At 70.3% G+C, this 54,769-nt stretch carries 56 protein-coding genes and 1 other RNA gene (1 of these 57 cut by a window edge); 34 read left to right on the top strand and 23 right to left on the bottom strand.

Annotation, left to right across the window (positions count from 1 at the left end; all coding sequences use genetic code 11):
- The 4 genes in view from AC1DCG_RS01020 to AC1DCG_RS01005 are tightly spaced (at most 12 nt apart) and all read right to left on the bottom strand, a layout consistent with a single transcriptional unit that may run on beyond the window.
- Positions 1-271, bottom strand: partial view of a hypothetical protein gene (locus AC1DCG_RS01020; RefSeq protein ID WP_477028369.1) — the 5' end (the start) only. Its footprint begins 284 nt before the window's first position; 271 of the gene's 555 nt are visible here — the first part of the coding sequence; its start codon is at positions 269-271; the stop codon falls past the left edge of the window.
- Positions 268-675 carry a dihydroneopterin aldolase gene (gene folB, locus AC1DCG_RS01015; protein ID WP_165261481.1) on the bottom strand — a complete coding sequence of 136 codons (408 nt, stop codon included), beginning with the start codon at positions 673-675 and terminating at the stop codon, positions 268-270. Before folB ends, AC1DCG_RS01020 begins: the two co-directional genes overlap by 4 nt.
- Positions 676-687: 12 nt before the next feature.
- Positions 688-1,464 (bottom strand): SDR family oxidoreductase, encoded by a 777-nt coding sequence (locus AC1DCG_RS01010; RefSeq protein WP_477028370.1) that lies wholly within the window; start codon positions 1,462-1,464, stop codon positions 688-690.
- 9 nt (positions 1,465-1,473) lie between these two features.
- The gene (locus tag AC1DCG_RS01005) at positions 1,474-2,598 is read right to left on the bottom strand and encodes an alpha/beta fold hydrolase (RefSeq protein ID WP_477028371.1); all 1,125 of its coding nucleotides are present in this window, start codon (positions 2,596-2,598) and stop codon (positions 1,474-1,476) included.
- A gap of 394 nt (positions 2,599-2,992) precedes the next feature.
- On the opposite strand from AC1DCG_RS01005, the gene AC1DCG_RS01000 reads away from it, so the two are divergent.
- The 15 genes from AC1DCG_RS01000 to paoC all read left to right on the top strand — a co-directional run bounded on the left by AC1DCG_RS01000 (position 2,993) and on the right by paoC (position 14,632).
- The gene (locus tag AC1DCG_RS01000) at positions 2,993-3,424 is read left to right on the top strand and encodes a GreA/GreB family elongation factor (protein WP_477028372.1); all 432 of its coding nucleotides are present in this window, start codon (positions 2,993-2,995) and stop codon (positions 3,422-3,424) included.
- On the top strand, positions 3,414-3,980 hold the full coding sequence (locus AC1DCG_RS00995) for a hypothetical protein (protein WP_477028373.1): 567 nt from the start codon (positions 3,414-3,416) through the stop codon (positions 3,978-3,980). The genes AC1DCG_RS01000 and AC1DCG_RS00995 overlap by 11 nt, the downstream gene beginning before the upstream one ends.
- Positions 3,981-4,206: 226 nt before the next feature.
- A complete protein-coding gene (locus AC1DCG_RS00990; RefSeq protein ID WP_477041341.1) occupies positions 4,207-4,677 on the top strand; it encodes an NUDIX domain-containing protein in 471 nt (156 codons plus the stop codon).
- Between the two features lie 82 nt (positions 4,678-4,759).
- The gene (locus AC1DCG_RS00985; protein ID WP_477028375.1) at positions 4,760-5,221 is read left to right on the top strand and encodes a helix-turn-helix domain-containing protein; all 462 of its coding nucleotides are present in this window, start codon (positions 4,760-4,762) and stop codon (positions 5,219-5,221) included.
- 3 nt (positions 5,222-5,224) lie between these two features.
- Positions 5,225-5,815, top strand: coding sequence for a PIN domain-containing protein (locus tag AC1DCG_RS00980; protein WP_477028376.1), 591 nt, complete (start codon positions 5,225-5,227; stop codon positions 5,813-5,815).
- 78 nt (positions 5,816-5,893) lie between these two features.
- Entirely contained in the window at positions 5,894-6,994 is a 1,101-nt protein-coding gene (gene ychF / locus AC1DCG_RS00975) for a redox-regulated ATPase YchF (protein ID WP_165261465.1), read from the top strand.
- 69 nt (positions 6,995-7,063) lie between these two features.
- Complete coding sequence (locus AC1DCG_RS00970; RefSeq protein WP_477028377.1) at positions 7,064-7,849, top strand: hypothetical protein; 786 nt, start codon at positions 7,064-7,066, stop codon at positions 7,847-7,849.
- A gap of 2 nt (positions 7,850-7,851) precedes the next feature.
- Entirely contained in the window at positions 7,852-8,358 is a 507-nt protein-coding gene (locus AC1DCG_RS00965; RefSeq protein WP_477028378.1) for a L,D-transpeptidase family protein, read from the top strand.
- A complete protein-coding gene (locus AC1DCG_RS00960; protein ID WP_477028379.1) occupies positions 8,355-8,861 on the top strand; it encodes a hypothetical protein in 507 nt (168 codons plus the stop codon). Before AC1DCG_RS00965 ends, AC1DCG_RS00960 begins: the two co-directional genes overlap by 4 nt.
- Before the next feature lie 101 nt (positions 8,862-8,962).
- Positions 8,963-9,661 carry a dienelactone hydrolase family protein gene (locus AC1DCG_RS00955; RefSeq protein WP_477028380.1) on the top strand — a complete coding sequence of 233 codons (699 nt, stop codon included), beginning with the start codon at positions 8,963-8,965 and terminating at the stop codon, positions 9,659-9,661.
- Positions 9,658-10,344, top strand: a complete 687-nt coding sequence (locus AC1DCG_RS00950) for a dienelactone hydrolase family protein (protein ID WP_477028381.1) — start codon at positions 9,658-9,660, stop codon at positions 10,342-10,344. Before AC1DCG_RS00955 ends, AC1DCG_RS00950 begins: the two co-directional genes overlap by 4 nt.
- Before the next feature lie 123 nt (positions 10,345-10,467).
- The gene (locus AC1DCG_RS00945) at positions 10,468-10,695 is read left to right on the top strand and encodes a hypothetical protein (protein ID WP_477028382.1); all 228 of its coding nucleotides are present in this window, start codon (positions 10,468-10,470) and stop codon (positions 10,693-10,695) included.
- Positions 10,696-10,855: 160 nt separating this feature from the next.
- Positions 10,856-11,482 (top strand): aldehyde dehydrogenase iron-sulfur subunit PaoA, encoded by a 627-nt coding sequence (gene paoA, locus AC1DCG_RS00940; protein ID WP_477028383.1) that lies wholly within the window; start codon positions 10,856-10,858, stop codon positions 11,480-11,482.
- Positions 11,479-12,429: an FAD binding domain-containing protein gene (locus AC1DCG_RS00935; RefSeq protein ID WP_477028384.1), complete on the top strand. Its 951-nt coding sequence runs from the start codon at positions 11,479-11,481 to the stop codon at positions 12,427-12,429. The genes paoA and AC1DCG_RS00935 overlap by 4 nt, the downstream gene beginning before the upstream one ends.
- A 4-nt stretch (positions 12,430-12,433) precedes the next feature.
- A complete protein-coding gene (gene paoC, locus AC1DCG_RS00930) occupies positions 12,434-14,632 on the top strand; it encodes an aldehyde oxidoreductase molybdenum-binding subunit PaoC (RefSeq protein WP_477028385.1) in 2,199 nt (732 codons plus the stop codon).
- A 154-nt stretch (positions 14,633-14,786) separates the two neighbouring features.
- On the opposite strand, the gene AC1DCG_RS00925 is transcribed toward paoC, so the two are convergent.
- Positions 14,787-15,563 (bottom strand): LytTR family DNA-binding domain-containing protein, encoded by a 777-nt coding sequence (locus tag AC1DCG_RS00925; protein ID WP_477028386.1) that lies wholly within the window; start codon positions 15,561-15,563, stop codon positions 14,787-14,789.
- 105 nt (positions 15,564-15,668) lie between these two features.
- On the opposite strand from AC1DCG_RS00925, the gene AC1DCG_RS00920 reads away from it, so the two are divergent.
- Positions 15,669-16,304, top strand: coding sequence for a DUF2306 domain-containing protein (locus AC1DCG_RS00920; protein ID WP_477036883.1), 636 nt, complete (start codon positions 15,669-15,671; stop codon positions 16,302-16,304).
- On the opposite strand, the gene AC1DCG_RS00915 is transcribed toward AC1DCG_RS00920, so the two are convergent.
- The 4 genes from AC1DCG_RS00915 to AC1DCG_RS00900 form a co-directional block, all read right to left on the bottom strand.
- Positions 16,301-17,365, bottom strand: a complete 1,065-nt coding sequence (locus AC1DCG_RS00915; protein WP_477028388.1) for an RICIN domain-containing protein — start codon at positions 17,363-17,365, stop codon at positions 16,301-16,303. The genes AC1DCG_RS00920 and AC1DCG_RS00915 overlap by 4 nt on opposite strands.
- A gap of 128 nt (positions 17,366-17,493) precedes the next feature.
- Complete coding sequence (locus AC1DCG_RS00910) at positions 17,494-18,711, bottom strand: RtcB family protein (RefSeq protein ID WP_477028389.1); 1,218 nt, start codon at positions 18,709-18,711, stop codon at positions 17,494-17,496.
- A 500-nt stretch (positions 18,712-19,211) separates the two neighbouring features.
- The gene (locus AC1DCG_RS00905; RefSeq protein ID WP_101716832.1) at positions 19,212-19,337 is read right to left on the bottom strand and encodes a hypothetical protein; all 126 of its coding nucleotides are present in this window, start codon (positions 19,335-19,337) and stop codon (positions 19,212-19,214) included.
- Positions 19,338-19,508: 171 nt separating this feature from the next.
- Entirely contained in the window at positions 19,509-20,951 is a 1,443-nt protein-coding gene (locus AC1DCG_RS00900) for a protein adenylyltransferase SelO (protein ID WP_477028390.1), read from the bottom strand.
- 265 nt (positions 20,952-21,216) lie between these two features.
- Here AC1DCG_RS00900 and AC1DCG_RS00895 point away from each other — a divergent pair, with 265 nt between their 5' ends.
- Positions 21,217-23,826 (top strand): TonB-dependent receptor, encoded by a 2,610-nt coding sequence (locus AC1DCG_RS00895; RefSeq protein ID WP_165261447.1) that lies wholly within the window; start codon positions 21,217-21,219, stop codon positions 23,824-23,826.
- Between the two features lie 103 nt (positions 23,827-23,929).
- Here the strand turns inward: AC1DCG_RS00895 and AC1DCG_RS00890 are convergent, their stop codons facing one another.
- The 3 genes from AC1DCG_RS00890 to AC1DCG_RS00880 all read right to left on the bottom strand — a co-directional run bounded on the left by AC1DCG_RS00890 (position 23,930) and on the right by AC1DCG_RS00880 (position 26,375).
- Complete coding sequence (locus AC1DCG_RS00890) at positions 23,930-24,565, bottom strand: glutathione S-transferase family protein (RefSeq protein ID WP_477028392.1); 636 nt, start codon at positions 24,563-24,565, stop codon at positions 23,930-23,932.
- A 66-nt stretch (positions 24,566-24,631) separates the two neighbouring features.
- Entirely contained in the window at positions 24,632-25,933 is a 1,302-nt protein-coding gene (locus AC1DCG_RS00885; protein WP_477028393.1) for an MFS transporter, read from the bottom strand.
- 85 nt (positions 25,934-26,018) lie between these two features.
- Positions 26,019-26,375, bottom strand: coding sequence for a DUF3060 domain-containing protein (locus AC1DCG_RS00880; RefSeq protein WP_477028394.1), 357 nt, complete (start codon positions 26,373-26,375; stop codon positions 26,019-26,021).
- A gap of 188 nt (positions 26,376-26,563) precedes the next feature.
- Between AC1DCG_RS00880 and AC1DCG_RS00875 the strand changes: the two genes are divergently transcribed.
- Positions 26,564-28,990: a M20/M25/M40 family metallo-hydrolase gene (locus tag AC1DCG_RS00875; protein ID WP_477028395.1), complete on the top strand. Its 2,427-nt coding sequence runs from the start codon at positions 26,564-26,566 to the stop codon at positions 28,988-28,990.
- Between the two features lie 205 nt (positions 28,991-29,195).
- Here AC1DCG_RS00875 and AC1DCG_RS00870 read toward each other — a convergent pair whose 3' ends face one another.
- The gene (locus tag AC1DCG_RS00870) at positions 29,196-30,635 is read right to left on the bottom strand and encodes an aldehyde dehydrogenase family protein (RefSeq protein WP_477028396.1); all 1,440 of its coding nucleotides are present in this window, start codon (positions 30,633-30,635) and stop codon (positions 29,196-29,198) included.
- Between the two features lie 222 nt (positions 30,636-30,857).
- Here AC1DCG_RS00870 and AC1DCG_RS00865 point away from each other — a divergent pair, with 222 nt between their 5' ends.
- Positions 30,858-32,258 (top strand): glycoside hydrolase family 28 protein, encoded by a 1,401-nt coding sequence (locus AC1DCG_RS00865; protein ID WP_477028397.1) that lies wholly within the window; start codon positions 30,858-30,860, stop codon positions 32,256-32,258.
- A gap of 175 nt (positions 32,259-32,433) precedes the next feature.
- On the opposite strand, the gene AC1DCG_RS00860 is transcribed toward AC1DCG_RS00865, so the two are convergent.
- Entirely contained in the window at positions 32,434-34,275 is a 1,842-nt protein-coding gene (locus AC1DCG_RS00860; RefSeq protein ID WP_477028398.1) for an arginine--tRNA ligase, read from the bottom strand.
- Positions 34,272-34,973 carry a Tat pathway signal sequence domain protein gene (locus tag AC1DCG_RS00855; protein ID WP_205691768.1) on the bottom strand — a complete coding sequence of 234 codons (702 nt, stop codon included), beginning with the start codon at positions 34,971-34,973 and terminating at the stop codon, positions 34,272-34,274. Before AC1DCG_RS00855 ends, AC1DCG_RS00860 begins: the two co-directional genes overlap by 4 nt.
- Before the next feature lie 184 nt (positions 34,974-35,157).
- Here AC1DCG_RS00855 and ispH point away from each other — a divergent pair, with 184 nt between their 5' ends.
- The 4 genes from ispH (at position 35,158) to AC1DCG_RS00835 (ending at position 38,448) form a co-directional block, all read left to right on the top strand.
- On the top strand, positions 35,158-36,120 hold the full coding sequence (ispH, locus tag AC1DCG_RS00850) for a 4-hydroxy-3-methylbut-2-enyl diphosphate reductase (protein ID WP_477028399.1): 963 nt from the start codon (positions 35,158-35,160) through the stop codon (positions 36,118-36,120).
- Positions 36,121-36,371: 251 nt separating this feature from the next.
- Positions 36,372-37,334 carry a homoserine kinase gene (gene thrB, locus AC1DCG_RS00845; protein ID WP_477028437.1) on the top strand — a complete coding sequence of 321 codons (963 nt, stop codon included), beginning with the start codon at positions 36,372-36,374 and terminating at the stop codon, positions 37,332-37,334.
- Positions 37,331-37,777 carry a ribonuclease HI gene (rnhA, locus tag AC1DCG_RS00840; RefSeq protein WP_477028400.1) on the top strand — a complete coding sequence of 149 codons (447 nt, stop codon included), beginning with the start codon at positions 37,331-37,333 and terminating at the stop codon, positions 37,775-37,777. Before thrB ends, rnhA begins: the two co-directional genes overlap by 4 nt.
- Before the next feature lie 254 nt (positions 37,778-38,031).
- Positions 38,032-38,448 (top strand): MAPEG family protein, encoded by a 417-nt coding sequence (locus AC1DCG_RS00835; protein WP_477028401.1) that lies wholly within the window; start codon positions 38,032-38,034, stop codon positions 38,446-38,448.
- 197 nt (positions 38,449-38,645) lie between these two features.
- On the opposite strand, the gene nudC is transcribed toward AC1DCG_RS00835, so the two are convergent.
- The gene (gene nudC / locus AC1DCG_RS00830) at positions 38,646-39,590 is read right to left on the bottom strand and encodes an NAD(+) diphosphatase (protein ID WP_477041340.1); all 945 of its coding nucleotides are present in this window, start codon (positions 39,588-39,590) and stop codon (positions 38,646-38,648) included.
- Positions 39,591-39,737: 147 nt separating this feature from the next.
- Here nudC and ffs point away from each other — a divergent pair.
- From ffs to AC1DCG_RS00805, 5 genes are all read left to right on the top strand, one after another.
- Positions 39,738-39,836: signal recognition particle sRNA small type (gene ffs / locus AC1DCG_RS00825), an RNA gene on the top strand.
- Between the two features lie 82 nt (positions 39,837-39,918).
- A complete protein-coding gene (locus AC1DCG_RS00820) occupies positions 39,919-41,778 on the top strand; it encodes a DNA polymerase III subunit gamma/tau (RefSeq protein ID WP_477028403.1) in 1,860 nt (619 codons plus the stop codon).
- A 124-nt stretch (positions 41,779-41,902) separates the two neighbouring features.
- Positions 41,903-42,232, top strand: a complete 330-nt coding sequence (locus tag AC1DCG_RS00815) for a YbaB/EbfC family nucleoid-associated protein (protein ID WP_165261419.1) — start codon at positions 41,903-41,905, stop codon at positions 42,230-42,232.
- An 81-nt stretch (positions 42,233-42,313) separates the two neighbouring features.
- On the top strand, positions 42,314-42,916 hold the full coding sequence (gene recR, locus AC1DCG_RS00810; protein WP_477041339.1) for a recombination mediator RecR: 603 nt from the start codon (positions 42,314-42,316) through the stop codon (positions 42,914-42,916).
- Positions 42,917-42,927: 11 nt separating this feature from the next.
- The gene (locus AC1DCG_RS00805; protein ID WP_477028404.1) at positions 42,928-43,299 is read left to right on the top strand and encodes a hypothetical protein; all 372 of its coding nucleotides are present in this window, start codon (positions 42,928-42,930) and stop codon (positions 43,297-43,299) included.
- Here AC1DCG_RS00805 and AC1DCG_RS00800 read toward each other — a convergent pair.
- The 4 genes from AC1DCG_RS00800 to AC1DCG_RS00785 form a co-directional block, all read right to left on the bottom strand.
- The gene (locus AC1DCG_RS00800; RefSeq protein WP_477028405.1) at positions 43,289-44,266 is read right to left on the bottom strand and encodes an NADPH:quinone oxidoreductase family protein; all 978 of its coding nucleotides are present in this window, start codon (positions 44,264-44,266) and stop codon (positions 43,289-43,291) included. The two genes, AC1DCG_RS00805 and AC1DCG_RS00800, sit on opposite strands and share 11 nt — an antisense overlap.
- Positions 44,263-45,306 (bottom strand): alpha/beta hydrolase, encoded by a 1,044-nt coding sequence (locus tag AC1DCG_RS00795; protein ID WP_477037168.1) that lies wholly within the window; start codon positions 45,304-45,306, stop codon positions 44,263-44,265. The genes AC1DCG_RS00800 and AC1DCG_RS00795 overlap by 4 nt, the downstream gene beginning before the upstream one ends.
- 43 nt (positions 45,307-45,349) lie before the next feature.
- Positions 45,350-45,991 (bottom strand): TetR/AcrR family transcriptional regulator, encoded by a 642-nt coding sequence (locus AC1DCG_RS00790; protein ID WP_101713963.1) that lies wholly within the window; start codon positions 45,989-45,991, stop codon positions 45,350-45,352.
- A 214-nt stretch (positions 45,992-46,205) separates the two neighbouring features.
- Positions 46,206-46,511 carry a hypothetical protein gene (locus AC1DCG_RS00785; RefSeq protein ID WP_477028407.1) on the bottom strand — a complete coding sequence of 102 codons (306 nt, stop codon included), beginning with the start codon at positions 46,509-46,511 and terminating at the stop codon, positions 46,206-46,208.
- A 96-nt stretch (positions 46,512-46,607) separates the two neighbouring features.
- On the opposite strand from AC1DCG_RS00785, the gene AC1DCG_RS00780 reads away from it, so the two are divergent.
- Positions 46,608-47,603: an alpha/beta fold hydrolase gene (locus tag AC1DCG_RS00780; RefSeq protein WP_477041338.1), complete on the top strand. Its 996-nt coding sequence runs from the start codon at positions 46,608-46,610 to the stop codon at positions 47,601-47,603.
- Positions 47,604-47,784: 181 nt separating this feature from the next.
- Here AC1DCG_RS00780 and proC read toward each other — a convergent pair whose 3' ends face one another.
- The 3 genes from proC to AC1DCG_RS00765 all read right to left on the bottom strand — a co-directional run bounded on the left by proC (position 47,785) and on the right by AC1DCG_RS00765 (position 49,636).
- Positions 47,785-48,567: a pyrroline-5-carboxylate reductase gene (gene proC / locus AC1DCG_RS00775; RefSeq protein ID WP_477028409.1), complete on the bottom strand. Its 783-nt coding sequence runs from the start codon at positions 48,565-48,567 to the stop codon at positions 47,785-47,787.
- Positions 48,568-48,711: 144 nt separating this feature from the next.
- The gene (locus AC1DCG_RS00770) at positions 48,712-49,215 is read right to left on the bottom strand and encodes a type III secretion system chaperone family protein (protein ID WP_101713958.1); all 504 of its coding nucleotides are present in this window, start codon (positions 49,213-49,215) and stop codon (positions 48,712-48,714) included.
- Between the two features lie 130 nt (positions 49,216-49,345).
- On the bottom strand, positions 49,346-49,636 hold the full coding sequence (locus tag AC1DCG_RS00765; protein WP_165261403.1) for an accessory factor UbiK family protein: 291 nt from the start codon (positions 49,634-49,636) through the stop codon (positions 49,346-49,348).
- Positions 49,637-49,752: 116 nt separating this feature from the next.
- On the opposite strand from AC1DCG_RS00765, the gene lgt reads away from it, so the two are divergent.
- The 5 genes from lgt to AC1DCG_RS00740 form a co-directional block, all read left to right on the top strand.
- Positions 49,753-50,649 (top strand): prolipoprotein diacylglyceryl transferase, encoded by an 897-nt coding sequence (gene lgt / locus AC1DCG_RS00760; RefSeq protein WP_165261401.1) that lies wholly within the window; start codon positions 49,753-49,755, stop codon positions 50,647-50,649.
- Entirely contained in the window at positions 50,646-51,827 is a 1,182-nt protein-coding gene (locus tag AC1DCG_RS00755) for a class I SAM-dependent methyltransferase (protein ID WP_477041337.1), read from the top strand. Before lgt ends, AC1DCG_RS00755 begins: the two co-directional genes overlap by 4 nt.
- Positions 51,824-52,609: a peptidoglycan editing factor PgeF gene (pgeF, locus tag AC1DCG_RS00750; RefSeq protein WP_477028411.1), complete on the top strand. Its 786-nt coding sequence runs from the start codon at positions 51,824-51,826 to the stop codon at positions 52,607-52,609. The genes AC1DCG_RS00755 and pgeF overlap by 4 nt, the downstream gene beginning before the upstream one ends.
- A gap of 231 nt (positions 52,610-52,840) precedes the next feature.
- Complete coding sequence (locus tag AC1DCG_RS00745) at positions 52,841-53,779, top strand: ribose-phosphate pyrophosphokinase (protein WP_165261397.1); 939 nt, start codon at positions 52,841-52,843, stop codon at positions 53,777-53,779.
- Positions 53,780-54,025: 246 nt separating this feature from the next.
- The coding region (locus tag AC1DCG_RS00740; RefSeq protein WP_477041336.1) for a hypothetical protein at positions 54,026-54,769 on the top strand (744 nt) is incomplete at its 3' end.

Raw genomic sequence — 54,769 nt, 5'->3', positions numbered from 1 at the left:
GCAGGGCGAAGCTCTCCAGCCGGTCGTCATAGAGGCCCGGACCGCGCCAGCTCTGCGAGGCGATGGCCACGCGCTGGCGGCCGAAGCTCAGCATCAGGGCGCGCTGGCGGCCGCCGCCGCGCGGCATGGCCAGGCGAAAGCGGCGCAGATGCGAAAGCTCGAAACGGCGTTCACGCCCGCCGCGGCGCTCCACCAGCGTCCCGCCCTCCAGGCTCCAGGCCGTCTCGGGCTGGAACGGGGCCAGGCGGGCGCTGTGGGAAAGTTCGCTCACCCGCGGACGGCGGTGATCTCGACGCCGGCGGCGGCGGCGTGGGGGGCCAGGGCCAGGGGCTTTTCGACCCGCACCCGGGCGCGGGTGACGCGATGGTCGTCGAAACAGGCCTGGGCCAGGCGCTCGGCGAAGGTCTCGACCAGGTCGATATGGCCGGCGGCCGCGATGTCCTGGGCGGCGGTGCGGATGGTCTCGTAGTTGACCGTGTCGCCCAGTTCCTCGCAGTGGCTGGCGGCCACGTCGAGCTCGACGTCGATGACCAGCGGCTGCACGCGGCCGTGCTCGTGGTCGTAGACGCCGATCTGGGCCTCGACCTTGAGGCCGCGCACGAAGACCTTGGTCACGATGACCTTGGCGAGAACGGGCGCCGGGAACGGCGTTTCGGAGAGGGGGGAGGCGGACAAGGGCGGGGGCCTTCAGGAACCGAGGACGTCGGGCGTGCGCCAGGCCAGATGCTGGCCGCCGTCGACCGCGATCATCTGGCCCGTGACCGACGGCGCGTCAATGAGATAGCGCATCGCCGCGGCCAGTTCGGCCGGATCGACGGACCCGCCCAGGGGCGTGGCGGCGGCCTCAGCCTCGAACTCGCCGGGGGCCTGGTGGATGGACGCCAGCACCGGTCCTGGGCCGATGGCGTTGACGCGGATGGCCGGCGCCAGGTCCTGGGCCAGGGTGCGCGTGACCCACCAGAGCCCTGCCTTGGAGACGCTGTAGCTGAAGAACTGCGGATTGGGCTTGAGGACGCGCTGGTCGACCAGATTGACCACCAGTCCCTTGCGCCCCCCGGGCAGGGCCGCGGCGAAGGCCTGGGCCAGCAGCACCGGCGCGCGCAGGTTGGCGTCCATGTGCCGGTTCCAGCTGTCGGCGGTCAGGTCGGCGATGCGGTCATCCTCGAAGGTCGAGGCCGAATTGACCAGCAGGGTCAGCGGCCCGATCGCCTCGGCCGCCGCCCCGACCAGGGTCGCGCCGATGTCCGGATCGGCGAGCTCGCCCTGGATGGCGACCGCCCGGCGGCCCAGCGCCGCGATCTCGGCCACCACCGCCTCGGCCTCGTCCCGCGCGGTGCGGTAGTGCACCGCCACGTCATAGCCCGCCCGCGCCGCCTCCAGCGCCAGCACCCGCCCGATCCTGCGCCCCGCGCCGGTGACGAGCGCGCCGCCGCGCGGGGATGGGGAGAGGGAAAAGCTGGACATCCAGCCTTCCTACTTCGCCGGCCTCTCCACCGCCAGCGGCCGCACCTTGCCGACCAGTTCGACCAGGAACTTGCCGGGCTCTTCGTGCGGAGGCAGGTGGGCGGAGTTTTCGAACCACACCAGCTGCTTCTTCGGCGCCTTCAGGCGGCCCAGCCACGGCTCGATCACCGACGAGGGCGTGGTGATGTCGCGGCGCCCCAGGAACATGAAGACCGGGAACTTGGTCGCCGCGATCTTCGTGTGATCCACAGCGGTCATGTCGGGCAGCAGGGCCGGCACCGACAGCTGGCCGCCCTGGTCGATGGCCAGCCGGTCGGCGTAGTCGTAGAGCGGCGACAGGCGCGCGGCGCGGAAATAGAAGTCAGCGTTGTCGCGATAGGCGGCCAGCCCACCGTAGGCCATCACCCACTTGCGCACGACATTGACCTTGGCGAACGGGATCTCGCCGTCGCCGGGATAGGGGGCGACGGCCTTCAGTTCGGCCAGGGCCGTCTCGTCCTTGCGCTCGGCGGCGATCTTCAGCAGCGCCTCGTACTGGGCGGCCTCGTTGGCGCGCAGGGCGAAGAGCGGCCCGACGCCCACATAGGCGGCGACCAGGTCGGGCCGCGCCATGGCCGCGTCCAGGGCGATGACGTTGCCCCACGAGTGGCCGAGCAGGATCACCTTGCGCGCGCCCACGCGGGCCCGCACGTCGTCGATCAGCGCCAGCAGGTCCTTGGTCATCTGGGCCCGCGACAGGTGGGCGCGGTTGGCCGCCTCGCCGCCCGAGCGCAGGGTCTTGCCCGCCCCCGGCTGGTCCCATTGCACGACGGTGAACCAGTCCTCCCAGCCCTGCTGGTAGGGCCAGGACCGGCCCATCTCGGTCGCGCCCGGACCGCCGTGGACGTAGATGATCACGGGGTTGGCCTTGTCGGCTCCGCGGATCGAGACCCACTGCGGCAGGCCGTTCAGGTCCACCTGCTCCAGCACCTGGATCCCGTTCGGAGCCACGATCTTCTGGCGGTCGGCGATCATCGCCCGGGCGGTGGCGTAATGCGCTTCGGTCGGGGGCGGCGCGTTCGGGTCTTGGGCGAGGGCGGGACCGGCCAGCAGGGCGGCGGCGGCGACGGCGAGCGCCGGCAGGCGATGGAACATGGGCGACTCTCCGGCGCAAAGGACCAGCGCCCCGTTTAGCCGCCCGCGGCCGCTTCGGCGACCCGCGTCGCACGAACGACGGTCACACCGGCTGCCTGATTTGACAGCAGCGCTGCCTTACCTATGATGTCGTCACCATGTATCGCATCGAATTCTTCAATCGCGAACAGCACAGGGCGGGCCACCTCATCGCAGGAGCCTAGTCCCGAGCCCCTATCGACGCGTGTGCGCCGGGCTCGGGACGAAAACCACATCGACAACAGCGTTGCGCAAGACTTCGACACATAACCGGTCGAGGTCCAGAAAACTTGCGCCCCTACCCCAATTACTACGGCGCGCGGCCAAGGCCGCGACGCCGCGCCATGCCGCATGGCCAAACGCCAGGAGCGCCTTCATGCCCGCCTCCCCGCCCCTCTCTCCACGCGCCGCCCCGGGGGCGGCCAAGCGCGACCCGCGCCCGCCGATCACCGTCTGCGCGGCGGACTACGACGCCCTCGCCGCCCTGATCGCACACCCCAGCGCAGCACCCGGCCAGGCGCTGCTGGCGGTGGAGCTGGAACGCGCCGCCGTGGTCGAGGGCAGGCCCGCCGCCGACCGCGTGCGCCTGGGCTCGGAGGTCGACTATCACGACCTCGACCGCGACCGGGTGCGCACCATCCGCCTGGCCCTGCCCCAGGAGGCCAGCATCGACGAACGCCGCGTGTCAGTCACCGCCCCGATCGGCGCGGCCCTGCTGGGCCTCAAACCCCGCCAGCGCTTTTCCTGGACCGAAGCCGGCGGCCGGACGCGAACCATCCTGGTGCTGGCGGTGCGCAATGACGGCTGACGACGTGCTGGGCCCCTGCCCCAGTCCCGGCCACGGCGTGGGCGCGGCCGCCGCGGCCGCCCTGCTGGCCGCCGCCGACCATGTGGACCAGGCCGCCTCAGGCGCTTCGCCGCGCGAGGCCGCCACGCGGCTGTCGCTGCACGCCGAGGACCTGGCCCACTCGCCCGTGGCCCGCGACCAGCTGCTCAGCCGCGCCCTGGAGCTGGCGGCGGGCGATCTCGCCGAGGGTCGCCGCCCCCTGTCGCACTGGCCGCTGTTCTTCGCCGAGGACCTGTCGCCGTCGCTGGAAGCCCGCGAGGACGTTCGCGCCTGGGTGCTGGCCGGCGCCGATCCGATGCTGGCCGACGGCGAGGCGGTGGCCGAGGCCGTCGAGGCCCGGGCCGTGCGCGACCTGGGCGACGCCTTCGAGACGGCGCGCGGCCTCACCCGGCGCCTGCGCATCGAGGCCTGGCTGCAGCTGGCTTTGTGGGACGATCCCCGCATCCCGGCCAACGCCGAGACCCGCTTCCTGATGCGCGCCGGCGGCCGGCGGCTGATGGCGCGGGTCGGGGACTAGAAGCAGCGCGGCGGGGAACCGCCGCGCGGACCGGATCAGTCGATGCGGCCGAACTCGAAGGCGTTGAGGCCGACGATGACGCCCAGGAAGATGGCGATGATCAGGATCGCGAGCATGTTGGCGCCGCTCCGGCTTGGTTGTTGTTTCCTCGCCTCCGGCTTTAGCGGCCAATGTTCGGCGGAGCAAGGCCTGCCGCCCGGCGTCGAAGCAGCCTAGTCTGGCGCCCATGCTCTGGCGCCGAAAAGTCGAACCCTACACCCGCCCCTTCGTCTACGCCTGGTTCCGCATGAGCCGGGGGCTGACCCTGGGCGTGCGCGGCCTGGCCACCGACGCCGAGGGCCGCGTGCTGATGATCCAGCACACCTACGTCCCCGGCTGGTACCTGCCGGGCGGCGGGGTCGAGCGCGGCGAGGTCGCCGAGACCGCTCTCGTGCGCGAGATGCAGGAAGAGGCCGGCGTGCGCGTCATCGGCCGCCCCACCCTGCTGTCGATCCACAGCAACGAGCCGCGCCACCCGGGCGACCACGTGCTGGTCTACCGCATCCACGCCTGGGAGCCGTGCCAGGCTGCCGAGCAGGGCKAGATCCACGAGATCGGCTGGTTCCACCCCGACGCCCTGCCCGACGACGTCACCGACGCCACCCGCCAACGCATCGCCGAAGCCCTGAAGGGCGCCGAAATCGACCCGATGTGGTGAGAAGCGCCAATCCGCGAGCTGTTTCGAATATTGCGTTTATTGCGTTTAAGGCGTATAAGCTCGTCTCACTCGGGAGCAGAGAATGACCACGCCTGCATTCGCCCAAGAGCTTGGCGATAGGCTTCCGTCGGCCGACGAGCGCGCCGCCGCCAATCAACTCCGCAAGATCCTCGCCGCACAGGCCGTGGGTGATGACGAGACCCGCCTGCGGCTGCTTCAGGAAGACAAATCGACCTCCGAGGTCGTCCTCACGCCCGGCCTGTCGCGGCTATTGATGGAGGTGCTGCGCCACGTCGGTCGTGGCGACGCGGTCACGCTCGTCCCCGTCGGCCAGATGCTGACCACCCAGCAGGCGGCCGACATTCTGAACGTCTCTCGCCCCTATTTCATTGGCCTGCTCGACAGGAATGAGATCCCGCATACGCTCGTCGGTCGCCATAGACGGATCAAGGCCGAGCATCTGTTCGCCTACAAGCGCGAACGGGACACCAAGCGCGCCTCCGCGCTCTCCGAGCTGGCGGCCTTGGATGGTGAGCATCTCTGACAGATGTTCGCCAATCGCTTCACCGCCCTGGTCGACGCCTGTTGCCTGGCCGGGGCGTTGAAGCGAAACCTCCTGCTCACGCTCGCCGAAGCGGAGTTTTTTCGACTTCGCTGGTCAACGCGCATTCTCGACGAGGCCGAGAGGGCGATAACCCGCATCTTGACCGCCAAGGGCGTGGTCGACGCCGACGAACACGCCGGCCGCGCCCGTAGGAACATGCAGACCGCATTCGAAGAAGCCGACGTCGGGGACTACAGCGCCATGCTGCCGGCCTGCATGGGTCTGCCCGACCCAAACGACCTCCATGTCCTGGCCGCTGCGCTGAAGACCAGGGCAGCCATCATCGTCACTGACAACATCAAGGATTTCCCCGCATCGGTGCTTTCGCCGCTGAACCTGGAGGCCAGGTCGGCCGACGACTTCATCGCCGACACGGTCGCGCTGGACACGGGTCGCGCCGTCGCCGCCATAAGGCGGATGCGGGAACGCCTGCGTCGTCCGGAGAAGACGGCCGAAATCCTATTGCTCGACATGGAAGCCGAAGGGCTGACCGAAAGCGTCGACATCCTGCGCGCCCACGTCGCCTCGCTCTGAAACGCGCCGCATCCCCGCCCCGCGACTTTGAGCACAATCCGTGCTAAGCGCCCGCCCAACGAAATTCACGAGAGTTCCATGGCCCTGAAAGTCGCCATCGTCGGCCTGCCCAACGTCGGCAAGTCCACCCTGTTCAACGCCCTGACCCAGACGGCGTCGGCCCAGGCCGCCAACTATCCGTTCTGCACCATCGAGCCGAACACCGGCGACGTGGCCGTGCCGGAAGCGCGCCTGAACGCGCTGGCCGCCATCGCCGGTTCGAAGGAAATCATCCCGGCCCGCATCAACTTCGTCGACGTCGCCGGCCTGGTGCGCGGCGCCTCCAAGGGCGAAGGCCTGGGCAACCAGTTCCTGGCCAACATCCGCGACTGCGACGCCGTGGCCTTCGTGGCGCGCTGCTTCGAAGACGGCGACATCACCCACGTCGAAGGCCGCATCGACCCGATCGCCGATCTCGAGATCATCGAGATGGAGCTGATGCTGGCCGACCTGGAAAGCCTGGAAAAGCGCCTGCCCAACGTCGAGAAGCGCGCCAAGAGCGGCGGCGACAAGGAAATGATCGCCACCCTACGCCTGATCAACCTGGCGCTGGAGCAACTGCGCGCCGGTCGTCCGGCCCGCGCCGCCCAGATCGACAAGGAAGACGCCAAGGCCTGGGCCATGCTGCAGCTCCTGACCTCGCTGCCGGCCCTCTATGTCTGCAACGTCGACGAAGGCAGCGCCGACAAGGGCAACAAGTTCTCCGACCTGGTGGCCGAACGCGCCAAGCAGGACAACGCCAAGAGCGTGGTCATCTCGGCCCAGATCGAGAGCGAGATCGCCCTGCTGGACGAGGCCGAGCGCACCGAGTTCCTCGAAACCCTGGGCCTGGAAGAGCCGGGCCTGAACCGCCTGATCCGCGAGGCCTACAAGCTGCTGGGCCTGCAGACCTACTTCACGGTCGGCCCCAAGGAAGCCCGCGCCTGGACGATTCCCGTGGGTGCCACCGGCCCGCAGGCCGCCGGCGTGATCCACACCGACTTCGAGAAAGGCTTCATCCGCGCCGAGACCATCGCCTATGACGACTACGTCAAGCTGAACGGCGAAGCCGGCGCGAAGGAAGCCGGCAAGATGCGTTCGGAAGGCAAGGAGTACGTCGTCAAGGACGGCGACGTGATGCACTTCCGCTTCAACGTCTGATCGCAGGCTTGAAATAGATCGCCGCCTGGCCGAGCTTGCCCGCCTCAGCGTGGGGAGTTCGGCCAGGTCGTGGCTTCGTGGATCATCGGGGGCGCGCTGGCGCTCCTCCTGTCTTCGCCGCAGGAAACCCTGACGCCCGCGCCCCGGCCGACCGGCGGCGAGGCGGTCCACGCCCTCAAGGCGGACGGCCCGCTGACCGTGCGCCCGGCCGGCCGCGCCGCCGTCGGCGACGCCCTGGTCGCCCGGCCCGTACGCCTCGCGTTCACCGGCGTTCTCAGCCAAGACGTGCTGCGCGACGGGCGCGTGGCCCTGCCGGCCGGAACGCGCGTCATCGGCGTCCGCCAGTCCTTCTCCAGCGTGGCCACGACCCGCCAGCAGCGCCGCCTGGGCCAGATGGGCCAGGTGCACCATGGCGGCAACCAGACGATCTGGTGCGCCGCGACGCCCGCGCCGTCGAAGGACGCAACAGCCTGCCTGCCCTTCGTCAACGGCGTGGTGCGCTGGGTCGAGGCCTCGCCGCCGCACTACCCGATCATCCGCCGCTTCACCCCCAAGGCGCCGCTGGCGGGGCCCGTGCTGGTCGAGCCCGGCCCGATCGAGGGCCTGGCGCCCCTGCGCTTCACCATCGCCTTCGCCGGATGGACCCCCGAGGGGGCGGCCATCGACCTCAAGGTCGAAAGCGACGGCCGCCCGCCGGCCACCCGGCGACGAACCCTGGTCCGCGGCCCGGACGGCGCCGCCACGCTGGAAGCGCTGGGCGGACGCCTGCGGCTGATCCCCGTCGCGGCCGACGCTAACGTGGCCGACATCGAGATCGTCATCCCGCCCTCGGCGACCGCCGATCCGGAGTTCTGAACGTGCGCGCCCTGCTGCTCGCGGCGATGATGCTCGTCCTGGCCGGCTGCGGCGTGGCCACGGCCCAGCCACCGGCGATCGAAGGTTCGGTCGATCGCATCGTCATCGAGAAGGCCGCCCACCGCATGCGCCTCTACGCCGGCCAAAGGCTGGTGCGGACCTATGCGGTCTCGCTGGGCGGCGGGGGCTTGGCGCCGAAGACCCGGCAGGGCGACCGGCGCACGCCGGAAGGCGACTACCGCATCACCGGCCGCAACCCCAACAGCCGCTTCCACCTGGCCTTGCGGATCGGCTACCCGACCCCGGCCCAGACGGCCGCCGCTCGCGCCCGGGGCGTCGACCCCGGCGGCGACATCATGATCCACGGCCTGCCCAACGGCCGCGGCGCCCTTTCGGCGCTCTACAAGGGCCGAGACTGGACCGACGGCTGCATAGCCGTCACGGACCCGGAGATAGAAGAGGTCTGGAAACTTGTGCGCGACGGCGCGCGGGTGAGGATCGAGCCATGACCGACATTACCGACGCCGGCCCGCTGGTCGCGCGCCGCGACTGGCGCAAGGCCGTGATCAGCTCGGCGATCATGCTGTTGATCGCCGCCGCATGGATGGGCTGGCGCGCCGCGCAGGGCGACCATCCGCCCTGGATCGTGCTGGGCCTGGCGGCCGCCTGGTGCGTGATCGGCGTCCCCTTGCTGATCCGGGACCGCGTCCCGCGCCTGATCATCGCCGGCGAAGGTCTCAGCTGGCGCGAGACGCGCAAGGACCCGCTCTATTTCCTGCCCTGGTCCCGCATCCTGTCGGCCAGGTACGAAGACCGCGGCGAGGACGGGCACGTGCTGAGCCTGACCCTGACCCCGCCGCCGGTCGTCGAGCAGCAGGCCTCCGACCGCACCGGCCCCTTCACCGTGGACATCGAGGTCGGCGGCCTGGACCTGTCGCGCACCGCCCTGCAGGCCGCCATCCGCAGGCGGGCGCCGCACCTGTTGGGCCGCAAGCCGCGAAACGCGGCCTGAGGGACCCACCCGGCTGTCGAACTTCAGCGACGGCGCGCCTTGACCGAAAAGGCGGCGCGGTTCTGGATGCGCGCGCCTGAACAAGACGCCGGAGCCCTCCCATGGCCGACACCCTCACCCTGACCTCCGCCATCGACGGCTTTGCGTTCTCCGCCCTGAGCGTGCAGCCGCAGGGGCCGCGCAAGGGCGGGGTGGTGGTGATCCAGGAGATCTTCGGCCTGGACCAGTACGTGCAGGCCGACCTCGCGCGCTGGGCGGCGCGCGGCTACGAGGCGATCGCGCCGTCGCTGTTCGACCGCGTCACCCCCGGCTATGTCGCCGAACATGACCCCGAAGGCTTCCAGAACGGCGTCGCCGCCGTCGGCCAGGTGGGCATGCCGGCCATGCTGTCGGACATCCAGGCCTGCATCGACGCCCTGAAGAACAAGGGCCCGGTGTTCGCCGTCGGCTACTGCATGGGCGGATCGCTGGTGTGGCTGGCGGCCTCGAAGCTGGAAGGCCTGGCCGCCGGCTCCAGCTATTACGGCAGCCAGGTGCGGGCCAATGCGGCCCTGCCCCTGCACTGCCCGGTGATCGTCCATCTGGGCGCCAAGGACGCCCACATCGACGCCGAGGCGACCAAGGCGGCGATCTGGACCTCCCACCCCGACGCGCCGGTCTATGTCTACGAAGCCAGCGGCCACGGCTTCAACAACGACGGCCGCCCCGACAGCGACCTGGCCGACGCCGAACTGGCCCGCGAGCGCACCGTGGCGCTGTTCGAGGAAGTCGCCGCCTCCCAGGAAGGCGCCGGCGCATGACCGCCGCCGGAACCCGCATCGCCCTGTGCGACCGCGACGGCGGCCCGCTGTCGGCCTTCCACGTCCAGCCCGGCGAGGCCCGGCGCGGCGGTCTGGTGATCCTGCACGCCATCTGGGGGATCACCCCGCACATCCGCGAGTTCAGCGAAAGCCTGGCCGAGCACGGCTACGAGGTGATCGCCCCCAACCTGCTGGACAGCGCCGACGCCCCCTGGCCCGACCAGAACACCGAGCCCGCGATCCTCGACCAGCGCATGGCGCTGGGCGAGCAGGCCGGCTGGGGCGCGGCCTGCGTGCCGCGCGTGCAGGCCGCCATCGACGCGCTGGAGGGCCCGGTCTTCGTCATGGGCTTCTGCTTTGGCGGCACGACCGCCTGGCTGGCCTCGACCCGCGCCCACGGCGTGACGGCGGTCTCGTGCTTCTACGGCGGCGACATCGTCCGCTATCGCAACGAGACGCCGAAGGTCCCGACCATCCTGCACTTCGGCAAGACCGACGAGATGATCCCCCTCGCCGACGTGGCGGCGATCGAGGCGGCCCATCCCGACCTGCCGATCCACCAGTACGACGCCGGCCACGCCTTCGTCGCCCCCAGCGGCCACCACCCCGACAGCGCCCGCCTGTCGATGCTRCGCACCCTGCAGCTCTTCCAGCGCTCGGGCGGAAGCAAGGGCGAGGCGTAGGGGCGGCAGGACGCGCGCTTGGAAATCCTGCTGTTCTGCTGCGCGGTGGCCCTGGGGCTGGTCGTCGCGGCCGTCGAAATCTTTCGCGGCCTGAAGCGGCTCTCGCGGATCGCCGTCTGGTAGGTGATCCTGATGACGGTGTGCGCCGCCGTTTCGGTCGATCAATGGCCTCGCATGGGGGCGTTTGAGCTCGCCGCCTCCGCCTTGGGCTGCATTATCGTCATGACCCTGATGATCGGCGGCGCGGCCCTGCGTGAGCGCTTCATATCGAGCCTCTCGGCACGAACGAGCCCCTCCTCGTCCAGGAGCCGCGCTGCGGCCCAACGCGCGAAGCTCGATCCGGATTGTTGAGCGCTGCTCAACACCCCGTGCACCTTGGGGCGGCTAATGCGTCCTGCCCGTCCCTGTTACGCTTCACCGTTTTCGCTGGGCCGACACCCGCGACGAAACCGCCCGCGCGTCCGGCCGCTTTACCCGCGGACCCTTGGCGCGTGGAGGACCGGAGGATGGGATGGCGATACTCGACGACCTTCAGCTTTCCAGGCGCGAAGTGATGGCGACCGGCGCGGCCGTGGGCGTCGCGGCGGCTCCGGGCATGGCCTCGGCCGCGCCCGCCGAACAACCCACGCTGATGAAGGTGTCCTTCACGGTCAACGGCCAGCGCCAGACCCTGGAGCTGGACACCCGCACCACCCTGCTGGACGCCCTGCGCGAGCACCTGAAGCTGACCGGCAGCAAGAAGGGCTGCGACCACGGCCAGTGCGGCGCCTGCACAGTCATCGTCGACGGCCGGCGGATCAATTCCTGCCTGTCGCTGGCGGTGATGCACGAGGGCGACGAGGTCACCACGATCGAGGGCCTGGGCGGCCCGGAGAAGCTGCACCCGCTGCAGGCGGCCTTCGTCAAGCACGACGGCTACCAGTGCGGCTACTGCACGCCGGGCCAGATCTGCTCGGCCAAGGCGGTGCTCGACGAGATCCGGGCCGGCGTGCCCAGCCACGTCACCGCCGACCTGACGGCCAAGGTCGAGTTCAGCCAGGCCGAGCTGCGCGAGCGCATGAGCGGCAACATCTGTCGCTGCGGCGCCTACTCAAACATCGTCGAGGCCGTGGCCGAAGTCGCCGGAGCAAAGGCATGAGGGCGTTTTCCTACGAGCGCGCCAAGAGCCCGCGCGAAGCCGCCGCGGCGCTGGCCGCCGACCCGGCCGCCCGCTTCATCGCCGGCGGCACCAACCTGCTCGACCTGATGAAGCTGGAGATCGAGACGCCCGCGCGGCTGATCGACGTCAACGGCCTGAAGCTGGACGAGATCGCCCCGACCAAGGACGGCGGCCTGCGCATCGGAGCCCTGGTGCGCAACACCGACCTGGCGGCCGACAAGCGGGTGCGCAAGGACTACGGCGTGCTCTCGCGCGCCCTGCTGGCCGGCGCCTCCGGCCAGCTGCGCAACAAGGCCACCACCGCCGGCAACCTTCTGCAGCGCACCCGGTGCCCGTACTTCTACGACACCAACATGCCCTGCAATAAGCGCACGCCGGGCGCGGGCTGCTCGGCCATCGGCGGCTTCACGCGGACCCTCGCGGTGCTGGGCGCCAGCGAGGCCTGCATCGCCACCCATCCCAGCGACATGGCCGTGGCCCTGCGCGTGCTGGACGCCAGCGTCGAGACCGTCGGCCCGGACGGCGCCGAGCGCTCGATCCCGATCGCCGACTTCCACCGCCTGCCGGGCGAGACGCCCCACGTCGAAACCGCCCTGGCGCGCGGCGAACTGATCACCGCCGTCACCCTGCCCAAGCCGGTCGGCGGGGCTCACGCCTATCGCAAGGTGCGCGACCGGGCCTCCTACGCCTTCGCGCTCGTCTCGGTGGCCAGCGTGATCCACAAGGACGGCTCGGGACGGGTGGCCCTGGGCGGCGTCGCCCACAAGCCCTGGCGGGTGGAGGCGGCCGAGGCCGCCCTGCCGCGCGGCGCGAAAGCCGTCTCCGAGGGCCTGCTGGCCGGCGCCCGCACCACCAGCCAGAACGCCTTCAAGCTGACCCTGGCCGAGCGCGCGATCGGCGCGGCCGTCACCGAAGCGAGGGGCTGAGGCCATGAAGTTCGACACCCCCGCCACGACCAACCCGATCGACCAGATGAAGGTGGTCGGCAAGCCGGTCGACCGCATCGACGGGCCGATGAAGACCACCGGCCGCGCCCCCTACGCCTACGAGCGCCACGACGCGATCCCCGACATCGCCTACGGCTACGTGGTCGGCGCGGCGATCGCCAAGGGCCGGATCACGTCGATGGACCTCTCGCGCGCCAAGGCCGCGCCGGGGGTGCTGGCGATCGTCACCGCCGCCGAAGCCGGCAAGCTGGCCAAGGGCGACTTCAACACCGCCATGCTGCTGGGCGGGCCGGAGATCCAGCACTACCACCAGGCCATCGCCGTGGTGGTCGCCGAAACCTTCGAGCAGGCCCGCGCCGCCGCAGGCCTGGTGAAGGCGGACTACGAGCGCGCCAAGGGGACGTTCGACCTGGCCTCGGCCAAGGACGGCGCGACCAAGCCCAAGGACGGCGGGCCCGACAGCGCCTTCGGCGACTTCGACGCCGCCTTCGCCGCCGCGCCGGTGAAGCTGGACGAGCACTACGCCACGCCCGACCACGCCCATGCGATGATGGAGCCGCACGCCAGCATCGCCGCCTGGAAGGGCGACAAGCTGAGCCTGTGGACCTCGAACCAGATGATCGCCTGGGGGGCCGGCGACGTCGCCAAGACCCTGGGGATCCCGCGCGAGAACGTGCGGCTGATGTCGCCGTTCATCGGCGGCGGCTTCGGCGGCAAGCTGTTCGTGCGGGCCGACGCCATCCTGGCGGCCCTGGGCGCCAAGGCGGCGGGACGGCCGGTGAAGCTGGCCCTGCCCCGGCCCTTCATGTTCAACAACACCACCCACCGGCCCGCGACGCTGCAGCGCATCCGCATCGGGACCGATCAGGCGGGCAAGATCCTGGCCATCGGCCACGAAAGCTGGTCGGGCGACCTGCCCGGCGGCGGCCCCGAGACGGCCGTGCAGCAGACCCGCCTGCTCTATGCGGGCGAGAACCGCATGACCAAGACCCGGCTGGCGGTGCTGGACCTGCCCGAGGGCAACGCCATGCGCGCCCCCGGAGAGGCGCCCGGCCTGATGGCCCTGGAAGTGGCCGTCGACGAGATGGCCGAGAAGCTGGGCATGGATCCCATCGACTTCCGCGTGCTCAACGACACCCAGGTCGATCCGGAAAAGCCCAGCCGGCCGTTCTCGCAGCGCAGGCTCAACGAGTGCCTGCGCACCGGCGCCGACAAGTTCGGCTGGAGCCGACGCGCCAAGACCCCAGGCCAGGCCCGCGACGGCCGCTGGCTGGTCGGCATGGGCGTGGCGGCGGCCTTCCGCAACAACCTCGTCATGAAGTCGGCCGCCCGCGTGCGGCTGGAGACCAGCGGCGTCGTCACCGTCGAGACCGACATGACCGACATCGGCACCGGCAGCTACACCATCATCGCCCAGACCGCGGCCGAGATGATGGGCGTGCCGCTGCACCGGGTGAACGTGCGCCTGGGCGACTCGTCGTTCCCGGTCTCGGCCGGTTCGGGCGGCCAGTGGGGCGCCAACAGCTCGACCGCCGGGGTCTACGCCGCCTGCATGAAGCTGCGCGAGGCGGTCGCCGGCAAGCTGGGCCTCGACCCGGCCAAGGCCGAGTTCGCCGACGGCCGCGTGAAGCTCGGCAACCAGAGCCTGCCGCTGGAAAAGGCCGCCGCCGAGGGCCCGGTCACCGCCGAGGACTTCATGGAGTACGGCGACCTCACCAAGACCCACCAGCAGTCGACCTTCGGCGCCCACTTCGTCGAGGTCGGCGTCGACGCCTGGACGGCCGAGATCCGCATCCGCCGGATGCTGGCCGTCTGCGCCGCAGGCCGGATCCTCAATCCGAAGTCGGCCCGCAGCCAGGTGATCGGGGCCATGGTCATGGGCGCCGGCGCGGCGCTGATGGAGGAGCTGGTCGTCGACAAGCGCATCGGCTTCTTCGCCAACCACGACCTGGCCGGCTACGAGGTGCCGGTGCACGCCGACATCCCGCACCAGGACGTGATCTTCCTCGACGAGACCGACCCGATGTCCTCGCCGATGAAGGCCAAGGGCGTGGGCGAACTGGGCATCTGCGGCGTCGGCGCGGCGGTGGCCAACGCCATCTACAACGCCACCGGCGTGCGGGTGCGCGAGTATCCGGTGACGCTGGACAAGCTGCTGGAGAAGATGCCGGTCCTGGCGTGAGGGGGGCGCGGAGCCCCCGCGCCATTGCTCCGAGTTTCCCCGCGAAGGCGGGGATCCAAGCGGGATCGGAAGGTTGGTCGCCGACACAGGTGAGCCTGAAAGTCAGCTTGGGTCCCCGCCTTCGCGGGGATTGAGCGAGCTGTGGTGGCCGAGGCTAGAACCAGCCGGCTTCCTTCAGCACCGGGGCGTAGGTCCTGCTGACCGGGGCGGCCAGGCCGCCGGCGAGGCTTAGCTCGCCCGCGCCCCGTCGCCAGCGCACCGCCTCGACCGCGTCGGCCGCCACCCACCACGAGCGGTGGACGCGCCAGCCATGGGCGCTGGTCAGTTCGCCCAGGGCGTCGGCGAAACGCAGGGTGATCAGCTCGGCCCCGGCGTCGGTGTGGACCTTCAGATAGTGGTCGTGCGCCTCGACGGCGATCAGCCGCGCCGCCCTGCGCCTGGCCGAAAGCCGCCGCCGGAACGCCGCCTCGGCCTCGGGCAGAGGCGGGGCGATGATCGTCCGCGTCTCGACCCGGGCGTCCCGACGCCGCCAGACCAGCGCCCGCACCGCCATCAGCGCCAGCGAAATCGGCCACACCTGCCACAGCAGCACCCAGAAGCCTGGCCAGCTCAGCGGCCCGCCCGCCAGCAGATGCTGGACGACCAGCACGAGCAGGGTCACCGGCGGCGTCATGACCAGGGAGACCGCCAGCACCCGTCGCCAGCCCGAAGCCGTCAGCCGCGCCAGCAGCGCGTCGACGGCGATGCCGATCAGCCCGCCCCCGACCATGCAGATCATCCAGTGGAGATAGCGGCCGACGACGGGCAGGCGCTCGGAGGCGAACGGGGCGAGGAAGCCCATCAGCAGGCCCACCGCCGTCAGCATGGCCAGATCGACCGCCCATCGCCGCGCGATCGTCCAACCGCCCCGTTCGTCCGTCCCGCTGTCCATGCCGTCCCGTTCGCGCAGCCCCGGCGCCGTTCGCGAAGCAAGGCCTAGCGAGCCGCCGCCCGCCCGGCAACGAGCTTCGACGAAATCGCAACGGGGGCCGCCGCCTTGACCATCACCACCATCACGCCTCGTCCCGGGACGCTGTCCTGGCCCGCCCGCCTGGGCTGGATCGCCCTCGCCCTGCTGTGCCTGGGGATCGCCGCCTATTCCGCCCGCTACCTGCTGCATCCGCCCCAGACCCCGGCCCAGGCGCTGGGCAATCCGCGCGGGGTTCCGTGGCTGGTCGTCCACGTCGCCGGATCGATCACGGCGCTGACACTGGGTTCGCTGCAGTTCATTCCGGCCCTTCGCCGGGGCGCGGGACCGCCGCACCGCTGGGTCGGACGGGTCTATGTGCTGGCCTGCTTCGTGGGCGGCGCGGCGGGCCTCGTCCTGGCGCCCGGCTCGTCGGCCGGCCCGATCGCCGCGACCGGCTTCGGCGTGCTGGCCGTCCTGTGGATCACCGTGAACCTGCTGGGCTGGCGGGCGGCGCTGCAAGGCCGCTTCGCAGACCACCGCCGCTGGATGATCCGCTCGTGGGCGCTGACCCTGGCGGCCGTCACCCTGAGGCTCTACCTGCCCCTGATCGTGGTCTTCGACCTGCCGTTCCTGCCCTGGTACCGCGCCATCTCGTTCCTGGCCTGGGTTCCCAACCTGATCCTCGCCGAACTGTGGCTGCGGCGAGGGGGCAAGTCCGCCTAGGCCGGCTCCGACGCGCCCACCAGATCGCCCGGCCCGCCATCGACGCCGACCTCGGTGAGGTCCTGCACATGCACCTCATGGCGCATGGGATTGACGCCGAAGAACCGTCCCTCGACCATCGCCTCGCCGGAAATCTCGCCGGTGACCGACGAGCGCAGGCGCAGGGTTGCAGTGAACGGCGCGACGACCCGGGCGTACTCCACCACCGTCCGGTAGCCGTAGATCCGGTCCGCCGGAACCTCGACCAGCACCTGCGTCGGATCGTCGAAAACCTCGTGATACGGAGACTCCGAACACCCCTCGGCCATCGGCTGGATCGGGCGCTCCAGAACTTCCTGGTCGGGGGCTCCCTCGGCGGCGAGATCGAAGCCGAAGGCCGGACCCAACGCTGCCAGCCCGCCGCGTTTGCCGGCCTCGTCGACGACGAACGCCCGCTCGATGTGGTAGCTGCGCGGCGTCCAGCGCACGTCGGTCAGCAGCGCATCCCCCGCCCGGTTGTCGACCGTCATGACCGGCCCCGGCGGCCCGAAAAAGTACGCCATGTCGATGAACGACCGCCGGGCGTAGCGCAGGTCGGTGACGATCACCTGGCCCTCCTCTACCGGCAGGGCCCAGCACTCGTTGTCGGCCCCGCCGTCCCAGCGATAGACGCCGATGTCGCCGCGCGGGTCGGAGCGATAGATGTTCAGCTTGTATTCCCAGTCCAGCCGGGTGTTCAGCACGACCCAGCCTTTCACCGCTTCGGCGCGCCAGACCTGCCGCACCTCGCCCGGCGAGAAGGGCGCCAGATGCACGGCGCCCTCGGGGGTGTCGTAGCCGCCGCCCTTCGGCGTCGAGTAGTGGCGGGTCCGATAGGTCAGGACCAGGCCGCTGGCCACGTGGCGCAGCACCGCGCCGCCATGGATGTAGGCCTCGGCCGTCCACAGCTGGTCCGGGTCGCCCTCCAGCCGCTGCAGGGCGACCTTGTCGCCTTCGCCCCTCGTCAGCGCCAGGCTCTCGCCGCCGGACAGCCTGGAGACGATGTAGAAGGGCCGGGTCGGGAACGGGATTTCCGTGGCCATGGCGCGCGCCTCAAATCAACCTTGAGCAGCGGCTTAGCAACAGACGCGCGCGCTGTACGCACCACCCGCCCACAATGGGTAGCCCCACGCGGAAACGCCGCCCGGTCTTGCGACCGGACGGCGTCCCGCTATCCCTTTACACAGATGACCTGGCGCAGCGTGTGGACGATCTCCACCAGATCGCTCTGGGCGGCCATGACCGCGTCGATGTCCTTGTAGGCCATCGGGGTTTCGTCGATCACCCCTTCGTCCTTGCGGCATTCCACGCCGGCCGTGGCCGCGACGTGGTCCTCCACCGTGAACCGGCGCTTGGCTTCGTTGCGGCTCATCGCGCGGCCCGCCCCGTGGGAGCAGGTGCAGAACGAGTCCGGGTTGCCCTTGCCGCGCACGATGAACGACTTGGCGCCCATCGAGCCGGGGATGATGCCCAGCTCCCCGGCCTTGGCCGACACCGCGCCCTTGCGGGTCAGGTAGACGTCCTTGCCGAAGTGCTTCTCCTTGGAGACGTAGTTGTGGTGGCAGTTCACCGCCTCCTGCGTCACCACCAGGTCGGGGAAGTGCTCGCGCAGCACCCCCAGCACCTGGTCCATCATCACCTCGCGGTTGGCCCGGGCGTACTTCTGGGCCCAGGCCACGGCCCGCACGTAGTCGACGAAGCCGTCGCTGCCTTCGGCGAAGTAGGCCAGGTCCTCATCGGGCAGGTTCACGAACCAGCGGCGCATCTCGTGCTTGGCCCGCTCGATGAAGTAGGTCCCGAACCGGTTGCCGACCCCGCGCGAGCCCGAGTGCAGCATCACCCAGACGTCGCCGGCCTCGTCGAGGCACAGCTCGACGAAGTGGTTGCCCGTGCCCAGCGTGCCCAGGTGCCCGAACCCGCGCGGGTGAGCGGCCTTGGGGTTGCGGTCGACGACGTCGTCGTAGCCGGCCTTCAGCTCCGCCCACTTGGCCGCCGCGATCGCCGGGGGCTCAGTCTGCCAGGCGCCCTTGTCGTTGCGCCCGCCGTTGTCGGTGCGGCCGTGGGGCACGGCCGCCTCGATCGACGAGCGGATCCCGAACAGGTTGTCGGGCAGGTGCTCGGCGCGGATCGAGGTGCGCACCGCCATCATGCCGCAGCCGATGTCGACGCCCACGGCGGCCGGGATGATCGCCTTCCAGGTCGGGATCACCGAGCCGACGGTGGCGCCCATCCCCCAGTGCACGTCGGGCATCACCGCCACGTGCTTGTGGATGAACGGCAGGCTGGCGACGTTGCGCAGCTGCTTGAGCGCCGAGTCCTCGATCGGCACCCCTTGCGTCCACGCCTTGATCGGCGCGCCTTCGCTTTCGATATGCGTGAAGCCTCCCATGGGCTTCTCCTTTCCAATCGGCCCTCCCGGCGTCATGGGCGAAGGAATTTCCGCGCAAAAACGAAAAACCCCTCCGGCCAAGGCCAGGAGGGGTTTTCTCGTACTTCCCGAAGTCCGCTTGGACCTAGGCCGTCATCCCCTCCGACACGCGCGCGTCATTACCCTCGACCTGGCGGTCGAGTTGATAGCTGACGGGCATGATCGGCAGGGCTTTGCGCGCCATGATCTTCGAGGTCCTTATCGGGAGGCGGGCGATTACAGGGTTATGCGAACCCGCGCCAGCGCCGAGCGAGCGGCGCGCGCGGAAGTTGCGGACGGTGTGGCAAATATGCCCCTCTCCCCTTGCGGGAGAGGGTGGCCCGCGAAGCGGGTCGGGTGAGGGGTCGATGACCGGCGCCGCCGCGACGGCGGAAAGGCTGGGTGAGGCGCCTCCCGTTTGAGAGACCCCTCATCCGTCATCCTGCGGATGACACCTTCTCCCGCAAGGGGGAGAAGGAACTCTAGGCCAGTTCGGGGCCGTCCGAGAGGGCTTCGCCGATGGCGCGGGCGCAGCCCGGCAGGCCAAGGGCGCCGATGAACGACAGGGCCACGGCGCAGACCAGCATGATCGGTTGGAAGATGCGCATGCGTTATTCTCCACCTTGTCCCGCCCGGCCTGGTCGGCAGGGGGTTGGCCGCAGGGTTGTTAGACCACCGTCCAGCACGCTTAAATCGCAAGCTTGACGTTGGTTCCGGTCGCGACTCCGGAAAACTCAGCATGCGGCATAAATGCCTCAAACTTATGTCAGTCGTCCAGATTACACATGAAGGCCGTAGGCCTTTCGCGCCGCCTCGATCCGGGCCAGCTTGGCGTTCAGCGGCGCCCAGTCGTCGGCCTGGTCGATCGGCGCCCACAGGGCCTCGACCTCCTCGATCAGCAGCTCCTCGGGCTCGGATCGTCCGAACACGGGGTTTTCCAGTCGTTCCGGACGGTCGGGCTCGAAACCCGAAAGCCGCGAGCGGAAATCGGCGAAAACCGGATCCTGGTAGAGCGCGCCGCGCGGCCCCTCCAGCGCGCGGGCTTGCGAGGCCTCGCCGCCGAACCAGTCGAAGAAGAACGGCTCCCAGCGCAGGGCCTCGCCGCCGGCCAGCTTGGTCCCCTCGGCCAGGGCCTTGAAGGCGGCGTTGACCAGCTCGACGTCTGCCTCGCCGCCGCGCCCCTTGACGCCCAGGCGCGCGATCATCGCCTCGCGCAGGCCGTCCTTGTAGGCGTCGGAAAAGCGGTTCAGCGCCGCGATCAGGCCGGCCTGGTCGGGGCTGACCAGCACCAGGCAGGCGGCCAGCTGCTGCAGGTTCCAGAACCCCGCCTCGGGCTGGCGGCCGAAGCTGTAGAGCCCCGAATGGTCGAAATAGGCGGCGGTGAAATTGGGGTCGTTGCGCGGCAGGAAGCGCCAGGGTCCGTAGTCGAAGCTCTCGCCGGTGACGACCATGTTGTCGGTGTTGAGCACCCCGTGCACGAAGCCGGCGGCCATCCAGCGGGCCACGAGGCGAGCGGTGCGCACGACCACCTCCTCGAACATCGCCGCCGGACGGTCCGTCGCGTCGGCCAGGTGCGGGAAATAGGTCTCGACCACGTGGTCGACCATCGTCCCGATCAGGTCGGCGCGGTCGAAATAGGCCAGGCGCTGGAAGGTCCCGAAGCGGATGTGGCTGTGCGAGAGCCTGGTCAGCACCGCCGATCGGGTCGGGCTGGGCTCGTCGCCGCGGGTCAGGGCCTCGCCGGTCTCGATCAGGGAGAAGGCCCGCGAGGTCGGAACGCCCAGCGCCTCCAGCAGGCCGGCGGCCAGGATCTCGCGCATGCCGCCCTTCAGGGTCAGCCGGCCGTCGCCGTGCCGCGACCACGGCGTCTGGCCCGAGCCCTTGGTGGCCAGGTCGAGCAGGCGGTCTGTTCCGGCTTCGCGCACCTGGGCGAACAGGAATCCCCGGCCGTCGCCGAGCTCGGGGTTGTACGAACGGAACTGGTGGCCGTGATAGCGCATGGCCAGCGGGTTCGGCTGGGCGCCCGGCAGGGGGACGAACCGTCCGAAATGGGCGATCCACTCGGCGTCGCTCAGCCCGTCCAGCCCCACGCTGGCGGCGGCCCGATCGTTGCGGAACCGCAGGATCGTTTCCGGAAAGTCGGCGGCCGCCACCGGGTCGGCGAACTCGCTCCCCAGCGGGGCGAAGCGGGAATCGGGGCGGAAGCGTGCGGAGACCGGCATGGACGCCAGATGCGCCCGCCGCCCCTCCGGCGCAAGGGAAGCCCCCGGATCGGCGATTTTAAGAACCTCGGCATGTTCGCATAACGCTGTCGCAGTTTCGCAACAGGAACCTTCGAACCGTTTCACAGCAAGGTTTTCGCTTGCCGAGCATACGGAGCGCCCATAACCATTGGCTGTCCATTCGAACGATCGTTCGGGTGAAGGCCAATCAAAAAACCGGCGGGGGCGGTGCAAGCGCTCTCGTCATAACGAACCGAGGTAGGAAATGCGCTTTACCCAGGTGCTTCGCGGCACGGCCTCCGCCGTCGTGCTCGCGGGCGTCGCCGCCATCGGCGTCGCCCATGCTCAGGACTCGGCCGCGGCGGCCGCCCAAGAGCCCGAAACCCTTACCGTCGACAGCATCATCGTCACCGCCCAGAAGCGCGAGCAGAACCTGCAGGACACCCCGGTGGTGGTCACCGCGGTCGGCGCCAAGCTGCTGCAGGACACCGGCGTGCGCGACATCAAGGACCTGACGATCCTGACTCCGGGTCTCACGGTGACCTCGACCACGTCGGAAGCCTCGACCACCGCCCGCATCCGCGGCGTCGGCACCGTCGGCGACAACCCCGGCCTGGAAAGCTCGGTCGGCATCGTCATCGACGGCGTCTATCGCCCCCGCAACGGCGTGTCGTTCGGCGACCTGGGCGAAATGGAGCGCATCGAGGTGCTGAAGGGCCCGCAAGGCACCCTGTTCGGCAAGAACACCTCGGCCGGCGTCATCAACATCATGACCAAGGAGCCGGAGTTCGGCTTCGGGGCCAACGGCGAGCTGACCGCCGGCAACTACAACGCCTTCGGCGCGGCGGCCTCGGTCACCGGTCCGCTGTTCGGCAGCGACAAGTGGGCCGGCCGCCTCTACGCCGCCGCCCGCGAGCGCGAAGGCTTCAACAACGTCATCACCGGCAAGGGTCCGAGCGGCGAGAAGCACGACGCCGACCAGAACTTCTACACCGTGCGCGGCCAGCTGCTGTTCGTGCCGGACGACAACTCGACCTTCAAGATCATCGCCGACTACACCAAGCGCGACGAAAACTGCTGCGGCGCCGTGCAGATCCGCACCGGCCCGACCGCGGCCGTGGTCAACGCCCTGTCGCAGGGCGGCGTCGGCATCGCCAACCCGGCCGATCCGTTCAAGCGCGTGGCCTATTCCAACCGCGGCGCGCCGCAGGAGATCGAGGACAAGGGCATCTCGCTGCAGGCCGACATCGACCTGCCGATCGGCACGCTGACCTCGATCAGCGCCATCCGCAACTGGCGCATCGACAGCGGCCAGGACAGCGACTTCACCGCCGCCGACATCACCTACCGCGCCAAGGACGGCACCAACTACGCCGAGTTCACCACCTTCAGCCAGGAACTGCGCCTGGCCGGCAGCACCGAGCGCCTGAACTGGCTGGTCGGCGCCTTCCTGGCCGACGAGCGCCTGGACAACGAAGCCAACTTCCGCTTCGGCAGCGACTACGAAGCCTACATGTCGACGATCGTCCTGTCGGGCGTCGCCGGCGCCCTGGCTCCGGCCGGCATCACGGTCAACCAGGCGAACAGCGCGCTGTTCGCCTCGCAGATCACCGCCCTGCCCTACGGCAGCTCGTTCACCGCCGGCACCGGCCTGCACGACACCTACAACCAGCGCTCCAAGACCGTGGCGCTGTTCACCAACAACACGCTGAAGATCACCGACGCCTTCGATATCACCGTGGGCCTGCGCTACACGGCCGAAGAGAAGGACCTCGACACCTACCAGACGGGCGCCTCCAACGCCTGCGGCGTGCTGCTGACCCCGGCGGGCCAGGCCCGCGTCGCCTCCACCCTGGTGGGCCGCGGCGTTCCGGCCGCCCTGTTCGGCACCGCCACGGGCACCAGCCTGGTCTCGACCGTCGTCGGCAACATGTGCCTGCCCTGGGCCAACCCGCTGTTCAACGGCCGCGGCACCAAGCAGAGCCTGAGCGAGCGTGAGTGGACCGGCACGGTCAAGGCCAGCTACCGCCTGAACCCGTCGGTGTTCACCTATGCCTCGTACGCCCGCGGCTACAAGGGCAGCGGCTTCAACCTCGACCGCACCCAGTCGTCGAACGGCCTGCCCTCGGGCGGCGTGGGCGTGGTGCCGATCACCGACACCTCGTTCCCGGCCGAGTTCGTCGACAGCTACGAAATCGGCGTGAAGAACACCCTGTTCAATCGCACGGTGCTGTTCAACGTCACGGGCTTCTACCAGAAGTTCAGCGACTTCCAGCTGAACACCTTCCTGGGCACCTCGTTCGCGGTGCGCTCGGTCGAGGAAGTGACCTCCAAGGGCGTCGACATCGACTTCCTGTGGTTCACCCCGGTGCGCGGCCTGACCATCCAAAGCGGTGCGACCTACTCCAAGACCGAGTACGGCGACCAGCCGATCGCCAACGACCCGACCAACGCCCTGGTCCTGCTGCCCGGCTCGCAGATGTCGTTCGCGCCGGAATGGTCGGCCTCGGCCTCGATCAGCTACGAGCACTCGGTCGGCGGTTCGCTGAAGGCCAAGTACAACGTCGGCGGCAAGTACTCCTCGGAGTACAACACCGGCTCGGACCTGTTCCCGTTCAAGCAGCAGAAGGCCTTCCCGCTGCTCAACGCCCGGGTCGGCCTGGGCGACGCCGACGACAAGTGGGCGGTCGAACTGTGGGCCCAGAACCTGCTCGACAAGAACTACTACCAGGTGGTGTTCAACGGCCCGCTGCAAGGCTCCTCGGGCCTGTCGGCGACCAACAAGGTCTACAACCCGGCCAACGACACCCTCACCTACGACGCCTTCCTCGGCGCGCCGCGCACCTACGGCGTGACGCTGCGGTCGAAGTTCTAAGCAAGACGGCTAGGGGGCCCGGCGACGGGCTCCCGGGGCAGGGAAAGGGCGGTCCGCACGGGCCGCCCTTTTTCGTTGCAGGTCGGCGAGCCCGCGTCGCCGGCTAGTCGACCCGCACCAGCAGGCGCAGCCCCTGCTCCATCTCCCCGATCACGCGCTCCACATGGGGGTCGCGCCGTGAAAGCCGGGCATAGACGTCGACGGCCGACCCGGGCTCGATCAGGTCCATCCCCAGGCGCTCGGCCGTCACGCCCAGCGCGAACAGGGCCGGCGCCAGGGCGCAGTCGGCGATCGTCAGCTGGTCGCCGACCGCGTACCGCACTCCCTGCAGGAGCCCGTCGAGCATGGTCACGCCGCTCAACAGCTCCTCGACCGCCCGGCGGGCGGCGCCCTCGTCGTTGCGCGGCTGGGCCAGCAGCACCATCGGCGGCATCAGGTAGAGATCGACGTGACGCACCAGCAGCCTGGCCGTCGCCCGATCGAAGACGTCGGCGGGCAGCAGGGGCGGCGCGTGCGGAAACCGCTCCTCCAGATATTCGAGCAGGACCGCCGACTCCCAGATCGGCCCGCGCTCGTCGAGCAGCACCGGGATGCGGCCGGTCGGCGACAGGTCTCGAAAGTGGCGGCTTTCGCGCCATCCCGCCGGCGGCGGGACCACGCCGATCGGCAGGTCCTTGGCGTAGATCGCGATGCGCACGCGCGCCGCGAAGGGCGAGACGGGAAGGCTTATCAGGTCCATCTTCGGGCTCCGGCCTGCCCCGGCGGTCCGGGGCGGCGTGCATGCGGCGTTCGCCGGGCGAGCGGCTCAGCCGGCGGCATAGGCGGCTTTCAGCTGCCGGTAGGGCCGTGAGTTGAAGGCGGCGATCGTGGCCAGAACGCCCACCACGCCGGCCGCCGTGAACACCAGCGCGATGCCCCGGTCCGGTCCGCGGCCGAACCAGTCGCCGATGGCCGCCGCGCCGGCGCCGTCGGTCATGAAGGGAATGACCACGAACTGGGTCAGCGGGCCGATCAGGAAGGCGGTCAGGGGCGAGGCGGCCTGCTCCACCGACTGGGCGAAGCCGAAGACCCGCCCCTGGCGCTCCAGCGGCACCACCTTCTGCAGGGTGGTCTGCTCGGCCGCCTCGGCATAGGGCCCCAGCAGCATCCAGACGAAGCAGCCGCCGGCCAGCAGCCAGATCGACGACTGCAGGGTGAAGACGCAGCAGACGCCCCAGGTGATCAGGTTGACCAGCAGCAGGGTGCGCAGGGGACTGGGCCCCAGGCCGGTCCTGGAAATGACGATCCCGCTGAGGATGAAGGCCGTCGACAGCACGCCGAACAGAAGCCCCCAGGCCTGCACCGACACCAGCGACAGGCCGTAGGCGTCGAGCAGGGCCATGAAGATCCCGCCCAGGAAGTTGTTGAAGGTCGCAAACAGGATCAGGGCGAAAAGGCCGGGCACGCCGGCGATCACCCGCACCGTGCCGGCGATGTCGACCTGGCGGGGCCCGGCGTGGGCCCCGTCCTCGGCGCTGGCGCGCGGCTCGTCGACCCGCACGGCCAGCAGGTGGACGAAGGCGGCCAGGGTCAGGACCAGGGCGAAGCCCAGGGCCAGCCGCATGCCGCCCCAGGCCACCAGAAAGCCGCTGATCACAGAGGTGGTCAGGAAGCCGATGCCGGTGACCATCCCGACCAGGCCGTTGGCCTTGTCGCGCTGGGCCTCCGGGATGAGGATCGTCACCAGGGGCGGCAAGGCCACGCTGCGGACGTTGCCGGCGATCACGCCCAGCATGCAAAGACCGATGAACGCCCACAGCCAGGGCCGGCCGACATCGGCGATCGCCCCCTTCGGCGCCAGTTCGTGCACGGCCAGCGCCACGGCGTAGAAACCCAGCGAGGCGAGGCTGGAACCCAGCATGGCCGTCTTCTTGCGGTGATGGTCGACAAGGCTGCCGAACCAGAAGCCGCAGGCCGCCGTCAGCACCAGATACACCCCGGCGATCATGCCGGTGGCGAACACCGAGCGGGTCTCCAGATAGACGTAGAAGGTCAGGGCGAACCAGACCGTGAAGTTGGTGATGTTGGCCGCCAGGTTGTTGGCCAGCAGATGGTGGAACGGGGTCACGCTGCGCCTCCGCGCGGCGCTCCCGGCCGCTTGCCGGCGACCCTGCCAGCGGCGCGCGACGGAAGCAACGGGCCGGATCGGCGCGCTACTTCTCGCGGACCACCTGGTTGTCGACGCCGCTGACCTGGCGGCGAACCTCGCCGGTGGAGCGCCAGCGGATCTTCTGGTCCGTGCCCGTGACCGACAGCACGCCGCCCGGCGCGATCGCGATGGTGACCGTGTTGCCGCTGCCCGAGACCTGCAGGCTGGCGCACACCCCGGTCAGGGTGACGGTGTTGTCGACCCCGGTGATCGCCACGGCGCGCCCCTCGCACGGCAGGGTCTCGACCTGGTCGGTTCCCGAGATGGCGATCGCCTTGCCGTTCGCCTCGGCCGGCCCCGTCGGCTGGAGCGACGCGCCGGCCAGCATGGCCAGGATCGCGAAGGCGGGAACGATGCTCATCGATGACCTCGAAGGAGATGACGGTGGGGCCGAGGCATAGCGCGGCCGCCCCGCGCCGCCATGCTGGGGAAAACCCTAGCGGTTGCGCCCCATTTTCGTTCCGCACGCCGCCTTTCCCCGTTCCCCCCGCGCGCGAACACCCGCACCCTCGACGCGGGAGCGGGGATGGACGCGAGGGCGAGCCGCGCATGAAAGCGATCAGACTTCTCGGTTTCTGGATCTGCCTGCTGCTGGGCCTGGCGCTGGCCGCGCTGGCGCAGAGATCCCCGCCGGTCGCTCCCGCCAGCGCCCCGCCCGACGCCTTTTCGGCGCAGCGCGCCATGGCCGACGTGCGGACCATCGCCCTGCGTCCCCACCCCACCGGCTCGACCGACATCGTGCGGGTGCGCGAGCACCTGATGGCCCGCATCACCGCCCTGGGGCTGGAGCTTTCGGTCCGCGCCGACGAGGGCTATGCCGGGCCGCGCAACGACGGCCGCTGGCTGGCCGCGGGGACGGTGCAGAACGTCATCGGCGTGCTGCCGGGCGCCGATCGCACCAAGCCGGCCGTACTGATCATGAGCCACTACGACTCGGTGGCCAACTCGCCGGGCGCGGCCGACGACGCCGCCGGCGTGGCCGCCGCCCTCGAGGTCGCCCGCGCGCTGAAGGCCGGCCCCACGTCCGCCCGCGACGTGATCTTCCTGTTCACCGACGGCGAGGAGCAGGGCCTGCTTGGCGCCGACGCCTTCTTCGCCCGCGACCCGCTGCGCCAGAAGGTGGGCGTGGTGATCAACATGGAGGCGCGCGGCGACAGCGGCCGGGCGGCGATGTTCCAGACCGGCCCGCAGAACGGCGCCCTGATGGCGCTGTTCGCCCGCGAGGCCAGGCGGCCGGCCGCCAACTCGCTGGCCGCGGCCGTCTACGAGAAGATGCCCAACGACACCGACTTCACCCACGCGGTGAAGGCCGGCCTGCCGGGGCTGAACTTCGCCTTCATCGACGACCAGTTGGCCTATCACACCCCGCTGGCCCGGGCCGACCACCTCGACCAGGGCAGCCTGCAGCACTTCGGTGACCAAGTGCTGCCCAGCGTCCGCGCGCTGGCCGGCGCCGCCGACCTGCCGGGCAAGGCGCCCAACGCCATCTATTCCGACGTCTTCGGCCTGACCATGGTCAGCTATCCGGTCACGGTCGGCTGGGGCCTGCTGGCCCTGGCCGGCGCGCTGGTGCTGTACGCCCTGGTGCGCGGCCTGATGGTCCGGGGAACCAGCGCCGTCGAGCTGCTCAAGGGCCTCTGCGGCTTCCTGCTGGTGGGAACCTCCGGGGCGCTGGTCCTGCACCTGACGGGCAAGCTGCTGAACATCGCCGACCTGCAGGCCCACTACGCCCTGCTGGGGCGGTTTGATCCGTTGCTGCTGGGCTGCACCGCCATCCTGGTCGGCGTGGCCCTGGCCGTGGTCATCGGCCAGGCCAAGGGCGCGGCGCGGATCTGGCCCAGCCTGCTGGCGCTGGCGGCCGGCGGCCTGACCTGCCTGATCGGCGGACCGCCCGCGCTGGATCCGATCGGCGTCGGCCTGGGCGCGGCCAGCGCCGTGCTGGTCTGGGCCTCGCTGGGCAAGCCGGTGGGCGTGCTGGGGGCCTGGATCGGCGCCCTGGTCGGCCTGCTGGCCATCGCCGTCGCGGCCATGATCCTGCTGCCCGGCGGCTCGGTGATGGCCGTCTGGCCGCTGCTGGTCGCCGCGCTGGCCGCCGTGCTGGTGCTGGCCAAGGGCGGCACCCGCGACCACCGCGTGGCCTGGGCCCTGACCGCCTGCGTCGCCCTGGCGGCGGTCGTGGTCGTGACTCAGGTCGGCGCCTGGGGCGCGTGGACCTTCGCCGGACTGGGCGTGACCCTGCCGGCGGTGCTGGCGGCATTCGGCCTGCTGGCCCTGCCCGCCCTGGTGCCGCTGGCCCACGATTTCTCGGCCCTGAAGCTGGCGGCCATTCCCGCCACCCTGGTCGCCGCGCTGGGCGGCGGCCTCGTCGCCTATGCGGTGCTGGCCGGCGCCACCCCGGCCCGGCCGGAACTGACCGAGGCGGCCCACCTGTCGGACCTGTCCAGCGGCCAAGCCTGGCGGATCTCGACCCTGCCGCGCCTGGACGCCTGGTCGCGCGGAGCCCTGACCGCCCAGGGCGGCGCGCCGGCCCAGCGCGACCTGCCGCCGTTCTTCCGCTCCAAGGTGTGGATGGCCGAAACGCGGCCCGTGCCGCTGGACCCGCCGCAGCTGGTTTTGGAACAGGCCGGCGAGCGGCTGCTGGTGCGGGTGATCCCCGGTCCGGGCGCCGAGTACGTCACCCTGCGCATCAAGCCCGACGGCATGCTGGCCGGCGCCCGCCTGAACGGCCGCCCCGTCCCCTTGGCCACCAAGCGCGGCGAATGGACCAGCCTGACCTACCACGCCCCCGATCCCAACGGCGTGACCCTGAGCTTCAGCCGGCTGAACGGCAGCGGCCACGTCGAGGCCGCCGCCCTGGAGGTGCGCGAAGGCTGGCCCAGGGCCGCCCCCTCGCCCGGCGCCAAGCCGGACGGCCTGATGGGCTGGGGCGTCTCCGACAAGACCCTGGTGCTGACCCGGGCCAGCGTGCGGTGGTGATACGCCTTTGAAAACCTCTCCCAGAGGGAGAGGGAGGGGCCCGCCGCGAAGCGGTGGGAGGGTGAGGGGTTAAATCCTCACCGCATTGCCCATGATCGTGCCGGCGCGCCGGCCGGCCACGTAACCCCTCATCCTCCCGCGCCTGCGGCGCGGGCCCCTCCTTCTCCCTATGGGAGAAGGGGAACTCGGTGGGAGAAGGGTCCTTCTACTCCGCCGCCTGCTTGGGCGCGTAGCCGAGGATGGCCTTGGTCTCGAGGAACTCGCCGAAGGCGTGGTCGCCCCACTCGCGGCCGTTGCCGCTCATCTTGTAGCCGCCGAACGGGGCCATCAGGTCGGGGCTGGCGCCATTGAGGTTCACCTGGCCGGCGCGCAGCTTGCTCGCCACCTTGCGCACCTCGCTCGGATCGGTCCCCGAGACATAGGCCGCCAGGCCGTACTCGGTGTCGTTGCCGATCGCCACGGCCTCGTCGACGCTGTCGTAGCCGAGGATCGACAGCACCGGGCCGAAGATCTCTTCCTTGGCGATGGTCATGTCGGGGGTGACGTTGGCGAAGACGGTCGGCTTGACGTAGTAGCCGGTCTCCAGCCCCTCGGGCTTGCCCGGACCGCCGGCCACCAGGGTCGCGCCCTCGTCGACGCCCTTCTGGATCAGGCCCTGGATCTTGGTCCACTGCACCTCGGACACCACCGGGCCGAGCTTGGAATTGCCGCTGGGGTCGCCCACCGTGTGGGCCTCGGCGGCGGCCTTGGCGATGGCGATCACCTCGTCCATGCGCTTGGCCGGCACCAGCATGCGGGTGGGCGCGTTGCACGACTGGCCCGAGTTCATCATCACCGAGGCCACGCCGCCGCCGACGGCGCGCTGGAAGTCGGCGTCGTCGAGGATGATGTTGGGGCTCTTGCCGCCCAGCTCCTGGTGCACGCGCTTGACCGTCGGGGCGGCGTTCTTGGCCACCTCGATGCCGGCGCGGGTCGAGCCGGTGAACGACACCATGTCGACTTCAGGATGGCTGGACAGCGCCGCGCCGACCGTGGGGCCGTCGCCGTTGACCAGGTTGAAGACGCCGGCCGGCACGCCGGCGGCCTCCAGGATCTCGGTCCACACCCAGGCCGAGAACGGCGCGATCTCGGACGGCTTCAGCACCATGGTGCAGCCAACGGCCAAGGCCGGCGCGACCTTGCAGGCGATCTGGTTCACCGGCCAGTTCCACGGGGTGATGAAGGCGCAGACGCCGATCGGCTCCTTGACCAGGCGGGTCGTGCCGCGATCCTCTTCGAACCTGTAGTCCTTGAGCACCTGCAGCGAGGTCTGGACGTGGGCGATGCCCATCGCCGCCTGGGCGCGCTGGGCCAGCCACGCGGGGGCGCCCATCTCCTCGGTGATGGCCTTGGCCATGTCCTCGAAGCGCTTCTGGTACTCGGCGATGATCCGCTCGAGCAGGTCGATGCGCTCCTCGCGGCTGGTCTGGGAATAGGTCGCGAAGGCCTTGCGGGCGGCGCGGACCGCCAGATCGACGTCCTCGACCGAGCCCAGGGTCACCCGGCCGGCCACGGCCTCGGTGGCGGGATTGATGACGTCCACCGTCTTGTCGGACTTCGGCTCGACCCACTGGCCGTCGATGTAGAACTTCAGGTAGTCGCGCATGGGTTCCTCCTGCCGGGCCGCTCTAACCTGGGACGGGGGCGGCGCTCTTTCAAACGCTCATTCTAATTATCGGCGATCAGGTGGGAAGGGCTTTCCCGCGCCGCCCCACGCGGCGACGCCGCCGGCGCCGGGACTCAACTCCCGAATATTGACTTCGAATTCCAACATGTGAGGAATGCCGCAACACGGGCGCGCGACGCCCGACGCATGGGGAGACACGGCATGGCTTTCGACCTACCGAGCCGGCGGATGGCGCTGGCGGGCGGACTGGCCGCGCCGCTGCTGCCGGGCCTGGCCCTGGCTCGCCCCCTGCCCCGCAAGCTGGTGCGCCCGACCGCACCCTTCGACATGCCCTCGATCGGCGTGCCCGACTTTTCGGGCGCCCGGCGGTTTCCCATCACCGACTTCGGCGCCGACCAGGGCGACCAGGGCAGGACCAGCGCCGCCTTGTCCGCGGCGATCGCGGCGGCCAGTGCGGCCGGCGCCGGCGTGGTGGTCGTGCCTGCAGGAACCTGGCCCACCGGCAAGGTGCACCTGAAGAGCAACGTCGCCCTGCATCTGGCCAAGGGCGCGACCCTGCTGTTCTCGGAAAAGCCCGCCGACTACCTGCCGCCCGTCCAGACGACGTGGGAGGGGCTGGAGTGCTGGAACTACTCGCCGCTGGTCTACGCCTTCGCGTGCGAGAACGTGGCGATCACCGGCCCCGGCAAGCTGAAGGCCAGGCTGGACGTCTGGCGCGAGTGGTACAAGCGCCCCAAGCCGCACATGGACGCCCTGGTGGCGCTGTATCACCAGGCCGCCAGGGGCGAACCGGTGAGCGAGCGCCGGATGACGACGGGCCAGGCCAACCTTCGCCCGCAGTTCATCCAGTTCAACCGCTGCCGCCACGTGCTGATCGAGGACATCAGCATCGAGGACAGCCCGTTCTGGGTGATCCACCCGTTCCTCTGCACCGACGTGGTCATCCGGCGGGTGAAGATCCGCGCCCATGGCCACAACAACGACGGCGTCGATCCGGAGATGAGCCAGAACGTGCTGATCGAGGACTGCGACTTCGACCAGGGCGACGACGCGGTGTCGGTGAAGTCGGGCCGCGACCAGGACGCCTGGCGCCTAGGCGTTCCCACCCGCAACGTCGTCATGCGCGACTGCAAGGTCAGGAACGGCCACCAGCTGATGGCCGTGGGCAGCGAACTGTCGGCGGGGATCGAGAATGTCTTCGTCGACAACTGCCACTTCACCGGCGACGGGAAGGGCGAGGACGGCTGGGCCGTGCCGATCGCCAACCTGCTGTTCGTCAAGACCAACGAGCGGCGCGGCGGCTTTGTGCGCAACATCCACATGCGCAATGTCAGCGCCACGAAGATCGCCGGCAGCGTGCTCGCGGTCGACACCGACGTCCTCTACCAGTGGCGCACCCTGGTCCCGACCTACGAGCGGCGGCTCACCGCGATCGAGGGCCTGCGGGTCAGCGACGTGCGCGTCGCCGAGGCCGGCTCGGTGTGCAGTCTCAAGGGCGAAAAGGACCTGCCGATCCGCGACGTGCGGCTGCGCAAGGTGTCGGTCGGCAAGGTCGCCGGACCGGTGAAGACCGAGAATGTGACGGGGTTTTCGACCGACTGATCCTTCTCCCCTTGCGGGAGAAGGTGGCGGCCGAAGGCCGACGGATGAGGGGTCGCACCTACGAAAAACGCCGCGGCAGCTGGTCGGCTGTCGCGGCGTTTTGCTTTTCAGAGACCCCTCACCCGACCTCCCTTCGGGAGGCCACCCTCTCCCGCAGGGGGAGAGGGACAAGGTCCTACATCCGCTCGGGAGTCTCGACGCCCAGCAGGTCCAGCGCCAGCTCCAGCTGCTTGAGCGCCGTCTGGGCCAGGGTCAGGCGCGAGGCGCGCACGGCCGGCTCGTCGGCGCCCAGGATCGGGCAGGCGGCGTAGAACTTCGAGAAGCCCTGAGCCAGCTTGTAGGCGTGCTCGGCCACGAAGTTGGGGGCCTTCTTGTCGTAGGCCTCGCCAAGCGCGCCCTCGAAGGCGTCCAGCAGCAGGGTCAGGTCGCGTTCGGCCTGCTCGGCGACGATCACGGGCCCGCCTTGGGCGCCCTGCTCGGCCGCCTTGCGCAGGATGCTCTTGATACGGACGGTCTGGTACAGCAGGTACGGACCGGTCTTGCCCTCGAAGCTGGTGAAGCGGTCGAGGTCGAAGACGTAGGAGGTGCCGCGGAAGTTCTGCAGGTCGGCGAACTTCAGGGCGGCGACGCCCACCTTGTGCGCCGTCTCCTCGAAGGCTTCCGGCGACAGTTCCGAACCAAGGCCGGCTTCGCGCAGGCGCTCGCGGGCCTTCTCGCGGGCCATCTCGATCAGGTCGTGCAGCTTCAGCACGCCGCCGGCGCGGGTCTTGAACGGCTTGCCGTCGGCGCCGTTCATGGTGCCGAAGCCGATGTGCTCCAGACCGCCCGGCTGGGCGTAGCCGGCCAGGTAGGCGGCGCGGAACACCTGCTCGAAGTGGTCGGCCTGGCGCTGGTCGACGCAGTAGAGGATCAGGTGCGGGTCGAACGACTGGCGACGATCCAGGATCGTGGCCAGGTCGGTCGTGCCATACATGGCCGAGCCTTCCGACGAGACCACCAGCAGCGGATCGGGGCTCTCGACCTCGATCACCGAGCCGTCGGGCAGCTTCTTCTTCTTGGTCTCGCCCGGACGGGCCACGCGGACGATGCGGGCGCCCTGGTCCTCGACCAGCAGGCCCTTGTCCTCCAGCTGGCGCACCATCGGCGCGATCAGCGGGTCGGCGTCGCTCTCGCCCTTCCACAGGTCGAAGTCGACGCCCAGGGCGTGGAACTCGCGCTCCAGGGCGACGCGGCTGACGTCGACGAAGTGCTTCCACAGCAGGCGATAGCCGAAGCGGCCGTTCTGCAGGTCGGCGGTCGCCTTGCGGGCGCGGTCGCGGTACTCGGCGTCTTCCTTGGCGCGCGCGGCGGCGGCCGGATACAGGCGGTCGAGGTCGGCCAGGGTCACCCGGCCGGCGAACTCGGCGCGCACCTTGGCGGCGTCGGCGTCGGAGAAGTCGCGCGGGGCGTCCGGCAGCTTGTCCATCAGGGCCGCGATGAAGGCGTCCTCGTCCATCACCGCGGTGATGAGCAGGCCCATCTGGAAGCCCCAGTCGCCGAAGTGGGCGTCGCCCACCACCTGGTCGCCGCGGAAGCGGTACAGGCGCTTGATCGACTCACCGATGATCGAGGCGCGCAGGTGGCCCACGTGCATCGGCTTGGCCACGTTGGGACCGGCATAGTCGACCAGCACGCGGCGCGGCTCTTCCAGCAGGCTGGCGCCGGCGCGCTCGTCGGCGGCGATCTCGTCGGCGCGGGCGGCCAGGGCCGCGGGGCTGACGCGCATGTTGATGAAGCCGACGCCGGCGATCTCGACCGAGGCCAGGCGCGGATCGGCCTTCAGCTGCTCGACCACCTGGACGGCGATCTCGCGGGGGTTACGCTTGGCGCTCTTGGCCGCGGCGAGGGCGCCGTTGCACTGGAAGTCGGCCAGGTCGGGCCGGTCGGACGCCGTGACGCGCCCGAAGTCGGGAGACAGTCCGGCGGCCTGGAAAGCGGCCGCGGCCGCCTCGCTCAAGGACCGCTTCAAATCGTTCATTGCTTAGGAGGAGTCCCTGCTTGCTGGGCTTGGGCGGCCTGGCCGGCGTTGACGCGGAAGCGCTTGCCGTCGCGGTTGAAGGCGGCCATTTCCGGGGTGACGTCGAAGCCGATCAGGACTTCGAAATTGCTGCCGCTCGTCGTGGCTTCGGCGCGCGGGATGGTGATGGTCTGCAGCTTCTCGGTGGCGTAGACGCGGTCGCCGCTGGCCGGGAAGGTGATCGGCAGGTCGAAATATTCCTTGGCCAGGACGTCCTTGTTGCGCTCGGTCACGGCCACCCAGTAGCGATAGGTCTTGCGGCTCTCGGTCGCTTCCGGGCCGCGACCCAGCGAGAACAGAACCTCGACCTGCATCTTGATGGGGTCGTCGCTCTTGTAGGCGCAGCCCGACGACACGCCCTGGATTTCGCCGGTGTAGGCGGTGGCCGCGGCGCTTTCCTTGCCGCCCTTGAACTCGACATAGCGGCTGGCGTCGTACAGCACCTTCACGAAGGGGCACGGGCCGGCGTTGCGCAGCTGGGCCAGCGGAGCCTTGGGCTGGTTCCACTCCTCGTCGCGCTTCTTCTTCTTGGAGCCGTCGTCCTCCTGGCCGCCGCCCTGGCCGCCGCGGCCGCCGCCCTGGGCGTAGGCGCTGGTGGCGGTGACGGCGATCGACAGGGCCATCAGGGCGCTGAAGGCGACGGAAAGCGTGCGGCGCATGAAACGTCCGGTTCGAGAAGGATTGCCAGAAAGGGAAAGGCCCCACCCGGCGTCATGCAGCCTGATAAAGGCATATGCGTGACCTCGCAACGGGCGCACGTTGCAGCGGCGTCGTCAAAACGCCATGCGCGGGCGCCTTCGCGACGTCTGGCGCCCGGGGCCGCGAACGCTTAGGTTCCGCGCCATGACCACGCCCGCCCCGATCCGTCCCAAGCTTCGCCTGTTCCTGGCCAGCCCGCGCGGCTTCTGCGCGGGGGTCGACCGGGCCATCCAGATCGTCGAGCGGGCCATCGAGAAGTTCGGCGCGCCGGTCTATGTGCGCCACGAAATCGTCCACAACCGCCACGTGGTCGACCGGCTCAAAGCCCTGGGCGCGATCTTCATCGAGGAGCTGAACGAGGCTCCCGACGACCGCCCGGTGGTGTTCTCGGCCCACGGCGTGCCCAAGTCGGTGCCGGCCGAGGCCAAGGCCCGCGAGATGATCTATCTCGACGCCACCTGCCCGCTGGTCTCCAAGGTCCACGTCGAGGCCCAGAAGCACTTCGACAACGGCCGCGAGATCGTGCTGATCGGCCATGCCGGCCACCCCGAGGTCGTCGGCACCATGGGCCAGCTGCCCGAGGGCACGGTGGCCCTGATCGAGGACATCGACGACGCGCGCACCTGGCAGCCCAAGGACGCCTCGAACGTGGCCTTCCTGACCCAGACCACCCTGTCAGTGGACGACACCGCCGACATCGTGGCCATGCTGAAGGAGCGCTTCCCCGGCATCGCCGCGCCGCACAAGGAAGACATCTGCTACGCCACCACCAACCGCCAGGACGCGGTGAAGATGCTGGCCGAGGCCTCCGACCTCATTCTGGTGGTCGGCTCGCGCAACTCGTCCAACTCGGTGCGCCTGAAGGAAGTGGGCCTGAAGGCCGGCGCCAAGGCCGCCTACCTGATCGACGACGCCTCGGGCCTGGACTGGAGCTGGTTCGAGGGCGTGGAAAGCATCGGCCTGACCGCCGGCGCCTCGGCGCCTGAAGACCTGGTGCAAGGCGTCATCGACGCCATCAGCGGCCACTTCGACCTGGAGATCGAGGAACTGGTCGAAGCCCGCGAGACGGTGACCTTCAAGTTGCCGCGCCTGCTGACGACGGCCTAAAAATCCCCTCTCTCTGAGAGAGAGGGAGGGGCCCGCCGCGAAGCGGTGGGAGGGTGAGAGGTTTCACCCTTGGCCAGTTTCCCCCGACTGTTCCGCCCCAAAAGACCAGCCGAAGCTCTGTGCCTGGTTCTGCGAGACTGTAACCTCTCACCCTCCCGCGCCTTCGGCGCGGGCCCCTCCCTCTCTCGATGAGAGAGGTTTCTGGGGCCGCGCCGCTTGACCGCCAGCGCGCGGTGCCGCATCCCGCGCCCATGGCCGTCTACACCGACATCACCGATCAAGAGCTCGAAGCCTTCCTGGCCGAGTACGACCTGGGCGCCCCGCTGGCGTTCAAGGGCATCGCCGAGGGCGTGGAGAACTCCAACTTCCTGCTGGAGACAGAGACGGGCCGCTACATCCTGACGGTCTACGAGCGCCGCGCTCGCCCTGAGGACCTGCCCTATTTCCTGGACCTGCTGGGCTGGCTGGCCGATCGCAGCTACCCCTCGGCGCGGCCGGTCGGCGACAAGACGGGCAAGACCCTCAAGACCCTGCGCGGCAAGCCCGCCGCCATCGTCGAGTTCATGCCGGGCCTGTCGGTGCGCAAGCCCACCCCCGCCCACTGCCGCGAGGCCGGCGAAGGCCTGGCCTGGCTGCACCTGGCCGGCGAGGGCTATGCCGGCCGCCGCGCCAACGACCTGGGCCAGCCGCACTGGGCCCCGTTGTTCTCCAAGCACCGCCAGGCCGCCGAAGACCTGAAGCCGGGCCTGGCCGCGACGATCGACAAGGACCTGGCCGAGATGGCCCTGGCTTGGCCGCGCAACCTGCCCACGGGCACGATCCACGCCGACTATTTCCCCGACAACGTCTTCTTCCGGACCGACGGCAAGTTCGCGGCGACCATCGACTTCTACTTCGCCTGCGACGACGCCTACGCCTACGACGTGGCCGTGACCCTGAACGCCTGGTGCTTCGAGGCCGACGGCAGCTTCAACGTCACCGCAGCCCAGGCCCTGATCGCCGGCTACGAGCGCCGCCGTCCCCTGAGCCCGGCCGAGCGCGACGCCCTGCCGATGCTGGCGCGCGGCGCGGCCATGCGCTTCTTCCTGACCCGCCTGGCCGACTGGAACGCCACGCCGGCCGGCGCCCTGGTTCGCCCGAAGGACCCGCTGGAGTACGAGCGCAAGCTGGCCGTCCACCGCGAAGGCCTGTCGCTGTTCGGGAGCCGCGCGTGACCCCCAAGCTCGTCATCTACACCGACGGCGCCTGCCGCGGTAATCCCGGCCCCGGCGGCTGGGGCGCGGTGCTGATGTACGGCGACAAGCGCAAGGAGATCTGCGGCGGCGAGCTGGCGACCACCAACAACCGCATGGAGCTGATGGGCGCGATCATGGCTCTGGAGGCGCTGAACCGCCCGACCAAGGCCGAGCTGCACACCGACAGCCAGTACGTGATGAAGGGCGTCACCCAGTGGATCCATGGCTGGAAGGCCAAGGGCTGGAAGACCGCCGACAAGAGCGCGGTCAAGAACGTCGACCTGTGGCAGCGCCTGGATGCCGCGCGCCTGCGCCACGAGGTCGACTGGCGCTGGGTCAAGGGCCACGCCGGCCACGAGCACAACGAACGCGCCGACGAACTGGCCCGCCGCGGCATGGAAGAGACGCTGAAGAAGCGCTGAGACGGATCGAACCTCGCGACTTCGGGCAGATTTTCTCCGTTCATCCCCGCGCAGGCGGGGATCCAAGCCGAGCCGGCCAATAGTCCAAGGCCTCGACCGCATCGAAGTCAGCTTGGGTCCCCGCCTTCGCGGGGAGAGACGGACTTGGGGCGGCGGGAGAGCAAGAGCGTTCGGCCGCTCTCCCAACGGCAGGCTTCGCGCCACGCCTCCGGACCGATAGCCTCCCCGAAACACGACCTGGGGAGGCAAGACCGATGAACACGATGATCGCGCCGGTGCTGGCGCTGGTGAGCTGGTCGCTGGTGATGTGGGCGTGGATGTACGCCCAGCGGCTGCCGGCGATGACCAAGGCCGGGATCAAGCCGCAGGACGCCAGGTTCCCCGGCGCGCTGGACGTGCTGCCCGACCGCGCCCGGCAGGCGGCCCACAACTACAACCACCTGATGGAACAGCCGACCATCTTCTACGCGGCGGCCCTGGCCATCGCCGTGGCCGGCCACGCGGACGGAACCGCGCTGGCCCTGGCCTGGACCTATGTGGCGCTGCGGGTCGTGCACAGCCTGGTGCAGGCGAGCGTCAACATCGTGATGGCGCGGTTCGCCGCGTTCGGCCTGTCGACGCTGGTGCTGGTGGCGCTGGTCGCGCGCGAGTGGGTGAAGCTGGCGGGGTGAGGCGGTGAGCACGCCTCTTTTCCTCCCGTCATTCTCGCCCTCGTGGCGAGAATCCCTGGTTCGGCTCGCACGTGAAGCGCCAGCGGCGTGCCAAGCACGCCGCACCATCCGCCCCTGCGGCTAACAGAGGGTTTCCCGCCACGAGGGCGGGAATGACGGGATCTAGAGTTCTAGCTCTCGCGCGATGGCGAAGCCCCTCAATCCTCGCTCTCGCACCAGGTCTTGATCAGCTGATGCGCGATGGCCAGGGTCGGTGGGGCGAAGGCGTCGTCGATCTCGCCGCGGATCAGGGCTTTCGCCTCGTCCTTGTCGAACCAGCGGACGGCTTCCAGTTCGGTCTGGTCGGGGGCGGCCTGGTCGCTGTCGACCTCGGCGATCATGCCCATCATCAGCGAGGCGGGGAACGGCCAGGGCTGGCTGGAATGGTAGCGGACCTTGGTGGCCACCAGGCCCGCCTCTTCCTTCAGTTCGCGGGCGCAGGCCTCCTCGATGGTCTCGCCCGGCTCGACGAAACCGGCCAGGGCCGAGAACATGCCGGCGGGCCAGGCCGCCTGACGGCCCAAGAGGCACTTGCCGCCGTGCACGGCCAGCATGATCGCCACCGGGTCGGTGCGCGGGAAGTGCTCGGCGTGGCAGGAGGGGCAGATGCGCTTCCAGCCGCCGTCGACCACGTCGCTCTTGTTGCCGCAGTTGGCGCAGAACGGGTGCTTGCGCCGCCATTCGAACATCGACTTGGCGGTGGCCAGGATGCCGGCGTCGGGCGCGGGCAGGGTCGCGGCCGCGCCGCGCAGCTCCTCGAACCGGCCAAGGCCCTGCAGCGCGCCTTCCGACGGGTCGGCCGCGCCTTCCAGGTCGACGGCGAAGACCGCGATGTCCTTCCACAGGCCCATGAACAGCAGGCGCTCGTCGGTGCCGGCCAGCTCCTTGGCCATGTCGGCCCGCAGATAGGCGATCTGGACGCCGGTCGGCTCGTCGTCAGCTGAGGGCGAATCCTCGACCAGGACCTTGCCGTTCCAGACGGCGACGGCCAGGGACTKGGGGTCCTCCAGCTTCTCGGCGATCCAGCTGGCGTCGCCTCGGCGCTCGCCGGCGCGGTCCAGCGGATTGCCCGCGAAGATGTTGACGATCTCGGAAAGCGGCATGGGTCGATTCTGTAGAGGCTGGCCGGGCAAAGTGTAAGGGGTTTTGGCGTCCGGCGCCCGCCCAGCGACGGACCGGCGGCGAAGAGTCGTCACCAGACGGAGCGCTTGGCGCTTGCATATCGCGCGATGAGTCGCGATATACCCCCTCGGAGATCGGCGACGGACGATGGCCTCGCCAACCTGGTCAGGGCCGGAAGGCAGCAGCCACAACGAGATCACCCTCGGGTCGCCCGCCGGTCTCCACCTTACCCCTTAAATTCTGTCAGCAGACGCGACGCGGCCGCCCGTGAGCCTTTTGCCGCGCCGCCCGACGCTCTAGACTGCGCCCATGGCCGACCACGACCTCACGCCCGATTCCGCTCCCCCCTGGGACGAGCCCGCCTTCGCCTCCCAAGGGCGTGAGGGGGAGGAGGCGGCCGAGCGCGACGAGAACACGGCCGACATCTTCGGCGAGGCGCCGGCGCCCGCCTCTGCTCCCGCCGCGGCCAAGCCCCTGCCCGAGCCTGAAGCCGAAGAGGCCGGCGCGGCCTACACCGTGCTGGCCCGCAAGTACCGCCCGCGCACCTTCGAGGACCTGATCGGCCAGGAGGCCATGGTCAGGACGCTCGCCAACGCGTTCAGCACCGGCCGCATCGCCCACGCCTTCATGCTCACGGGCGTCCGCGGGGTCGGCAAGACCACCACCGCCCGCCTGCTGGCGCGCGCCCTGAACTACGAGAGCGACACCGTCCACGGCCCCAGCGTCGATCTGTCGACCGAGGGCCGTCACTGCCGGGCCATCATCGAGGGCCGGCACATGGACGTGCTGGAGCTCGACGCCGCCTCGCGCACCAAGGTCGACGAGATGCGCGAGCTGCTGGACGGGGTGCGCTACGCCCCGGTCGAGGCGCGCTACAAGGTCTACATCATCGACGAAGTGCACATGCTGTCGACGGCCGCGTTCAACGCGCTGCTGAAGACGCTGGAAGAGCCTCCGCCGCACGCCAAGTTCATCTTCGCCACCACCGAGATCCGCAAGGTGCCGGTGACGATCCTGTCGCGGACCCAGCGCTTCGACCTGCGCCGGATCGAGCCGGACGTGCTGGCCAAGCACTTCGACCGCATCTCGCAGCGCGAAGGCGCCAGGATCGACCCCGACGCCCTGGCCCTGATCGCCCGCGCCGCCGAAGGCTCGGCCCGTGACGGCCTGTCGCTGCTCGACCAGGCCATCGTCCAGACCGAGAAGGGCCAGACGGTCACCGCCGCCGTCGTGCGCGACATGCTGGGCCTGGCCGACCGCAGCCAGACCATCGCTCTCTTCGAACAGGTGATGAGCGGCAAGCCGGGCGAGGCCCTGACCACCTTCCGCCAGCTGTGGGGCTTCGGCGCCGACCCGGTTGTGGTGATGCTCGACCTGCTCGACCACTGCCACGCCGCCTCGGTGGCCAAGGCCCTGGGTCCCGAGGCCCTGTCCATGCCCAAGGAGCAGGCCGCGCGCCTGACCTCGGTCGGCGCCCAGACCAGCGCCGGGACCATGGCTCGCCTGTGGCAGATGCTGCTCAAGGCCCATGACGAGGTGCGCCGCGCGCCCGACGCCATGGCCGCCGCCGAGATGGCCATCATCCGCCTGTGCTACGCCGCCGACCTGCCGGGTCCGGAAGACGCGCTGAAGGCCCTGCGCGACGGCGGCAATCCGGGCGCCGGTCCGGGCGGCGGCGTCGCCGTCGGTGGCGGCGCGGCCCCTGGCGGAGCCGTCTCGGCCGCGCCGCGCGCCATGGCCGCCATCGGGACCGCACCGGCCGCTCCCGTGCTGGCCTCGTTCGACGACGTGCTGAAGCTCATCGCCGAAAAGCGCGACATCGGGCTGCGCCTCGACGTCGAGCAGTTCGTCCGCCCGATCAGCTTCCGCCCCGGCGCGATCACCTTCGAGGCCGCCCCCGGCGCCCCCGGCAACCTGGCCGGGCGCCTGGTCCGGGCGCTGAAGGAATGGACCGGCCAGCCCTGGCTGGTCGCCGCGGAAGGCGGCGGCGGGGCCGAAAGCCTGATGGAGCGCCAGAAGCGCGAGGAGCGCGAGGCCCTGGCCGCCATCAAGGCCGATCCGTTCGTCGCCTCGGTGCTGTCGGCCTTCCCCGGCACCGAGATCGTCGAGATCCGCAAGGTCCTGGCCCCCGAACCCGCGCCGATCGAGCCGGACGAGGCCGAGGACTAGGAGAGAACCGCCCTCGTCCTTCGACAAGCTCGGGATGAGGGCTACTTTGAAGGCCCGTCAGTAGGAAACCTCACCCCGAGCCCGTCGAAGGGCGAGGTTTTCGGGCCAGCAGTTGGAGCAGACCATGAAAGACCTCAGCGGCCTGATGAAGCAGGCCCAGGCCATGCAGCAGAAGCTGGCCGACGCCCAGGCCCGCCTCGCCGAGGTGGTCATCGAAGGCACCGCCGGCGGCGGCATGGTCACCGTCACCCTGTCGGGCGGCGGCGACCTCAAGAAGGTCGTGCTGGACGAGAGCCTGATCGAGCCGGGCGAAGGCGAGGTGATCTCCGACCTGATCGTCGCCGCCCACGCCGACGCCAAGAAAAAGCTGGAAGCCAAGCAGGCCCAGATGATGCAGGAAGCCGCCGGCCCGATGGCCGGGCTGATGGGCGGCATGCCCGGGATGAAGTTCTAACCAGCGGAACCGCCATCCCCGCCCTTCGACAAGCTCAGGGTGAGGATGTCTACTGAGCCGAAAACCACCCAGAAAGACCAGATGGCCGCCTCCGCCGGACCCGAGATCGAGCGCCTGATCGCCCTGCTGTCCAAGCTGCCGGGCCTTGGGCCGCGCTCGGGCCGGCGCGCGGCGCTGGCCCTGCTGAAGAAGCGCGATGCGCTGCTGGCGCCGCTGGCCGCCGCCATGGCCGATGCCCAGGCCAAGGTGAAGACCTGCTCGACCTGCGGCTCGCTGGACACCACCGATCCCTGCGCCGTGTGCGCAGACGGCTCGCGCGACGTGCGCCTGCTGTGCGTGGTCGAGGAGGTCGGCTCGGTGTGGGCGATGGAGCGCGGCGGCTCGTTCAAGGGCCGCTACCACGTGCTGGGCGRCCTGTTGTCGGCGCTGGACGGCGTGGGCCCGGAAACCTTGCGGGTGGGCGAGCTGCTGGAGCGCGCGTCCAGCGGGCAGGTGGCCGAGGTCATCCTGGCCCTGCCGGCCACGGTCGACGGCCAGACCACCGCCCACTATCTCGCCGATCGCCTCGCCAACACCAACGTGCCGGTGACGATGCTGGCCCGCGGCGTTCCCGTCGGCGGCGACCTCGACTGGCTCGACGACGGAACCATCGCCCAGGCCCTGAGGGCCAGGCGGCCGGCCTAGGAGGAACACGGATGCTGGGCTGGCTGAAGACATGGCTGTCGCACGCCAATCCGCCCAGCCCCTGGCGCGTGGAGATCGTCGACGGCGCGATCCTCACCACCGACGGGCGCTCGCCGCCCCGCCGCCTGGCGCTGGCCGACCTGCGGCAGGTCGTGGTGGCCACCGACGACAGCGGGCCGTGGGGCGACGACGTGGTCTTCCTGCTCCATGACGCCTCGACCGATCCGGTCGGCGTCTTCCCGCTGGAGGCTCAGGGCGCTCAGGCGTTCGCAGCCTGGCTTGAGACCCTGCCTGGCTACAGCGACGGCGAAATGGTCGAGGCCATGCGCTCCACCCGCGTCGCGCGCTTCGTGGTCTACCAGCGCCCGCCGGTCATGGCGTGATCACCGCCTTGCCGATCACGCGCCGCCGCGCCAGCAGGTCGAACGCCTCGCGCCAGCGCTCCAGCGGAACCTCGGCGTGCACGTGGGGCCGGATCGTGCCGGCCTGCGCCATCGCCCAGACGGCGGCCTGGTCTTCGGCCCCCTTGTCGGGGAACTGACGGCCGTACTCGCCGGCCCGCACGCCCATCACCGAGATCCCCTTGATCAGCGGGATGTTGGCCGAGACCGTCGGGATCCGCCCCGAAGCGAAGCCGACCACCAGCAGCCGCCCGTCGAAGGCCAGGCACCGCAGGCTCTCGTCGAAGACGTCGCCGCCTACGGGATCGTAGACCACGTCCGCCCCGCGCCCGCCGGTGATCGCCTTCACCCGATCACGGAAACCGCCGGTGACGTTGACGACAGCGTCAGGGGCATAGAGCCGCGAGACCTGCGCCAGCTTATCGTCGGAGGCCGAGGCGGCGATCACCTTCGCGCCCATGGCCTTGGCCAGATCCACAGCCGCCAGCCCGACGCCGCCGGCCGCGCCGTGCACCAGCACCCACTCGCCGGGCTGGAGATTGGCGCGTCGCACCAGCGCCACCCGCGCGGTCAGATAGGCCGCGCCATAGGAGGCCGCCTCGCCGAACGACAGCCGCGCGGGCTGGGGTCTCAGCGCCTTGGCCGGAACGGCGATGTACTCGGCGAAAGCCCCGGTTCGCGTTCCGCCAACCACCGCCGCGCCGATCTCCAGCCCGTCGACGCCCTGGCCCAGCGCCGCCACCTCGCCGGCGAAATCCAGGCCCGGGGTGAACGGCAGGTCCGGCTTCAGCTGGTACTCGCCGCGGGTCATCAGCAGGTCGGGGAAGTTGACGCTGGCGGCCCGGATGCGGACCAGCGCCTCGCCGGACCCAGGCGCCGGGGTCGCGACCTCCCTCACCGCGCAGCCGGCGAAGTCCTGCGCCAGGCGCTCGACGACAAGCGCCTTCACGCGCCGCGCCGTCCTTCGATCTCCGCCCGCACCAGGCCCGCGATCTCGCGGCAGGCGGCGTCGGCCGCCGGCACGGCGCCGGTGAAGGCGGTGAAGCCGTGGGCCAGGCTGCCATAGCAGCGGTAGGTGGTGGGCACGCCGGCCGCGATCAGCCGCTTGGCGTAGGCCTCGCCCTGGTCGACCAGCGGATCGAAGCCGGCGGTGACGACGAGGGCCGGCGCCAGGCCGGTCAGGTCCTCGGTCTTGTCGGGCGACAGGCGCGGATCGGCCGGATCGGCCTCCGGGCCCATGTAGTGGCCCATGAACCACTCCATGATCGGACGGCTCAGCGGATAGCTGTCGGCATAGATCGCCATCGACGGGGTCTCGCTGGCCACGTCGACGGCGGGATAGATCAGCAGTTGGAAGGCCGGCTGGGCCTCTCCGCTGCGCTTCATCTCCTGGGCCAGAACGGCGGCGAAGTTGCCGCCCATGCTGTCGCCGCCGATCGCTGCCTGCCCCGGCGCGGCGCCGAAGCGGGCGGCGTTGTCGCGGCCCCAGCGATAGGCCGCCAGCACGTCATCGAGACCGGCGGGAAAGCGATGGTCGGGCGCCAGGCGATAGTCGACCGACAGCACGGCGGTCCTGGCGATGCGGGCCAGGATCCCGCAGAAGGCATGGCAGGTCTCCAGATCCCCGATCACCCCGCCGCCGAAGTGGGCGAAGACGATCAGCGGCGCCGAACTGTCCTGTTCGGCCGGACGATAGGCGCGGATCGGGATCTGGCCGCCGGCACCGTCTATCGTCAGGCTTTCGTTGCGCACCCCGACCTCGGGCGGGCCCGAGACCGCCAGCAGGCCCTTGGCGCTGCCCGCCCGCGCCTCCTCCGGCGACAGGGTGGTCATCGACGGCAGCCCCTTGGCCGCATTGGCGAAGAACTGGAAGCGCGGATCCAGCGTGCGGCCGCCGCGATAGACGACGCCCCCGCCGCTCAGCGCCCGCAGGATCGGGGTCGGCAGCGACAGGATCGTCTTGAGGACCAGCTTCTGGACGTCGGCCATTCGGGGGCTCTTTTCTTCTGGAGGTGGGGAGAAGGATCGGCCGCTAGGGCCTGGGCAGCGCCGGCAGGCCGCCGAGGATCAGGCCGACGGCGAAGGCGGTGGCGCCCTGGGTGTCCATCGGCCGGCGCTCCAGCATCTTGTCGCCGACCTCGCGGGCCACGGCGATGCAGGCGGCCGTCAGGTAGTCGAGGTCGACCGGCGGGGCGTGGTCGCGCTCCAGCACCCGCTCGAAAGCCTCGCGCACTTCGGCGAAGACGGCGGTGACCTCGGGGGTGGCGCGCACCTGCGGGTGGGTCTCGCCGGCGGGGCGGTTGACCCGCCAGGTCTCGTGCTCGGCGGCCAGGAAGTCAAAATAGGCCCGCATGGCCCCGCGCAGGAACGAGGCGAAGTCGGTCGCCTTCTCGAACTCCACGCGCAGCAGCGGCCGAAAGCGCCGCGCGCCGTCGTCGGCGAGGGCGTCGAACACCTCCTCCTTGGACTTGTAGTAGTTGTAGAAGGTGCCCGAGGCCAAACCGGTCAGGCGGATGATGTCGCGCACCGTGGCCCCGTCATAGCCCAGCTCGCCGAACACCTGCCGCGCCGCGTCCAGGATGGCCTGGCGGTTGGCGGTCTTGGTGCGCTCGCGCTTGCCCGGGCGATTGTCCTCGCGCGGCGGCATGGCGGGGAAATAGGCGATGTTCGACATCGAGGCGCGGCTCTTTTGTTGGGCGGCGTCAATGACGCCCCGTCAGGATTTGAGCCTCGTTCCGGGCGCGGAGCAAGAGGGGATGCAGTGCGTCCTTCGAGGCCCGCTGCGCGGGCGCCTTAGGATGAGGGATTCAGCACCATGAGATCCTCATCCTGAGGTGCAAGGCGAAGCCGAGCCTCGAAGGACGCAAGGCCTCAGCCGCCCGACGGCCCTACGGCCGCGTGAACGTCGCCTTGCAGCGGGCGTCGCAGCGGGCCCATTCGGCCGGGCAGCTGTCGTCGTCGGTGTTGGCGCGGCAGAAGTAGTAGGTCTTGGCGCACACGGCCTTGCAGGCGGCCGGATCGGCGCCGGGCCTTGGCGACTGCAGCGGGATCGGCGGCGGGATCACCGCCTGCGCGCTGGGCGCGGAGGTCTCCGCCGGCGCGGGGACCGACGGCGCCTGGCGGCCATGGGTCTGGGCCCCGGCCGACGAGGCCAGGACGGCGACCAGCAACAGGGCGGACAGCACGCGACGCATGGCGGCGAGTCTAGGGATTGATCCGCCGAAAAGAAACCGCGCCCCGACGTCGCGGGCGCTCTCGACGAAAGCCCACGCGCCCCTACATTGAGACCCATGCTCAAGCACGCCGGACGCGCCCTTGCCGCCTTCACCCTGCTCTTCGTCTCCTTCGTCGCGACGGGCGGCGTGATGGCCGCGGCCGGCCACAAGGCCCCTCGCGGAACCTTCGTCGACATCGGCGAGGGCCGTAAGCTGCGCCTGGTGTGCGAAGGCGAGGCCACGCACGCCGACCGCCCCACCGTCTGGCTGGAAGCCGGCGCCTTCGGCTTCGCCGCCGACTGGGGCGCCACCCAGGACGCCCTGGCCGCCGCCGGCTGGCGGGCCTGCGCCTACGACCGCGCCGGCATGGGTTATTCGCCCAAGGGCCCGGCCCCGCGCGACGGCCTGGCCATCGTCTCGGACTTCGAGAAGCTGGTCGCCGCCTCGGGCGAGAAGGGCCCGTTCATCCTGGTCGGCCACTCGATGGCCGGCCTGCGCCTGCGCGAATACGCCGGGCGCAACCCCGACAAGGTCGCCGGCCTCGTCCTCGTCGACGCCGCCATGCCGGAAGCCGTGCTGAACCGGCGCATCGAGGGCTTCGTCAAGTCGTTCGTGTTCATCTCGCGCGCCGCCGCCCTGGGCGCCTCGACCGGGCTCTACAAGCCTTTGATGTACACCCGCATGGGCGACAAGATCGGCCTGCCGCCCGACGCCAAGGCCGAAAAGCGCTGGGGCTTCGCCAACGGCCGCCACAACCGCACCTCGGCCGCCGAGGTCACGCTGTGGGCGCAGGCTTCCGATCAAGCCGCCGCCCAGCCGCCGTTCAAGCCTGAATGGCCGGTGGCCGTGGTCACCGCCGGCGCCCGCGTCGGCGAACGCGCCCAGTGGAAGGACATGCAGGCCGCCCCGGCCCGCGCCTCGCAGCACGGCTATGTCGACCACGTGGCCGGCGCCAGCCACACCCGCCTGCTGGGCGGGGAGTTCGCCKACCACATCGTGCGGGCCGTGGAATTCGTGGCCGCCGAACGGGGCAAGCCGGCCCAAGCGCTGGTGGACGCAACCGCGCCGTAGAAAAAGGAACCTCCCCCTCTGGGGGAGGCGATCGCGCAGCGATCGGTGGGGGGGAGTGATTGCGAAACTCCCTGCGCCTCGGAAGCTGAAAACGTCCCCCCTCCGGCCCTTCGGGCCACCTCCCCCAGAGGGGGAGGAGCCTGAGCGGCGGGCGCTGTCGGCGAAGCCGACTGAGGGGGGGTCAGCCCCCCAGCTCTTCCGAACGCTTCACCGCCGCTTCCAGCGCGCGCGGCAGCAGGTCTCCGAAACCGCCCTCGCCCATCAGCACCGACAGCGCCGCGGCCGTGGTGCCGCCGGGCGAGGTGACCTGCTTGCGCAGTTCGGCCGGCTCTTCGCCGCCCGCCGCCAGCAGGGCCGAGGCGCCGGCGATGGTGGCGCGGGCCAGCCGGGCGCTGTCCTGCGGCGACAGACCCTGGCCGGCGCCGGCGGCCTCCAGGGCCTCGATGAAGGCGTAGAGATAGGCCGGCGCCGAGCCGGAGACGGCGGTCGCCGCGTGCATCAGCTGCTCGTCGGCCAGTTCGACCGTGGCGGCGACGGGGGCCAGCAGGGCCTTGGCGGCGTCCAGCGCCTCGGGCGTGTCGGCATAGAGGCTGGCCGCGCCCTGGCCGATGGCGACCGCGGTCGTCGGCATCACCCGCGCCACGCGGCGGCCGCCGAAGGCCTCGGAGATGTCGGCCGCGCGCACGCCGGCGGCGATCGAGACGACGATGGCTTCAGGGGCCAGGTGCGGGACCACGTCCTTGACCGCCTCGCGCCAGATCTGCGGCTTGACCGCCAGCAGCACCACCTTGGCCGCCGACAACGCTTCAAGCGGCGGATTGACCACCGCGCCGGGGAAAGCCTCGGCGGTCGCGGCCGGATCGCGGACGATCAGGTCGGAGAGCGAGAAGGCCCCGGTCTTGCGCCAGCCCTCGATCAGGGCCCCGCCCATGCGGCCCGCGCCGAGCAGAAGGATGGGGGTCATGGGTCAGCTCCCGCGTGTCTGGTGTCGCAGGGCGCTTAGCGCGGCAGGGTGGGCGCGTCACCTCATTGGTGCATGCCGAAAACGAAAAAGCCGCCCGCCCCGGGCCGGGGAGGACGGCTTTCGAAGATCGTTGCGTCGCGGGCCTTACGCCTGGCCGACGGTCTCGAACATGCAGGCGGCCATGGCCTCGTCGGGGGTCTTGGCGCCGTGCAGCAGGAAGTCGAAGGCCGGATAGAAGCGGTCGGCGGCTTCCACCGCCGCGTCGATCATCGAGGCGGCCTGGGCCATGGTCGGACGCTCGCCCGACGGCAGGGCCAAGGCGTGGCGGAACACCACCTCGCCGTCGTCGGTCCAGACCTCGAAGTGGCCCAGCCAGACGCGCTGGTTGATCATCGACAGCAGTTCGTAGGCGGCCGGACGCTTGGTCTTGGACGCCCGCAGGTCGAGCGAGAGGCACAGCTGCAGGCAGTCGGCCTCCGGACGCCAGGCGAACCAGAGCTCGTAATCCTTCCAGTCGCCGGTCAGGGCGAAGGCGAGATCGCCGTCCTCCGTCCGGTCGAAGGTCAGGTTTTCGGCGGCCAGCACGTGCTCGACCACCTCGAGGGGATCCAGCGCCAGCAGGACGTCGTCGTCGGGTTGGGTGTCCATCAGAACCTTTGGCCCCCGGGGGCGATGACGGGCGTGGGACCCGCCGGGTGTCGCCCACGAAAGGAGAGTCTAAGCTGCTTCGCGCGTTTGGCCACAACAGCGTTCACGCTTGAAGCGAGCGGTAAACGATTTATTCGCCCTTTTCGGCGGGTTTGTCGCCCTTCGGAGTCGCCTTCTTCGCGGCGGCCTTCGGGGTCGCGGTCTTCTCGGCCTTCAGCGCGGCGACTTCGGCCTGCAGAGCGGCCACCTGGGCCTTCAGGGCTTCCAGATCATCGCGGCGCACCAGGTCCAGCTCGGCGGCCCAGCGATCGGCCTGGGCGCGGAACGCCGTCTTGGCTTCGTCGCCGGCGGTCTGGGCGATGCCCATGGCGGCCTGGGTGAACTTGGCGAATTCGTCGAGGAAAGGGTTCTGGCTGTGCATCGTCGTTCCGGCCGGGCGCAAATCGCCCACAGTTCTTTATATGGTGCGCAGGGGATGAAAGCGAACCACGAAGCGGGTATCCCTGCGACCATCTGTCCCGAACGGAGCCGTACGGCGTGATCTTTCCCGACATCGACCCCGTCGTTCACATCGGTCCCTGGGCCCTGGAATGGGGCCCGCTGGCCCTGCGCTGGTACGCCCTGGCCTATGTCGCCGGCATCGTGCTGGGCTGGCAGTACGCCATCCGGCTGGTCAAATCGCCCACCCCGTGGGGCGGCCACCGGCCCACGGCCAACGCCGAGCAGATCGACGACCTGGTGCTGTGGATCACCCTGGGGATCATCCTGGGCGGGCGCCTGGGCTACGTCCTCTTCTACATGCTGGTGAACCCCGAGCAGCGCGACGTCCTGGCGGCCAATCCGCTGAACGTCTTCAAGGTCTGGGAAGGCGGCATGTCGTTCCACGGCGGCTTCCTGGGCGTCTGCGCGGCGGTGATCCTGTTCGCCCGCCGCAACGGCATCGACCTCCTGAAGCTGGGCGACCTGGTCGCGCCGGTGGCCCCGATCGGCCTGTTCTTCGGTCGCTGCGCCAACTTCATCAACGGCGAGCTGTGGGGCCGAACCACCGACGTTCCGTGGGGCGTGGTGTTCTGCAACAAGACCATCGAGGCGGCCCATGGCGGCTGCCCCGCGGGCCTGCTGCCGCGCCATCCGAGCCAGATCTACGAGGCGGCGCTGGAAGGCGTGCTGCTGTTCGCGATCCTCCAGGTGCTGGTCTGGCGCTTCAAGTGGCTGCAGCGTCGCGGCGCGCTCGTGGCGACCTTCCTGATCTGCTACGGCCTGTTCCGCTTCTCGCTGGAAGGCGTGCGCAACCCCGACGAGGGCATGCCGAACTTCCCGCTGGGCCTGACCATGGGGATGATGCTGTCGCTGCCGATGCTGCTGGTCGGCGGCTGGCTGCTGTGGCGCGCCCTGAAGACCCCCGTCCCCGCTCCGGAGCCGGTCCAGCCTTGAGCCTGCGAGAACCCGCGCTGCTGGGCCGCCTGAAGGCCCAGATCGCCCAGGACGGCCCGATCAGCGTTCCGGAATACTTCACCCGCTGCCTGCACGACCCCCGCGACGGCTACTACGCCAATCGCCCGGCCCTGGGCGCCGGGGGCGACTTCATCACCGCGCCGGGCCTCAGCCAGATGTTCGGCGAACTCGTCGGCCTGTGGCTGATGGAGACCTGGGACCGCCTGGGCCGCCCTGCGCCCTTCCGCCTGGTCGAGATGGGCCCCGGCGACGGCACCCTGATGAGCGACATCCTGCGCGCGGCCCGCCTGCTGCCCGCCTTCCTCGACGCCGCCGACCTGTGGCTGGTCGAGGTCTCGCCGGTGCTGCGCGCGGCCCAGCAGGACAAGCTTTCCGGCGCGTCCGTGCGCTGGGCCGACCGGCTGGAAGAGGTTCCGGYCGGCGCACCGCTGCTGCTGGTCGCCAACGAACTGCTCGACTGCCTGCCCGCCCGCCAGTTCGTGAAGACCGCCGAAGGCTGGGCCGAGCGAGTGGTGGGCCTGGGCGAAGACGGCGAACTGGCGTTCGGGTTGCGCTCGCTTTCTCCTCCCCCGCGTCGCGGGGGAGGGGGACCGGCGCAGCCGGTGGAGGGGGCGACCACCTCCCTGCCGCCTGACGCCCCCTCCACCACTTCGTGGTCCCCCTCCCCCGCCTTGGCGGGGGAGGAACTGGCGCTCGGATCCATCCTGGAATCCTCGCCGGCCCAGGCGGCGCTGGGCGCCGAGCTCGGCCACAGGGTCGCCCGCGACGGCGGCGCGGCGCTGCTGATCGACTACGGCCGCGCCGCCCCCGAGGCCGGCGACACCCTGCAGGCCCTGCGCGCCCACAGCAAGGAAGGCCCGCTGGACAGTCCCGGCCAGGCCGACCTGACCGTCTGGGCCGACTTCCCCGCGGTGCTGGACGCCGCGCGGCAGGCCGGCGCGAGCGCCCCGCCCGTGATCACCCAGGGCGACTTCCTGCGCGCCCTCGGCATCGAGGCTCGCGCCCAGGCGCTGGCCGCCGCGCGTCCCGATCGCGCCGACACCCTCGCAAGACAACTTGATCGCCTGACCGGAGCGGCGCAGATGGGCGATCTCTTCAAGGTCGCGTGCCTGAGCGCGCCGGGGCTCAATCCCCCGCTCTTCGAGGACGAGGCATGACCAAAGCATCGCTCCCCACCGTCCAGTCGCCCTTGCTGGCGTCCGTGCCGGGCCTGCGCCACGCCTTCTTCACCCGCAACGGCGGCGTCTCGCAGGGGCTGTACGACAGCCTCAATGTCGGTCGCGGCAGCCAGGACGAGCCGGCCGACGTGATCGAGAACCGCGCCCGGGCCGCCGGCTGGTTCGGCGTCGAGCGCGAAGACCTCAACACCTGCTTCCAGATCCACTCGACCATCGCCATCGTCGCCGACGGCTCGTGGGGCGATGCGCGGCCGCAGGGCGACGCCGTGGTCAGCAAGACGCCAGGCGTGGTCTGCGGCGCCCTGCACGCCGACTGCGCGCCCGTGCTGATCGTCGATCCCGAGGCCCGCGTCGTGGCCGCCGCCCACGCCGGCTGGCGCGGAGCGCTGGACGGCGTGGTGCAGGCCGCCGTCGACTCCATGGTCGAGCTGGGCGCGCGCCCCGACCGCATGGTCGCCGCCGTCGGCCCCTGCATCGGCCCGCAGTCCTACGAGGTGGGCCTGGAGTTCTTCGCGAAGTTCGAGGCCGACTGCCCCGGCTCCAAGCGGTTCTTCAAGCCCGGCAAGAGCCAGGACAAGCGCTACTTCGACCTGCCGGCCTTCGTGCTCGACCGCATCGAGACCGCCGGCGTCGAGCAGCGCGAATGGGTCGGCCGCGACACCTGCGCCGAGGGCGACCACTTCTTCTCCAACCGCCGCGCGGTGCTCAGCGGCCAGAAGGACTACGGCCGGCTGCTGTCGGCGATCATGCTGGAGGGGTAGCGGAGAACCCCCTCAGTCGGCCTCGCCGACAGCTCCCCCAGAGGGGGAGCATCGGAGACCGCAGATCCTCCCCCTCTGGGGGAGGTGGCCCGAAGGGCCGGAGGGGGTCCCCTGCGGCCTGAACGACACGAAACGTTCACGAAGCGCAACCTGGAGCCTTAAGAGGATTGCCCCCGGGCGGATCGCTGCTAGAAGGCCCGGCAACGGCGTCCCCCCCACCGAGAATCCAACATGAAGCTGCTGTCCGGCAACTCCAACCGTCCGCTGGCCCAGGCCATCGCGGAGTACCTCGACATGCCGCTGACCCGCGCCCAGGTGCGTCGGTTCGCCGACCTCGAGGTGTTCGTCACCATCGACGAGAACGTCCGCGGCGAGGACGTCTTCGTCATCCAGTCGACGAGCTACCCGGCCAACGACAACCTGATGGAGCTGCTGATCTGCATCGACGCCCTGAAGCGGGCTTCGGGCAAGCGGATCACCGCGGTGCTGCCCTACTTCGGCTACGCCCGCCAGGACCGCAAGACCGGCGGCCGCACCCCGATCTCGGCCAAGCTGGTGGCCAACCTGATCACCCGCTCGGGCGCCGACCGGGTCCTGACGATGGACCTGCACGCCGGCCAGATCCAGGGCTTCTTCGACATCCCGACCGACAACCTGCTGCCCTCGCGCCTGCTGGCCGACGACATCATCAAGAACTACCCGCTGGGCGAAGACCTGATGGTCGTCTCGCCCGACGTCGGCGGCGTGGTGCGCGCCCGCGCTTTGGCCAAGCGCCTGGACGACGCCGACCTCGCCATCGTCGACAAGCGCCGCTCGGGTCCGGGCCAGTCGGAAGTGATGAACATCATCGGCGACGTCGAAGGCCGCCGCTGCATCCTGTTCGACGACATCGCCGACTCGGCCGGCACCCTGTGCAACGCCGCCCAGGCCCTGATCAACCACGGCGCCGTCTCGGTCAGCGCCTACGTCACCCACGGCGTGCTGTCGGGCGCGGCGGTCGACCGCGTGACCAACTCGGTGCTCACCGAGCTGGTGGTCACCGACTCCATTGAGGCCTCCGACCACGCCAAGACCTGCCCGAAGATCCGCTACGTCTCGTGCGCCCCGCTGATCGGCGAAGCCATCCGCCGCATCGCCAACGAAGAGTCGGTGTCGAAGCTGTTCGACTAAGAGACTTCCTGTCCCGGCCAATCCCGGCGAAAGCGGGGGTTGGTCGGGGGCTGGCCGTTAACTCCCACGACCGCGCCGCCACATCGGCGCCACATTTTCCGTCGGCGAAATATCCAACGGAATCCGCGCTCTCGCGGAAATCGCGACATAGTCCCGCTTGTCAAAGTCTGGTTAACGGACTGACTGTCACAATGTCGCCCGTCGGCGATGTTAAGCCGGTTCCAGTCACACGGGGATGTCGTCAGCATGCTTTTCAACCTGCGTCCGCGCGCCGCGATCACGGCCGTCGCGCTCGCCGCGGCCTCGGTCCTGGCCAGTTGCTCCACCCCGCCCGCGCCGCCGCCCCCGCCCGTCGTCCAGGCCCCGCCGGCCCCGCCGCCCATCACCCTGTCGAGCAAGGTGGTCGAGCGCGCCAGCGCCTTCCGCGGCTACATGCAGCGCGCCGGCGCCATCGACGCCAACTTCCAGAACGGCGAGCAGATCCAGGCCTCGCTGAAGGTCGGCGTCGGCTATGAGCAGAAGCATTTCCTCAGCGGCGTCATGTCGTACGGCGCGGTCCTGGCCCTGCAGGATCCGACCTTCGTCAGCGCCGTTCGCGCCTTCGCGGCCGATCCCGCCCAGCGCCAGCAAGTCATCCACCAGCTGATCGCCGACCCGGCCTACGCCGTCGGCTTCAAGGGCTCCGACACCGCCGCCGCCCGCATCATCGACACCCTCGGCGCCGACGGCCTCAAGGTCTACCAGGCCGGCAAGAAGGTGAAGCAGTCGGCCTACGACGTGCAGCGCGTGGCCTGGTCCAAGGGCTTCGTCAGCGATCGCGACGCCCGCCTGGCTTATGCCAAGAGCGCCTCGACCGTCCCGGCCCTGGCCGACACCGCCGACGTGGCCCAGCTGCAGCAGGCGACCCTGGTGACGGTCAACGCCCCGCCGGCCCCGGCGCCCGCCGCCGCCAACATCGACGCCGCCCTCGACGCCACCGCCGCGCCGGCC

This window comes from Caulobacter sp. 10L414 (assembly GCF_056395525.1).
Note: the sequence above shows the minus strand (reverse complement) of the source record. Positions and strands in the feature narration are given on the sequence as shown.

What these genes read in the sequence shown, in the direction of transcription:
- AC1DCG_RS00860 (WP_477028398.1), bottom strand. Translation starts at nt 34,275, where the DNA reads ATGAACGATTTGAAGCGGTCCTTGAGCGAGGCGGCCGCGGCCGCTTTC.
- AC1DCG_RS00805 (WP_477028404.1), top strand. Translation starts at nt 42,928, where the DNA reads ATGCTGGGCTGGCTGAAGACATGGCTGTCGCACGCCAATCCGCCCAGC.
- AC1DCG_RS00900 (WP_477028390.1), bottom strand. Translation starts at nt 20,951, where the DNA reads ATGCCGGTCTCCGCACGCTTCCGCCCCGATTCCCGCTTCGCCCCGCTG.
- pgeF (WP_477028411.1), top strand. Translation starts at nt 51,824, where the DNA reads ATGACCAAAGCATCGCTCCCCACCGTCCAGTCGCCCTTGCTGGCGTCC.
- AC1DCG_RS00870 (WP_477028396.1), bottom strand. Translation starts at nt 30,635, where the DNA reads ATGCGCGACTACCTGAAGTTCTACATCGACGGCCAGTGGGTCGAGCCG.
- AC1DCG_RS00745 (WP_165261397.1), top strand. Translation starts at nt 52,841, where the DNA reads ATGAAGCTGCTGTCCGGCAACTCCAACCGTCCGCTGGCCCAGGCCATC.
- AC1DCG_RS01005 (WP_477028371.1), bottom strand. Translation starts at nt 2,598, where the DNA reads ATGTTCCATCGCCTGCCGGCGCTCGCCGTCGCCGCCGCCGCCCTGCTG.
- AC1DCG_RS00855 (WP_205691768.1), bottom strand. Translation starts at nt 34,973, where the DNA reads ATGCGCCGCACGCTTTCCGTCGCCTTCAGCGCCCTGATGGCCCTGTCG.
- AC1DCG_RS00890 (WP_477028392.1), bottom strand. Translation starts at nt 24,565, where the DNA reads ATGGACCTGATAAGCCTTCCCGTCTCGCCCTTCGCGGCGCGCGTGCGC.
- paoC (WP_477028385.1), top strand. Translation starts at nt 12,434, where the DNA reads ATGAAGTTCGACACCCCCGCCACGACCAACCCGATCGACCAGATGAAG.
- AC1DCG_RS00985 (WP_477028375.1), top strand. Translation starts at nt 4,760, where the DNA reads ATGACCACGCCTGCATTCGCCCAAGAGCTTGGCGATAGGCTTCCGTCG.
- AC1DCG_RS00925 (WP_477028386.1), bottom strand. Translation starts at nt 15,563, where the DNA reads ATGGACAGCGGGACGGACGAACGGGGCGGTTGGACGATCGCGCGGCGA.
- ychF (WP_165261465.1), top strand. Translation starts at nt 5,894, where the DNA reads ATGGCCCTGAAAGTCGCCATCGTCGGCCTGCCCAACGTCGGCAAGTCC.
- AC1DCG_RS00980 (WP_477028376.1), top strand. Translation starts at nt 5,225, where the DNA reads ATGTTCGCCAATCGCTTCACCGCCCTGGTCGACGCCTGTTGCCTGGCC.
- AC1DCG_RS00770 (WP_101713958.1), bottom strand. Translation starts at nt 49,215, where the DNA reads ATGGACACCCAACCCGACGACGACGTCCTGCTGGCGCTGGATCCCCTC.
- AC1DCG_RS01000 (WP_477028372.1), top strand. Translation starts at nt 2,993, where the DNA reads ATGCCCGCCTCCCCGCCCCTCTCTCCACGCGCCGCCCCGGGGGCGGCC.
- AC1DCG_RS00995 (WP_477028373.1), top strand. Translation starts at nt 3,414, where the DNA reads ATGACGGCTGACGACGTGCTGGGCCCCTGCCCCAGTCCCGGCCACGGC.
- AC1DCG_RS00795 (WP_477037168.1), bottom strand. Translation starts at nt 45,306, where the DNA reads ATGGCCGACGTCCAGAAGCTGGTCCTCAAGACGATCCTGTCGCTGCCG.
- thrB (WP_477028437.1), top strand. Translation starts at nt 36,372, where the DNA reads ATGGCCGTCTACACCGACATCACCGATCAAGAGCTCGAAGCCTTCCTG.
- AC1DCG_RS00955 (WP_477028380.1), top strand. Translation starts at nt 8,963, where the DNA reads ATGGCCGACACCCTCACCCTGACCTCCGCCATCGACGGCTTTGCGTTC.
- AC1DCG_RS01010 (WP_477028370.1), bottom strand. Translation starts at nt 1,464, where the DNA reads ATGTCCAGCTTTTCCCTCTCCCCATCCCCGCGCGGCGGCGCGCTCGTC.
- AC1DCG_RS00880 (WP_477028394.1), bottom strand. Translation starts at nt 26,375, where the DNA reads ATGAGCATCGTTCCCGCCTTCGCGATCCTGGCCATGCTGGCCGGCGCG.
- AC1DCG_RS00865 (WP_477028397.1), top strand. Translation starts at nt 30,858, where the DNA reads ATGGCTTTCGACCTACCGAGCCGGCGGATGGCGCTGGCGGGCGGACTG.
- AC1DCG_RS00910 (WP_477028389.1), bottom strand. Translation starts at nt 18,711, where the DNA reads ATGGGAGGCTTCACGCATATCGAAAGCGAAGGCGCGCCGATCAAGGCG.
- AC1DCG_RS00905 (WP_101716832.1), bottom strand. Translation starts at nt 19,337, where the DNA reads ATGCGCATCTTCCAACCGATCATGCTGGTCTGCGCCGTGGCCCTGTCG.
- proC (WP_477028409.1), bottom strand. Translation starts at nt 48,567, where the DNA reads ATGACCCCCATCCTTCTGCTCGGCGCGGGCCGCATGGGCGGGGCCCTG.
- AC1DCG_RS00815 (WP_165261419.1), top strand. Translation starts at nt 41,903, where the DNA reads ATGAAAGACCTCAGCGGCCTGATGAAGCAGGCCCAGGCCATGCAGCAG.
- AC1DCG_RS00785 (WP_477028407.1), bottom strand. Translation starts at nt 46,511, where the DNA reads ATGCGTCGCGTGCTGTCCGCCCTGTTGCTGGTCGCCGTCCTGGCCTCG.
- ispH (WP_477028399.1), top strand. Translation starts at nt 35,158, where the DNA reads ATGACCACGCCCGCCCCGATCCGTCCCAAGCTTCGCCTGTTCCTGGCC.
- AC1DCG_RS00960 (WP_477028379.1), top strand. Translation starts at nt 8,355, where the DNA reads ATGACCGACATTACCGACGCCGGCCCGCTGGTCGCGCGCCGCGACTGG.
- AC1DCG_RS00820 (WP_477028403.1), top strand. Translation starts at nt 39,919, where the DNA reads ATGGCCGACCACGACCTCACGCCCGATTCCGCTCCCCCCTGGGACGAG.
- AC1DCG_RS00875 (WP_477028395.1), top strand. Translation starts at nt 26,564, where the DNA reads ATGAAAGCGATCAGACTTCTCGGTTTCTGGATCTGCCTGCTGCTGGGC.
- AC1DCG_RS00835 (WP_477028401.1), top strand. Translation starts at nt 38,032, where the DNA reads ATGAACACGATGATCGCGCCGGTGCTGGCGCTGGTGAGCTGGTCGCTG.
- AC1DCG_RS00790 (WP_101713963.1), bottom strand. Translation starts at nt 45,991, where the DNA reads ATGTCGAACATCGCCTATTTCCCCGCCATGCCGCCGCGCGAGGACAAT.
- paoA (WP_477028383.1), top strand. Translation starts at nt 10,856, where the DNA reads ATGGCGATACTCGACGACCTTCAGCTTTCCAGGCGCGAAGTGATGGCG.
- AC1DCG_RS00935 (WP_477028384.1), top strand. Translation starts at nt 11,479, where the DNA reads ATGAGGGCGTTTTCCTACGAGCGCGCCAAGAGCCCGCGCGAAGCCGCC.
- AC1DCG_RS00915 (WP_477028388.1), bottom strand. Translation starts at nt 17,365, where the DNA reads ATGGCCACGGAAATCCCGTTCCCGACCCGGCCCTTCTACATCGTCTCC.
- AC1DCG_RS00895 (WP_165261447.1), top strand. Translation starts at nt 21,217, where the DNA reads ATGCGCTTTACCCAGGTGCTTCGCGGCACGGCCTCCGCCGTCGTGCTC.
- AC1DCG_RS00765 (WP_165261403.1), bottom strand. Translation starts at nt 49,636, where the DNA reads ATGCACAGCCAGAACCCTTTCCTCGACGAATTCGCCAAGTTCACCCAG.